Consider the following 55,031-nt stretch of genomic DNA (forward strand, 5'->3'; position numbering starts at 1 on the left):
CCCCGCGCCCGCGCGAACGCCGCCAGCGTGTGCAATCGGCCGTCACCGGCATGGCGGTGCTGAAGGGCCTGGCCCGGCTGGGTGGTCGCGCCAGCCTGACCGCGCTGGCCACCCACATCGACGAAAGCCCCGCCAAGGTCCATCGCTACCTGGTGAGCCTGGTGGAAGAAGGCTTTGTGGCGCAGGAGGCCGGCACGCAGCAGTACCACCTGGGCTTCGAGGCGCTGCAGATCGGCATGGCGGCGATGCGGCAGGCCGATCCGATCCGGCTGGCCGAGGCTTCGCTGGTGCGGCTGCGCGAAACGCTGGAAGTGACCTGTTTTGTCGCGGTGATGGGCAACAAGGGGCCGACCATCATGCGCTTCGAGGAACCGGGGCTGCCGGTCACGGTGAACGTGCGCGCGGGCTCGGTGATGCCGCTGCTGTGGTCAGCCACTGGCCGCGTATTCCTGGGGCTGCTCGACGAGAAGCGCGTGCTGGCCCAGGCAGAAGAGGAACTGGCCGAAGCCAGCCCGGCGCGGCTGGCGCAGCTCGAACGCAAGGATCCCATCGGCGCGCTGCGCCGCGCGGTGCAGGCCGATGACTGCGCGTGGGTGCGCGACACCAACCTGACCGGCATCAGCGCCGTGGCCGCGCCGGTGCGCGACTACACCGGCCGTGTCTGCGCGGTACTGACCGCGCTGGGCGCCACCGGCGGCTTCGACCCGGCCATCGACGGACCCATCGGCAGCGCCGTGCGGCGCGAGGCGCGCGCGGTCAGCACGGCGCTGGGGTTCGCGGCCGCTTAGGCCAGCTCTCGCACCGCGGTTTCGCGCGGCAACGATTCGTCATCAGCCACATGCCGCACCGAGGGGTAGCCCGTGGCAAAGACCAGCCGCCCGCCCGACCACGTATGCGTGACCATCGGCTGGCCCGCCACGCTGGCCACCGCGATCACGTCGGCGCGCAGTCCGGGCGCCAGGCGGCCGCGGTCGCTGAGCAGGCAGGCATCGGCGGGATTGGCCGTGACTAGCGACAGCGCCTCGTTCAGCGTCAACCCGGCCTGCCGCGCTGCGGTATAGGCGGCAGCGATCAGCGTGGACGGCTGGTAGTCCGAGCACAGGATCGTGCCAACGCCCATGTGAATTGCGTCGATGGCGCGCATGGAGCCGCTCTGGCTCTTGCCGCGCAGCACATTGGGCGCGCCCAGGATGGTCGGCAGCGCCTGTGCGCAGGCGGCCTGCGCCGTCTCCAGGTTGATGGGGAATTCGCTCATGCGCACGCCCAGCGCCTGCATGGCAGCGATCCGTTGCGGCGAATCGTCGTCATGGCTGGCCGTGGGGATGCCAAGCTGCTGCGCACTGGCCACCAGGCGGTTGACGCGCTCGTGCGCGCCTTCCAGCGCTGCCGCCTTCTTTCCGGCGGCTTCGGCGGCTTCCTCCCGGCTCATGCCGTGGTTGCCCATCATGTAGGCCAGGTAGGCATCCAGCGTCTTGAACTGTCCCTGGCCCGGCGAATGGTCCATCACGGACAGCAGGTCGACCACGCCCTCGGCCATCAGCATTTCCAGTACCGGCACGGCGCTGGCGTCGGTCACTTCATAGCGGCAGTGGATGCGGTTGTCGACCAGGCTGTGGCGACGATAGGCGGCCACGGTGCGCACCAGCGTGGCCGCCGTATCGACATTGCGCACACCAAAGTGGCTGCCCGCGAACGACAGCGCGTGGTACGGCGTGGTGATGCCGGCCGCGGCATTGCGGCGGTCCACCTGCGCCACAGCGAAATCCAGCGGAAACAGCACGTTGGCGCGCGGCTCGACCTCTTTCTCGATGGCGTCGCAATGCACGTCGACCAGCCCCGGCATCACGGTGTGGCCGTGCAGGTCGAGCTCGGTGGCGTGCGCCGGTACCGCTGCCGGTTCGATGGCAGCGATGTGGCCATCCTCGATCAGCAGCGCGCTGTCGTGCAGCACGCGGTCGGGCAGCACCAGGGTGGCGTGCGTCAGGTAGGTAGCAGGCATGTGCGGGTTCCTGTCAGGCAAGGGCGGTGGCCGCTTGCAGCGGCAGCAGGCGCGTGGCCACGGCATCGCGCACGGCGTCGTCGTGGAAGATGCCGATCAGTGCGCGGCCTTCGGCCAGCGCCTCGCGGATCAGCGCGATCACGACCGCACGGTTGTCGGCATCGAGCGATGCGGTCGGCTCGTCGAGCAGCAGGATCGGGTGACCGCCGATCAGGCCGCGCGCGATATTCACGCGCTGCTGCTCGCCGCCGGAGAAGGTGGCTGGCGGCAGCTCCCACAGGCGGCGCGGCAGATTCAGGCGCGCCAGCAACACCTCGGCGCGGGCGCGGGCTTCTTCATGGCTGGCGCCGCGCTGTTGCAGCGGATCGGCCACCACGTCCCGTGCCGACACGCGCGGAATCGCCCGCAGGAACTGGCTGACGTAGCCGATCACGTCGCGGCGCAGCTTCAGCACGCGTTGCTCGGGGGCGTTGGTCAGCTCGACCCACGGCTCGCCGTCGGCGCTGGTGTCGCGCAGCCGGATGCTGCCTTCGGTGGCCAGGTAGTTGCCATACAGGCAGCGCAGCAGTGTGCTCTTGCCGGTGCCCGACAGGCCCGACAGCACCAGGCATTCGCCCCGCGCCGCGTCGAAATCGATGGCGCGCAGCACCGGCAGGCGGATGCCGCCCTGGTTGTGCAGCGTAAACATCTTGCCGAGGCCGCGGACCTCGATCAGCTTCTGTGCATTCTCTGCTTGCATCGTCGTCAGCCTTGCAGGATGGAGGAGACCAGCAACTGCGTGTAGGGGTGCTGCGGGTCGTCGAGGATCTGGTCGGTCAGGCCTTGCTCGACCACGCGGCCGCCCTGCATGACCAGCGTGCGGTGCGCCAGCAGGCGCGCCACGGCCAGGTCGTGCGTGACCAGGATGGCAGCGAGGCCCAGGTCGGACACCAGGCGGCGCAGCAGGTCCAGCAGACGCGCCTGCACCGAGACATCGAGCGACGCCGTCGGTTCGTCCATGAACACCAGCCGCGGATGCGTGACCAGGTTGCGCGCGATCTGCAGGCGCTGCTGCATGCCGCCGGAGAAAGTGCCGGGCACGTCGTCGAGGCGGGCCAGGTCGATTTCCATCTTTTCGAGCCAGGCGCCGGCGACTTCGCGCAGGTTGCCGTAGTGGCGCTCGCCCACGGCCATCAGCCGCTCGGCGATATTGGCGCCGGCGCTGACCTGCATGCGCAGGCCGTCGCGCGCGTGCTGGCGCACGAAGCCCCAGTCGGTGCGGGCCAGCAGCCGCATGCGCGCGCTGGACAGCGTGGCCAGGTCGGTCAGGCCGGACTCGCGCATGTCGTAGCTGACGCTGCCGCGCTGCGGCGGCGCCTGCATCGACAGGGCCTGCAGCAACGTGCTCTTGCCGGAGCCCGATTCGCCCACCACGCACAGCACTTCGCCCGGGTAGAGATTGAAACTGACGTCATGGCAGCCATGCACGCCGTCCCAGGTGCGCGTCAGGTTGCGCACCGACAGCAGCGGGGTTGCGCTCATCGGGCACCTCCCGCGGCCGTCTTCACGGCTTGTTCCGCCTGGCGGTCGGCGCAGTACTCGGTGTCCGAGCATACGAACATGCGCGTGCCGGCATCGTCGGTGATGATTTCGTCGAGGTAGCTGTCGGTGGCGCCGCATTGCGCGCAGCAGCTAGACCACTTCTCTACGGTAAAGGGGTGGTCGACAAAGTCCAGGCTCTTGACCGAGGTGTACGGCGGCACCGCATAGACGCGCTTCTCGCGCCCGGCGCCGAACAGCATCAGCGCGGGGCTGCGGTCGAGCTTGGGGTTGTCGAACTTGGGGATCGGCGATGGCCGCATCATGTAGCGCTGGTTGACGATCACGGGATAGTCGTAGGTGGTGGCGATATGCCCGTGATGGGCAATGTCTTCATAGAGCTTGACGTGCATCGCGCCGTATTCGGACAGCGCGTGCATGGTGCGGGTCTCGCCCTCGCTCGGCTCCAGCCAGCGCAGCGGCTCGGGGATAGGCACCTGGAACACCATGGTCTGGCCCGCGCGCAGCGGCGTTTCCGGAATGCGGTGGCGGGTCTGGATGATGCTGGCTTCGGCGGTGCGCTCGGTGGTCTGCACGCCGGTCACGCGGCCGAAGAAGCGGCGGATATTGATGGCGTTGGTGGTGTCGTCCGAGCCCTGGTCGATCACCTTGAGCACGTCCGGCTTGCCGATGATGGCGGCGGTGACCTGGATGCCGCCCGTGCCCCAGCCGTAGGGCAGCGGCATTTCGCGGCTGCCGAACGGGACCTGGTAGCCGGGAATCGCCACGGCCTTGAGCAGCGCGCGGCGCAGCATGCGCTTGGTCGATTCGTCGAGGTAGCCGAAGTTGTAGTGGTCGTCGCGGGCGATGCCCGCGGTGGGGGATGCGTTCGCGGTTGTCATGCCACCGTCTCCTCTTGCGGCTGGGCCTGCGGTGCAGCCTGCGCCGGCGCTGTGGCCGGGCTGGCTTCCTGCTCCGCACGCAGGCGGCGCAGCAGTTCCAGGTTGGTCTGGAAGTCCACGTAGTGGGGCAGCTTCAGGTGCTGCACGAAGCCGGAGGCCTCGACGTTGTCGCTGTGGTACAGCATGAATTCGATATCGTTGGCGGGGGCGTCGGCGGCTTCGCCGAGCTCTTCGGCGCGCATGGCACGGTCCACCAGCGCCATCGACATCGCCTTGCGCTCGTTGTAGCCGAACGCCAGCCCATAGCCGCGCGTGAAGCGCGGCGCTTCGTCGGCGCTGCCGGCGAACTGGCTGACCATCTGGCATTCGGTCAGCTCGATCTCGCCGATCGTCACGGCGAAGCCGAGCTCCTCGACGAACAATTCGACTTCCGCCGTGCCGTAGCGGATCTCGGCCGCGAACGGGTGCGAGTTGCCGTAGCCGCGCTGCGTGGAATAGCCCATCGACAGCAGGAAGCCTTCATCGGCGCGCGCCAGGTTCTGCAGGCGTGCGGCGCGGCTGGCGGGGAAGGTCAGCGGTTCGCGCGTCAGGTCCGGCGGGGCCGGGTCGCCGGCGGGGATCGCATCGGCTTCGACCAGCGCTTCGGCTTCCAGCAGGCCGGTGACGCGCGGCATGCTGGTGGCGACGGGCTCGGCCGACGGCGGCAGCGGCTCGGGATCGCGGCCGGCTTCGAGCGAGAAGTCCAGCAGGCGCTGCGTGTAGTCGTAGGTCGGCCCCAATATCTGTCCGCCCGGCACGTCCTTGAAGGTGGACGAGATCCGCCGCTGCAGCCGCATCGCCCCGGTATCGACCGGCTGCGTATAGCCAAAACGCGCCAGCGTGGTGCGGTACGCGCGCAGCAGGAAGATCGCCTCGATCTGGTCGCCGGCGGCCTGCTTCAGCGCCAGTGCGGCCAGGTGCGGGTCGTACAGCGAGCCCTCGGCCATCACGCGCGATACTGCCAGCGGCATCTGTTCGCGGATCTGGGCCAGCGTGAGCTCCGGCACCGCCGTGTCGCCGCGGCGGTACATATCGAGCATCTGGTAGGAGTTGAGGATGGCGCGTTCGCCCCCCTTGACGGCTACGTACATGTCAGTCCTCCACGTGCGTGGTGCGCGTCAGCGCGCAGAATCGGTCGCCGCTGGCCAGCAGCAGGTCCACGCCGAGCGGGAAGCCGGCGTTGTTGGCGCGCCAGGCGGCGCGGAAGTCCGCCGGCAGGCCGGCCACCCGCAGCGTTTGCGTGGTCTCGATGCCGGGGCCGCGCAGCGTCAGCGTGTCGCCATCGCCAAGCGCGGCGACTTCCACCATCAGCGTGGCCGAGCGGTCCGGAAAGGCCGGATCGCCCTGCGCGCAGTCAGCCAGCGCGGGCATGGCGTAACCCGCCGGCACGCAGACGAAGGCGGCGGCACCGGGGGCATCGGTCATTGGGCAGCCACAGTGAAAGCGCAGGAACGCGCGCGCCGCGGCGGGCACATCGGCAGGCAACCAGACCGGGGTGTCCGGATCGGCCAGCGTCAGCAGTAGCGCGGCCAGCGCCGGCGACAGGCCATCGGGCAGGCCGCTGGTAACGGGCAGCGTCTGCAGCCGGCCCGGATGGGCGAACGCGTGCAGCGTGGCGCGGAATACCTGCTGGGCATCGTCGACGGGGTTGTTGAAACCCGCCACCAGCGAGGCGGCCGGGGTCGTCAGGAGCGATTGGGCGGATGTCATGTCAGTCCTCTCCCCGGACCATGGTGAAGAACTCGACACGCGTTTGGGCAGCGGTGGCGGCCTGCTGCGCCGCGCGTTCGGCATGAGCGCTGGCCAGCGGCGCCAGCACGATCTCCTGCACGCGCTGGTGCCAGGCGGGACGCTGCAGCAACGCGTCCAGCACGGCCGCCTGCTCCGCGTGGCGCGCGCTGCGGCCCTGGATATAGGCCACGCCCGCGGTGCCGGCGGCATCGCCGTCTTCCAGCACCACCGCGCAGCGCGTCACCGTGATTTCCCCCAGGTTGAACTGGGCGCCGGTGCCGCCGGCGCGGGCCCGGACCATCGCCATGCCGGATTCCGGCTTGCGCAGCAGGCGCCAGGCGGGCACGGCCGCGGCCTGGCCAAGCCGCGTATAGGCGGCATCAAGCGCGTCCGTTGGCGCTGTTGCCAGCACCCGCAGCCACGCGGCGCGGGCGTTGGCTTCATTGGCCTCCGTGCCGGTTGAGCCGGCTGGACCGGCAGTTTCGCTTTGCATCATCACCCCTATACGTCTATACGTTTAGATGTCGTTGCCTGAACACGCCGCTACTAGACCACAGGCAGATGAACGTTTGATGACGGCTTGCAAGTGTGGTCGGGCACCCCGACAGGGCGGCGCAACTGAGGCACAATCGCATGGCATGTATGAACGCTTGATGACACGAGGGCAGGGCAAGATGTCTGATCGGGAAGTAGAACGGGGTTCCGGCGTCGCGGTGTGGCGCCAGATCGGCGAGGCGCTGGCGGACGACATCCGCAAGAAGCTGTACCTGCCCGGCGAGCAGCTGCCGCCGGAGCCGGAACTGGCCACGCGCTTTGCCGTAAACCGCCACACCATCCGCCGCGCCATGGGTGAGCTGGAGCTGAGCGGGCTGGTACGGATCGAGCAGGGCCGCGGCACCTTCGTGCAGGAGCATGCGATCGACTATGCGATCGGGCGGCGCACGCGCTTCTCGCAGAACCTCGCCGCGCAGGGCATGCGCGGGCATACCGAGATCCTGGACAGCCAGCTGGTGCGCGCGCCCGACGTGGCCAGGCACCTGGAGCTGCCGCGCACCGCGGAGATCCTGCACGTGCAGATGCTTGGCAAGGCCGAGGACCGCACCATCGACGTCGCCGAGCATTACTTCGACCTCAAGCGCTTCCCAGGCATCGACGCGGTGCTGCGCGACAAGCAATCGGTTTCGCGCGCGCTCGCGCATTTCGGCATTGCCGACTACACCCGCAAGTGGTCGCGCATCACCGCCGCCATGCCCAGCGCGCCGGTGGCACGGCTGCTGAACCAGCCGAAAACGCGGCCGATCCTGCAGGTCGAGGCGCTCAATGTCGATATCGACGGCGCGCCGGTGCAATATAGCGTGACGCGCTTTGCCGGCGACTGGGTGCAACTCACGGTGTCCGACAGCGACTGAAGCCAGTCGCCCGCCGGACACATTGGTCTAGACATCTGTCTGTCATCTGCCATCGCTAACGTGTCGTCCATGCACACGATCCACCAACCTCAATCGCTCCCGCTGGCCGGCATCATGGGCCGCCGCGTGCTGGGCGCCGCCGGCCCTGGTCCGGCAACGCTGGGTTTTCGCGACGGCACCGTGGCGCCGCAGGCGCCGCAGTCCGGCCCTTGCCTCGATGCCGGCGACCTGCTGGTGCTGCCGGGCATCGTCGACATCCACGGCGATGCCTTCGAGCGCGCGGTGATGCCGCGCCCCGGGGTCAGCTTCCCGTACCCGGCGGCGCTGCTCGACGTCGATCGCCAGTTGCTGGCGAACGGCATCACCACCGCATTCCACGGTGTGACGCTGTCGTGGGAGGGCGGTCTGCGCGGCGAGGCGTATGCGCTGCGCATGTTCGACGCCATCGCGCAGCTTGGGCCGGTGCTCGGCGCCGCGCACAAGATCCACCTGCGCTTCGAGGCCTACCACCTTGCCGGCGTGGAGACCGCGCTGTCGTGGATCGCTGCCCGACGCGTGGACCTGCTCGCCATCAACGACCACCTGCCGGTGATGGCGCGCCGCATGGGCGACGAACGCAAGATGCAGCAGTATGCGGAGCGCGCCGAGTGCGACGTCGAGACCTTCCGCAACCGGCTGCGCAAGGCCAGTGCCAATGCGCAGGAGGTGCCGCAGGCGATGTCGCGGGTGATTGCCGCCGCGCGCGATGCGGGCCTGCCGGTGGCATCGCATGACGATCCCGACGTGACCACGCGCCAGCACTACCACCGCCGCGGCTGCCGCATCGCCGAGTTCCCGCTGACCATCGAAGCCGCTACGCTGGCCCGGCAACTGGGCGACGATATCGTGTTCGGCGCGCCCAACGTGGTGCGCGGCACCAGCCATACCGGCGCACCCAATGCGACCGAGATGGTGGCCGCCGGCCTGTGCACGGTGCTGGCCTCCGACTACAACTATCCGGCGCCGCTGCAGGCCGCGTTCCGGCTGGCGCAACTGGGCATGCTGGACCTGCCCGGCGCATGGCAGCTGGTCTCGCGCAACCCGGCGCGTGCCGCCGGCCTGCGCGATCGCGGCACGCTGGCCGCGGGCCAGCGCGCCGACGCCATTCTGGTCGACGACCGCCAGCCCGGCCTGCCGCGCGTCTGCGCCACCATCGTCAACGGCGAACTGAAGCATGCGGCAGGGTTCCTGCCGTTTGTCGATCTCGCCGATGCCGGCACGCTGGCCGCATGAGCATGCCAGCGCACCGCTACGCCATCTATCTCGCGCCGGCCGAACCGTTCCGGACCTTTGGCAGCCAGTGGCTGGGCCGCGATGCCGATACCGGCGCCGCGCGGCCCATGCCGCCAGACATGACGCCGCCACCCGCCGACTGGGTCAAGGCCCCGGCGCACTACGGCCTGCACGCCACGCTGAAGCCGCCGTTCCGGCTTGCCGATGGCACCGATGGGCCGATGCTCGACGCCGCCGCACGGGACTTCGCCCGTGGCCGCGAGACGTTCGACACGCCGCTGGCACTGCGCGCGCTGCGGACCTTTATCGCGTGGTGCCTGGACGATGGCGGCTCGCGCGCCATGCATGCGCTGGCCGATGCCTGCGTGCTGGCGTTCGAGCGCTTCCGCGCACCGCCCACCACGGATGAGCTCGCCAGGCGCAAGCCGGAGCGCCTGACGCCAGACGAGCGCCGCATGCTGAATGCGTGGGGCTACCCCTACGTGTTCGATACTTTCATCTTCCACATCACGCTGACCGGCATGCTCGATGCCGCCAATGAAGCCGCCGCACTGGCGTGCCTGTCCGCCACCGGCGGCAAGCTGCTGGAAACGCCGCTCCATGTGGACGGCATCAGTGTGTTCGTGCAGCCGCGGCGGGGCGACGACTTTATCGTCGCGCGCCACTATGGCTTTGACGGCAGCACCACCGATGGCGCCGGCGCGGCGTACCTGCAAGCATGAGCGTCCGTTCCTCGACCGACGGCCGCGGCCTGTTCTATGTGATGGGCCCGTCCGGCAGCGGCAAGGATTCGCTCCTGCGGGCGCTGCGCGAGCGCCTGGGCCCGGACGACCGCATCGTGGTGGCGCATCGCTATATCACGCGCGCGGCCGATGACAACGAGGCGTCGGTAGCGCTTTCCGCCGATGAATTCCAGCGGCGCAAGGCGCTGGGCTGCCTGGCGCTGAACTGGCACAGCCACGGATTGCACTACGGCATTGGCGTCGAGATCGAGCAGTGGCTGGCGCAGGGCCTGACCGTGATCGTCAATGGCTCGCGCGAGTACCTGCCGCAAGCCGTGGCGCGCTATCCGCAGCTGTGTGCGGTGCACGTGCGCGTGAAACCGGAAGTGCTGGCCGCACGCCTGCGCCAGCGTGGCCGGGAATCGGAAGAGGCGATTGCCCGGCGGCTCGCCCGCGCGGGACAGGCGTTCGAAGTGCCGGCAGGGTGCAGCGTGGTCGAGATCGACAACAGCGGGGCGCTGCAAACATCCGCGGATGCGTTTGCACAACTGGTGGGCGCCACCTCCACGGTAGCGCCTTCGGCCTGAGGTTCAGAGCTCGATACTGAAGCTGATGCCGTGCTCGGTGAACCCGAGCCCGCGATAGAACCGGTGCGCCTGCAAGCGCCGCGCGTTCGACGACAACGCCAGCTTGGCCGCGCCGGCTTCCCGCGCCAGGCGCATCGCCTCGCGCATCATCGCCTTGCCTACGCCCATGCCGCGCGCCGACGGCGCCACCACCACGGCCTCGACTATCGCCTCGGGGCGGCCAGCATGGACCATCACCGGGAAGACCAGCAGGCTGAAGGTGCCGAGCGGTATCTCGTTCTCATCCACCATCAGGTAGCACCGATAATCGGGGTAGCGGCGCATGGTGGCATAGCGCTCGCGGATCGTGGCCAGCGGCAGCGGCGGTTCGCCGTCCATCGCGGCCAGCAGCGCGGACAGGTGCCGCAGCTCGGCGTCGGAGCCGCGCACCTCGCGCAGGGCCAGGACCGGTTCAGCGATGCACGGGGTGTCGATGCGGGAGAGCGTGAGCATGGGGATCAGACCAGTACCTTGCGGATTTGTGCGGAAAGGATGTCGATGGCCGACACGAACAGGATGATGATGATCATCACGGCGCAGGTCTGTCCATACTGGAAGCTGCGGATAATCTCCCACAGCACCGTGCCGATGCCGCCCGCGCCGACAATGCCGACCACCGAGGCCGAACGCACGTTCGACTCGAAACGGTACAGCGCGAACGACAGCCACAGCGGCAGCACCTGCGGGATCACACCGTAGACGATCTCCTCGATCGGGCCCGCGCCAGTAGCGCGCACGCCTTCGACCGGGCGCGGATCGATGGCTTCCACGGCTTCGGCAAACAGCTTGGCCAGCACGCCGGTGGTGTGGATCCAGATCGCCAGCACGCCGGCGAACGGCCCCAGTCCGACGGCCACGATAAACAGCATCGCAAAGACCATTTCGTTGATGGCGCGGCAGGCGTCCATCACGCGGCGCGCCGGCTGGTAGACCCACGCGGGGACGATATTGGCCGAGCACAGCAGGCCCAGCGGCACCGCCATCGCCACGGCCAGGGCCGTGCCCCACAGCGCGATCTGGACGGTGACCAGCATCTCGTCCAGGTAGTGGCGCCAGTCGCGGAAGTCAGGCGGGAAGAAGTCGGCGGCAAACTTCGCCATGTTGTCGGAATCGCGCAGCAGGTCCAGCGGGCGCATGTCGGCGCCTTGCCAGGACATGGCGAGCAAGGCCAGCACCACCGCCCAGGTCAGCATCAGCGCAAGCGAGGTGCGCGGCGGCCGGACGTTGCTTTGGGGCGAAGGGGGCAGGCCGGGCGTGGCGGTGGCAGTCATGGGCAATCCGAATCAGGCAACAGAAAAAGACGACGCGGGGCCGGCAGCGCGCCGGCCCCTGCGGGGTGAGGCTTATTGCGCGCTGGTGGCAGCGGCCTTGTCCAGCTCGGCGAGGCGGCGGCTGACGTCGGCCAGGCGTTTTTCCTTGTCGGCGGCGGCCAAAGTCGTATCCGTTTCGATCTTGGCCTTCTCGCGGGCCAGCTCGATCTGGCGGATCGGTACCAGCTGCGCGTCGCTCGAGGCGCGGAAGCCCTGGTAGGTCAGCGTGGCCAGCACCTGCTTTTCACGCGCGGCGTCGGTGCCCTTGCCGTAGTTGACGAAGAAGGTCTGGATCTTCTTCTTCAGCTCGGGCGACAGGTCCTTGCGATAGACCATCGGATCGGCCGGGATCAGCGGGGACTTCCACAGCACGCGCACCTGGTCATAGGCATTCTTGCCCGTGTTGATGCGGTAGCGCTCCAGGTTCTCGGTGTTGTTCACGGCCACGTCGACCTGCTTGTTCAGCACCGACAGCAGGTTGGTTTCGTGGTTGCCGATGCGCACGGCCTTGAACAGCGTCTTGGGCTCGACCTTGTTGACGGTCCACAGGTAGTAGCCCGGCACGGCGGTGCCCGAGGTGGAATTGGGATCGCCGGCGCCGTAGCTCAGGTCCTTGCCACGCTTGATCACGTCCTCGACGCTCTTCAGGTCGCTGTCCTTGTTGACGATCAGCAGCGACCAGTACCCAGGATTGCCGTCCTTGTCGATCACCGAAGCAAAGACCTCGCCGCTGGCGCGGTCCACCGCTTCCATCGCGGACTTGTTGCCGAACCACGCGATCTGCACCTTGTTAAAGCGCATGCCTTCGATGATGCCGGCGTAGTCGGAAGCGAAGAACGGCTTGACCGGCACGCCCAGCGTCTTGCTGAGATCGTCGATCAGCGGCTGCCACGCACTCTTCAGGTTCGACGACGATTCAGTCGAGATAAAGCCGATGCTCAGGCTTTTGGCGTCTTGCGCAAAGGCGGGCAGGGCGACCAGGCCCGAGGCCACTGCGGCGATAAAGGTTCTGCGAAGCATGGACAACTCCGTTGGGAAAGGCGTGGGGGTTAAGGCTGCGAGTTAGCGCAGCGATAGCGGGGCGCTCAGGCCGCCGCCAGGTTCATCGTGACCATCGCCGGCGCAGGCATGGCCGCGGCAGCTTCGTCCTCGTCCGGCACGGAATCGAGCAACAATTCGTCGGCCTCGGTGCCGTAGAGGTCGCGCAGCATGCCCGGCGTCAGCGCCGCGGAGGGGCCGTCGTAGACCACCTTGCCGTGGCGCAGCGCCACCACGCGCGGGCAGTAGCGCATCGCCACATCCACCTGGTGCAGCGACACCAGCACCGCCACCTTGCGGGTGCGGTTGATCTGCCTGAGCAACGACATCACGCGGCGCGACGATTCCGGATCGAGCGAGGCGATCGGCTCGTCGGCCAGGATCACACGGGCGTTCTGCACCAGCGTGCGGGCGATGGCCGCGCGTTGCTGCTGGCCGCCGGACAGCGTCGAAGCGCGCTGAAAGGCATAGTCGTCTATACCAACTTGCGCAAGCGCATCGAGCCCGGACTGCACTTCATCGGCCTTGAAAATGCGCAGCAGGCTGCGCCACTTGGGCACGCGGGCCAGCATGCCGGCCAGCACGTTGGTGATGACCGGAAGGCGGCCGACCAGGTTGAATTGCTGGAAAATAAAGCCGATTTCACCGCGCACCTTGCGCACGTTGCCGGCCAGGCGGCCATTGCGCTGCACGTGACGGCCGTTGACGAGGATCTCGCCAGCGCCGGCGTCGCCGGTGACAAACCCGGCTACGTGACGCAACAGTGTGGACTTGCCCGAACCCGATGCACCCAGCAGGGCGACCATCTCGCCTGGCGCGATGTGCAGCGTGACATCGTCAAGCGCCTTGCGGTCGGCGCGGAACGATTTCGAAAGCCCGCGGACTTCAATTGCGTGCGTCATGTCGACTCCCTGACGTGAATGACCTGCGCATTCTGGCGGGGGCGGATGACAGAACGATGACGTTGGCGGCGGATAAAGTCGGGTTAGCCCAGGCTGCCGGCGAAGCGCTGCGCCAGCCGTTCGCGTCGGAACGCCTCCACCACGTAGTCGATAAAGACGCGCGTCTTGGCCGGCAACAGCGTTCGGGTCGGGTAGTAGAGCGAGATCGCGCCCGCATCGGCATACCAGCGCGGCAGCACGCGCACCAGCTGGCCGCGCTCCAGCCACGGCAGCACGTCAGGCACTGCCAGCAGTGTCACGCCCAGGCCCAGCAACGCGGCTTCGCGCATGGCCGAAGGATCGTTGACGACGATCCGCTCGGTAAGCGCAGTGGAGACTTCCGTGCCGGCCGCATTGCGCATCGCCCAGTGCCGCGCACGGCCAGTGCGCGTGGAGCGCATCACGATGCCATCGAGCCCGGCAAGCCCTGCCGGGTCGGTCGGCAGCGCCCGTCCGCGCAGGTAGGCAGGCGATGCCACCGCGACGATATGCGCCGGCGCCAGCGTGCGTGAGACCAGTCCGGGCGCAAGCTCGAAGCCGCCGCCGATGGCCGCGTCATAGCCCTCGGCGATCAGGTCGGCGGCACGGTTTTCGAAATGCCATTCGGGGCGGATGGCGGGGTAGCGGGCAAGGAATTCCGGCAGCAACGGCATTACGTGCGTCACGCCGAAGGTTGGCGCCAGGCTCACCTTCAGCACGCCGGCGGGTTCGCCCTGGTCGGCCGAGGCGCCGGTGATCGCGGCCTGCAGCGCGTCCAGGTTGCCGCCGATCGCCGCCAGGAAGCGCTCGCCTGCTTCGGTCAATGTCAGCTTGCGCGTGGAGCGCTGGAACAGCCGCACGCCGAGGTTGCGCTCGAGCGTCGCCACGTTGCGGCTGACCGCGGCGGGCGTCAGCGCCAGCCGCCGGCCCGCGGCCGAGAAGCTGCCGGTTTCCGCGCTGCGGATGAACGATTCCAGGTTGGCCAGGGTTTCCATGGAATTCAGCTTACACCATTGCTTGAAAATAATTCCATTCATTACCGGCTAATCAACGGGTAATCAGCGACCCATACTCCGTTCACACCTTCACACAACGGAGTTCCAAATGACTGCAAACCACACCCTCCCGCTGTCCGGCAAGACCGCCCTGGTCACCGGCGGCTCCCGCTCGATCGGCGCGGCCATCGCCCGCCGCCTGGCCGCCGACGGTGCCGCCGTGGCGCTGACCTACAGCGCCTCGCCCGACAAGGCCCGTGCGGTGGTCCGGGAGATCGAAGAAGCCGGCGGGCGCGCCTTAGCCATCGAAGCCGATGCCGGCAATCCCGCCGCGGTGCGTGCCGCCGTGGCTGCCACGGCAGAGGCCTTTGACGGGCTGGATATCTTGGTCAACAACGCCGGCCTGGGGCTGGGCGGGGCGATCGAGGACATCGACTTCGACACCTACGAGCGCATGATCGCCGTCAACGTAACCGGGGTCTTCGTCGCCACGCAGGAGGCGGTGCGCCATATGCGAAGCGGTGGCCGCGTGATCCATATCGGCTCGTCGATGACGCGCTATGCCGCCTTTCCGACGGCGTCGCTGTACACGCTGACCAAGGGGGCGATCAGCGGCTTCAACCGCAGCCTGGTGCGCGACCTCGGACCGCGCGGCATCACCGTCAATACCGTCCATCCCGGCCCGACCGATACGGAAATGAATCCCGACGGCGGCCCGGTCAGCAAGATCGTCGGCCCCGGCATTGCCATCGGCCGCTATGGCAAGCCCGATGAGATCGCCAACGTAGTGGCGTTCCTCGCCGGCCCGGAATCGTCGTTCGTGACCGGCGCGGATATCGTCGCCGACGGCGGCTTCACGGCGTGATCGGCCGAGAGAAAGGACCCGGAGAACCATCATGAACGACAAGACCATCGGCATCATCGGCGCCGGCGCCATCGGCACGGCTTTCGCGCGGACGCTGGCGCGCCACGGCATCAAGGCGGTGATCGCCAACAGTCGCGGCCCTGAATCGCTGCAGGCGCTGGTAAAGGAACTCGGGGAACTCGGGGAACTCGGGCCTTCCGTGCGCGCCGCCACGCGCGAGCAGGCCGCGGCGCAGGATATCGTGCTGGTCGCGGTGAACTGGTCGCGGCTGCCGCAGGCGCTGGCCGGGCTTCCGGACTTTGGCGGGCGCATCGTCATCGACGCCAACAACCCGATCGAGGCGCCGCTGTTCCGGCCCGCCGAGCTGAACGGGCGGTTGTCCAGCGAGGTCTTTGCCGGCATGGTGCCGGGCGCGCGCGTGGTGAAGGCCTTCAACCATCTGCAGCCTGAGCTGCTGTCTGGCGATCCTGGCAGGGAAGGTGGGCGGCGCGTGCTGTTCTATTCGGGCGATGACGCCGGCGCTAAAGCCGAGGTGGCGGCGCTGGTCGAGCGGCTGGGCTTCTTCGGCATCGACCTGGGCAAGCTGGAAGTGGGCGGGCGGCTCGCGCAGTTTCCTGGCGGGCCGCTGCCTGGGTTGAACCTGGTAAAGATGGGCTGAGGACGGCCGGTCCGGGCCGCAGCCGTTCAGGTGCGCGTGATAGACACCCCGCCATCGGCCAGCGAGGCCGTGCCGGTGACGAACGACGAGTCGTCCGACGCCAGGTACAGCACCGAACGGGCCAGCTCTTCCGGCGTGGCCACGCGCTTGAGCGCGTGCAGGTTGGTGATGAATGACTGGGACTCGGCGGTGTCGTTCATGGTGCGGTACATGTCCGTATCCACCGCGCCCGGCAGGATCGCATTGACCCGGATGCCCTGTGGCCCGAACTCGGACGCCAATGCCTGTGTCAGGCCGATCAGCCCGGACTTGCTGGCCGCATAGGCCGCCACCCCGGGGAAGGCAACGGTATAGCCGACAAACGTGGACGTAAAGATCACCGAGCCGCCGCCATGTTTGAGCATCTGCGCGATCTGGTGCTTGGCGCCCAGGAACGAGCCGGTCAGGTTGATGGCGATGGTGTCGTTCCAGCCCTCGGCCGATACCTCGGTGCTGGGGCCGCCTTCGCCCAGCGTGCCCGCATTGTTGAAGGCGATGTCCAGCCGGCCGTAGCGCTCCACCGCCAACGCCACCAGTGCGCTGGCGTAGTCTTCGCTCCGCACGTCGCCGGCCAGCGCCACGGCATCGCCGCCGGCTTCGCGGATTTGCGCTACCAGGCTGTCGAGTTCGGCCTGGCGCCGGGCACCGACCACTACCCTGGCGCCCTGCGCGGCGAACAGCAAGGCGGTGGCGCGGCCGATGCCGGAGCTGGCGCCGGTAATGAGGGCAACTTTGTCAGACAAACGTCCCATGATCGATCTCCATTCAGGCGCCGGGCCCAAGGGTAGGGGGCCGCGGCGCCATGTCAGTGTCACGACAGCCAGGACATCCGGCTGCCTTGTGAATCCAGTATGGGCAGCCGCCCGGGTTCGCACTAGACTGCAGATCGCGGAACAACTTTCCGGATATCCCGAACAATGATCAAGCTCGAAGGCGTCGCCAGCTTTGCCGCCGTGGTCGAGGCCGGCTCCATCAGCGAGGCCGCCCGGCGCCTGAATCTCTCAAAGTCCGTCGTCAGCGAGCGCCTGGCCGAGCTCGAGAAAGCCATGGGCGCAAACCTGCTGCGCCGGACCACGCGCCGCCTGACGCTGACCGAGGACGGCGCCGCTTTCCTGAAGCGCGCCACGCGCATCCTGGACGAGGTGGAGGCGGCAGCCACCGACGTGGCCGAGCGGCGGGGCAGCCTGGCCGGGACGCTGCGCATTTCCGCGCCGGTCACGTTCGGTCGCATGCACCTTGGGCCGGCACTCTATCCCTTCGTGGCGCGGCACCCGGAACTGGAACTGACGCTCGATCTCGATGATCGCCGCGTCGACGCCGCCACCGACAGCTACGACGCCGTCGTGCGCCACGGCCCGCTGGAGAGCTCACGGCTGGTGGCATGGCAGTTAGCGCCCAGCCGCCGCCTGCTGGTGGCATCGCCCGGCTATCTCGCGCAAATGGGCATCCCGGCCACCCTGGCAGACCTGGAGCGGCACCGTGGCATTTTTTACGCCAATCGCGGCGCCGCCGACTGGCGCCTGCAAGGCGCCAGCGGCACCGAGATCGCCCGTGCCGCCGTCGCGCTGCGCGTCAACAACGGCGACATGATGCGTGACGCCGCCGAAGCCGGCGTCGGCATCGCGCTGCTGCCCACCTTTATCGTCGGCGATGCCATCCGGCGCGGCACGCTGGCAGTGATCGAGATCGGCTTGCAGGCGGAGCAGGAAGCCATCTACATTGCCCATCCTGAAGGGCGGCGCGTGTCGGCGCGGTTGCGGGCATTTGCGGAATGCGTGCGGGCGGCGATCGGGAGTCCGCCGTATTGGGATGAGTGGGCAGCCAGCTCCGAACCTATGGTCTAAGTGTCTGATATGAAAAAGATTCTCACCGCAAGCATCAGAACCCTCGTCGCCGCGTGCCTGCTCTGCGGGGCCACTGCCCACGCCGCCGGAAGCAGCGAGCAGGGCCAGCTCCAGCGCACCGTCGACGCCGCCATCCGCCCCGTCATGAAGGCCAACCACGTGCCCGGCATGGCCGTAGCGGTCACGGTCGGCGGCAAGCGCGACTTCTTCAACTATGGCGTCACCGCGAAGCAAGGCGGCAAGAGCGTGACCGAACACACCATTTTCGAGATCGGCTCGATCAGCAAGACCTTCACCGCGACGCTGGCTTCCTACGCCCAGGTGCGCGGCAACCTGTCGTTGTCCGACAAGGCCAGCAAATACCTGCCCGCGCTGGCCGGCAGCAGTTTCGATGCGATCCGCCTGGTCGATCTTGGCACCTATACGGCGGGTGGCCTGCCGCTGCAATTCCCGGGTGCCGTGACCGACCAGGAAAAGATGGTCGCCTATTTCAGGAGCTGGCGCCCGGACTATGCGCCCGGCACCCATCGCCGCTACTCCAATCCGAGCATCGGCCTGTTCGGCTACCTGGCCGCCCGGAGCATGGGCCAGCCCTTCGACGACCTGATGGAAAAGACGCTGTTTCCGGCGCTGGGCCTGCAGCAAACCTATATCCGTATCCCGCAGGCGCGGATGGCTGACTACGCCTATGGCTACACCAAGGACGACAAGCAGGTCCGCGTGAAGCCCGGCGTGCTGGATTCAGAAGCCTACGGCGTCAAGACGACGGCGGCCGATATGATCCGCTATGTCGAGGCCAATATGAACGGGGCAGGGCTGGACCAGACCTGGCAACGTGCGATTGCCGGCACGCATACCGGATACGTCAAGGTTGGCGATATGGTGCAGGGACTGGGATGGGAGATGTATGACTATCCGACCCGGCTCGACAGCCTGCTTGCCGGAAGTTCGTCGCAGGTCGTGTTCGAAGCCAATCCGGTGACCAGGCTCGATCCGCCGGCGCTGCCGAAGACGAATGTGCTGGTCAACAAGACCGGATCGACCAGCGGGTTCGGCGCCTATGTGGTGTTTGTTCCCGCCAGGAACATCGGCATCGTGATGCTGGCAAACAAGAACTTCCCGGTGCCGGATCGGCTGAAGGCGGCGTATCGGATATTGGAGGCGCTGGACGGGTCGCTCGCGGCTGGCAGCGCGCGCTAGGGCTTGTCACCGCTTCCCCCTACACCGGAAACTGCGTCGTCGACAACACCTGCTTGAGCACCATGAACGAGCGGATCTGCCTCACCCCCGGCAGGTACAGCAACTGTTCCGCATGCAGGCGGTTGAAGCTCTCGCTGTCGCGGGTGCGCACCATCAGGAAGTAGTCGAACTCGCCGGTCACCACATGGCACTCCATGCAGCCGGACACCTTCTGCGCGGCTTTCTCGAAGGCCGCAAACGATTCCGGCGTGGAGCGGTCCAGCACCACGCCGATGATCACCAGCATGCCCGCGTCCAGCGCGACCGGGTTCAGTAACGCGACGACGCCCCGGATCAGCCCCGATTCCTTCAGCCGCTCCACCCGCCGCAGGCAGGCGGGCGGGCTCAGGTTCACCTTGGCCGCGAGCGCCACGTTCGACAGCGAGGCGTCTTTCTGCAACAGGCGGAGTATGGCCTTGTCCGTGCGATCCAGCACTGGCGCGGGTTCCGGGGGAGCGGCGAGATCAGCGCGAATTTTTGTTTTGCGGGTGGCCATATTTACGCAACTACTGTAGGCAGAGGATCAGGATAGCTGCCTAATGGTGTGATGAAGCGCAGATCTTTGCAAGCACGTTTCGCCGGCAATTGCCTACCATTTCACTGAACGCAGCGCCTCCCCCCTCAGGGACGGCGGTGCCACCACCTCTCAACGCACCCATCCGGAGAAGAAGCCGTGAACCTCGACCGCTTTCCCCGCTACCCGCTGACTTTCGGTCCCACGCCAATCCATCCGCTGAAACGCCTGAGCGAACACCTGGGCGGCAAGGTGCAGCTCTATGCCAAGCGCGAAGACTGCAACAGCGGTCTGGCCTTCGGCGGCAACAAGACGCGCAAGCTGGAATACCTGGTGCCTGACGCGCTGGAGCAGGGCGCCGATACGCTGGTGTCGATCGGTGGCATCCAGTCGAACCAGACGCGCCAGGTGGCTGCCGTGGCGGCCCATCTCGGCATGAAATGCGTGCTGGTGCAGGAAAACTGGGTGAACTACTGGGACGCCGTGTACGACCGCGTCGGCAATATCCAGATGTCGCGAATGATGGGCGCCGACGTGCGGCTGGTGGCGGACGGCTTTGACATCGGCATCCGCCCGAGCTGGGAGGATGCCATGCAGAGCGTGCGCGACGCGGGCGGCAAGCCGTACCCGATCCCGGCTGGCTGTTCGGAGCACCCGCTGGGCGGCCTCGGCTTTGTCGGCTTTGCGGAGGAAGTGCGCGCGCAGGAAGCCCAGCTCGGATTCAAGTTCGATTACATCGTGGTCTGCTCGGTCACGGGCAGTACGCAGGCTGGCATGGTGGTCGGCTTCGCCGCGGATGGCCGCGCCGACTGCGTGATCGGCATCGACGCCTCCGCCAAACCGGCGCAGACCCGCGCACAGATCCTGCGTATTGCACGGCATACCGCGGAACTGGTCGATCTCGGCCGCGATATTGCCGAAAAGGATGTCGTGCTGGATACGCGTTACGGCGGTCCGGAATATGGCTTGCCGTCCGAAGGTACGCTCGAGGCCATCCGCCTCTGCGCGCGGCTGGAAGGCGTGATGACCGACCCGGTCTACGAAGGCAAATCCATGCACGGCATGATCGACATGGTGCGGCGCGGCGAGTTTCCGGAGGGCTCCCGCGTGCTGTACGCCCACCTTGGCGGCGCCCCCGCGCTGAACGCCTACAGCTTCCTGTTCAAGGACGGCTGACGCCAGCCAGGGTAGCGTAGGGAAGGGCGGCGCCAGTCGATCCGGGGCGTCGATCTGGCTGCCGCGCCGCGCCGCAAGGTGCCGATGGGCGAATCGACCCCTGCACCTCCCGCAATGTGGCGAAAGCCACACTTCTTGCGGCGAATGCGGCGGGCTTTGCTTCGAAGCAGCAAGGCAACCATTTCGCTAACAGTCAGGATTCGCACGCTACCCACGTCTTGATTTTCCATCGCGAAAAAATGTACGCATATCGTCACGCGATGCGCAAATGTCTTCTATGCTAAATGTGCAAAGGATGTCGTAGCTGGCCAGGCCGCGCGATGTCATCCGAATGGCCCGGGTCGCGTAGTCATCGGCGCAGGCAGTTGCCGCAGCGGCCAACCCAAATCGCACTACGGCACGACGGATCCTGACGCCAACATGAAAACGGAGCAGCCCAAACGCTATATCGCCTGGCTGGTCGCCGTGTATATTGCCTGCGGCCTGATCTACATGGCATGGCGGGTCACCACGATCAACCTGGCCGCGCCGTGGCTGTCCATCCCGCTCTATGCCGCCGAGGTGTATGGCTACCTGAGCGGTCTGTTGTTCGTGCTGATGACCTACCGGCTCAGCGTGCGCGAATCGGTGCCGCCGGTAGCGGGGCTGAAGGTCGACGTGTTCGTGCCGACCTACAACGAATCGGTGGAGCTGTTGCGCCGCACGCTGCTGGCAGCGAAGCGGATGGACTACCCGCACGAGACCTGGCTGCTGGACGATGGCCGCCGCGACAGCATGCGCAAGCTGGCCGAGTCGCTCGGCTGCCGCTACCTCGTCCGCGACAACAACGCGCACGCAAAGGCCGGCAACCTGAACAATGCGCTGCAGTTCAGCAGCGGCGACTTCATCGCCATCTTCGACGCCGACCACGCGCCGCGCAAGGACTTCCTGGTCAAGACGCTCGGGTTCTTCCGCGACGCCGGCGTCGCGTTCGTACAGACGCCGCAGGACTTCTTCAACATCGACTCTTTCAACCACCGGCTCGGCAAGAAGCGGGTCTGGGACGAGCAGGCGCTGTTTTTCAAGGTCATCCAGCGTGGCAAGGACGCGTTGAATGCCGCGTTTTTCTGCGGCAGCTGCGCGGTGATCCGGCGCTCGGCGGTGCAGGAGATCGGCGGCTTCGCCACCGAGACGGTCACCGAAGACGTGCACACCGCGATCAAGCTGCACAGGCGCGGCTACCGTTCCGTCTACTATGCCGAATCGCTGGCGTTCGGCCTGGCTCCTCACAGCATCGATACCTACCTGAAGCAGCGCATGCGCTGGGGCATGGGCGCGATGCAGGTGTTCCGCCGCGAGAACGTGCTGTTCGCACGTGGCCTGACGCTGGGCCAGCGGCTGAACTACCTGGCCTCGGCGCTGTTCTTCTTCGAGGGCTGGCAGAAGCTGGTGTTTTTCCTCACGCCGCCAGCGGTGTTCCTGTCCGGCCAGTTGCCGATCACCGCACCGCTCGACACCTTCCTGATGCTGTTCTGCCTGTACTACCTGCTGTCGATGCTGGTGCATCTCGAGCTGGGCCGGGGCTACAACTCGCTATTCCTCAGCGAGCAATACGCCATGGCCAGGTTCTTTGCCTTCATGTCGACCAGTGTCGGTCTGTTCCGGCGCAACATCCCGTTCGCGGTGACGGACAAGCAGTTTTCCGATACCGGCAAGATGTGGCTGTGGCTGTCGCCGCTGCTGTTCCTTGCCGCCGTGACCGCGGCCAGCGTGCCCGTGGGCGTTTACCGGATTTATACCGGCAGCATCCCGCTTGGTGCCGGCGCCGTGACCTTTCTCTGGACCTTTGTCACGCTGCTGACCGCGGTGATCGTGGCGGTGTACGCGCATCGCCATGCCAGCAACCGGCGCACGGAATACCGGTTCCCGTTGCGGCTGCCGGTGACGCTGACCCTGGACGGCAACTCTTACCTTGGCCTGACCTCGGACCTGTCCCCGAACGGCGCGCTCTACAGCGGCGAAGGCGTGCCCGGGCTCTCGCGGGGCGGCATGGTAGACATCGCCATCCACCTGCCCAACCTGATCGTGCGCGACGTGGCGCAGGCCACCTTCGTCAGCAAGCGCGCACCCGAGGCCGGTGGCGCCGGTGGCCAGGCGCAAATTGGCCTGCAGTTCCAGTGGAGCGAGCGCGGCAACACCGGCGCGCTCGAGACCTTTCTTTTTGGCAGCAGGTTGCAGCTCGACATGGGCAACCTGACGGAAACCGAGACACCGCCGCTGACGCGGCTGGCCGAACTGCTGCGCCGGGAAGGCGGCGGACCATCGCAGATACAAAGCTGGGCCGCGGGCCTGCTGATGCAGCCGTTGCGCTCGGGCATGCTGCCGGTGGCCATCGCCACCATCGAGGGGACCGCTCCGCTGCTGTTCAGCAGCATCGAGCTGGATCTCAATCCCGGTACCTTGCTGCGGCAGCCGCTGGCCGGCCAGCCTACCGAGCAGACCGTCAGGCTGACGCCGACCGGGAAGCTGGCCACGCCCACCGGCGACTTCCATCTCTATCACTTCGTGCCGCATGCCACCGCGGCCTGACAAGGACCCCCCTATGACGCGGTACACGCGCAAGCAGCATCCGGGCCGCGCCGGCCTGGCACGCAACGCAGTGATCGCCATGCTTGGCAGCCTGGCCGCCACCGTCGTGGTGCCTGCGCATGCAGGCACGCTGTTTGGCGGCGCCAGCCTGGCTGGCGGGGGAGAGCGCAGCGAGTATGCCGGCGTAACCGGCAGCGCGCTGCCCGTGCCTTATCTCACGCAGAAGTTCGTGGTCAGCGACTATCACTACAGCTATGGCTCCAACGACACCAAGGTCACGGTCAACGGCCAGTCCGCCGAGGCCGCGCTGGGACTGCAGAAGGGCTGGGAAACCGGCTGGGCAGAAATCACCGCCGGCGCGCGCTACCGCTACAACCGTGTCTCGCCCGAAGGCGCCGACAACCGCTCCGATGGCGGCGAGTGGGGCCTGGCGCTGACCGTGCTCGGGCAGCAGGAGTTCGCGCAGCGCTGGCTGGTCAACGGGCTTGCCACCTACAACTTCGGGCCGAAGGCATATTGGGCTCGCGGGCGCGTGCTCTACAAGGTCTTCGGCAAGGCGTGGGCCGGCGTGGAGCTGATCAAGCACGGCGATCCGTACTACCACTCCACGCAGGGCGGGGTGGTAGTGACCGGCATCCCGGTCACGCAAACGGTCAGCGTGGGGTTCTTTGGCGGCGTCAAGAAGACTGCCGGCGAGTCCCGCGCCTTCTACGGCGGCCTGGAGCTCAGCAAGGCCTTCTGAGCCTTTCGCCGGCCACCGATTGACGAAGGCGAGCGCGGGACCCGGCTCCAGGTCCTACGTTGCACTTGACTCTTGAGACCGCCACCGGACCATAATTTCGAATCGGTTCTGACCGGATATTCACAATAGATCGGGCGGGGTCGTATTCGTGCTCCCGCCGAGCACTACCGTCTTATCCACTGACCCTCAGGGGTCTTGATGAAGGTTCCGGGCGCGGCCTTCTCAATGGCTTTCTGTCCTGCCAGGATCGCCACTTGCTCCAGGGTGGCACCGTTCTTCTTGGCAATCGCGTCGTATGCCGCACGGCGCTTCGCATTGATATCTGCGGCAAGTTCCACTGCATCCGGGGTCGCCTTGACAACACCCAGATAACCATCTGGTTGCTCCCCTACGAGCCCCTGTGACTTGGCACTATCCAGGCCCAATGCCATGGCCAGCGCACTGCCAGACAACAGTAGCACCGCCATCAATCCTGTCGCCATTTTCATGGTCGGCTCCTAGAACAATGTGCGGTCTTCACTAATGAGTTTATCCACATCTTTTTCTACCTTGAGGCGGATCTCATGATCAATCTTCACATTCAGATTGATGGTGATCGGGTCTTTGGGGGCATCGAGGGCGATCCGAGGCGTGCAGGCGGCCAGAGGCAGTAAAGCGACAAGCAAAACGGGCTTCATGGCGTGTCCTCCTCGTCATCGCTACGCGTGCCTTCCGCTGGCATCCGGTTCAGGACTCGCCGAGAGATATCCTCCCCAATGCGCAAGCTGCGCAATAGCTCGAACACATTCTCCCGGTGCGTGTAGTTTAGTATGATTGGCAAGCTGTGCTTCTGCGGGTTCTGGCCTTTGATGGTGGCCGCAGCGTCCAGCCAGCCGTCCGGTTTCATATTCAGACGCGCCTCAAATTCATCAATCGCCAGATTGCTCAGGGCATCGAACGCCAGTTCCACCGCGCGGTTGGATTGGCCCATCGCGGTGACCCCGGCAGATGGCAAGACCTTGAGTAATAAGGGGCCCTCGTTGCTCACGCGACCCGAGTGCAAGGCCAGCGAGTCCTTGGTCAATTGTAGCGGCAGATTGCCGCCCACGCGGCCAGCGAGCTGAACGGTCGGGTTCGGATCGTTTTGCAGCGCGGCTACCTCCGCCAGGTTGATGCTCCGGACGGTCACCGCCTGAAACTGAGAGGACGGCCATTGCAAGGTAGCGGCATGCATATTGCCTCCCAGCACGTCGGCAGAAATATCGGCGAGGTGCCACGTGACCAAGTCAGATTGGACCCTCATGCGGATATTGCGCACCGGGATACCCACATCCAACTGGGCAAGCATGATCGGCCCGATGCTTGTGAGCGTTACGCCATTTTGCTGCAACTCGATATGCGCGGCCCCCTTGCCGCCCGTCGCCAGAATGCCTCCCCAGTCCAGCGCCACAGCTGACGCAGATATGTCGCCTTGCAGCCGCCACTGATCCTGCCATTGCCAGCGGCCCTGGCCACTGAGCATGCCTTGCTTCAAGGTGAAGCCGAGGCTGCGGCTCATTGACGCAGACAGCGGTGTTCTGATCTCCACCGTGCCTTTCGCTCGGGCCTTTCTTCCGCGGCCAGCCAGATCTGCGGTCAGGGTCAGCTCGGATTGCCAGGCCGGCGCGCGCAGCGTAGCCCTGCCTTGTTGTCCGCCGACGGCGATTTTCCCGGTGACGGCAGGCAGTCCCCAGCGCGTGGCAACGACGCCCTCCGCCTTGACCTCCAGATGGCCGAATACCCCCTGGGGGCCGACGCGAAGAGGCGTTGTGGCGACCACGGCCATCGGCTTGATCCATGTCGTTCCGACCAGCCCGTCGGCTATCGTGGCGCGACTGCCAGTGCCCAGGTACCACTGCCCGTCCTTGCCAAACCAGGGTGCAACGAGCTTCAGGCCCCCGCCTCGTGCATAGACGGGGAGCCGCGAGAGGCCCTCAACCGTACCTTCCCAGCGCCCTCGCGCAAAGCTGGCGCTGAGCGCCCCCGTGAGAGGGGCATTGCCATAGTGGCCATTGAACTCCGCGCGCGTGGTCCAGCCCGGCGCCTGGAAGCCGGTCACCGGCACGCGCACCGCTAGCAATAGATCTGGTCCCTTGACCGTGAGGCTGGCCGGTTCCCCCGCCAGCCCGGCGGCTTCGATTCGGCCTTGCCAAAACCCGCTCAGATCATATCCGGCGGCTTTACCTGCCAGATCAAGCCGTCCGTGCCAGCCCCACTTCGCTTGCTGCCAGGCCAACCGGCTGTCGACGGTCTTGACTTCTATATCCCGATACTGAAGCTCGGCCGAGATTATGCTTTCACCGGCCAATGCCAGCGGCAGTGTCAGAGGCCGGGGCCAGCGCAGCAGAAGCCCCTCGGGGAGTTGTATCGACGCCGGCAACAGTTCCAGCTCTTGCCGATTCCAGCGAATCGGCACGCTGCCGGCTAGCGAGGGTCCGGCCAGCGTCAGCATGCCCTGGCCGCGTGCTACGCCGGTGCCCTCGGAATCCAAGGCCAGCACGATGGTGCCTTGCGGGCCTGCCGCTCGCAGGTCCAGGCGCAGGGACTCCACCCCCTCCAGATTGCCGCTGACCCGTAGCACTTGCCGGGCTTCCAGGCTCCAGTCGCCGCCGAGCGTCAACGGTGACCCCAGTTCGGCATTCAGATGCCATTTTTTGGCGGCGAGGCTGGCCGCGAGCCTCATGTCGGACCGTTGAGACTGGTCGCTATGGCCCAGTTGCCCCTGCGCCTGCAAATCGCCGTCCAGTCGACCGGCCTGCCACAGTCCATTGCCCGTGAAGGTCAGCGCACCCAGGAACCTGGGCGCGATGTCAGCCGCCTGAATCCCGCCTTGCGCGCTCCAGTGCCCGGAAATGCGGTCATAGGTCGCGTTCGCACTGCTGTGCTGATACTTTGCCCATACCTGCCAGCGCTGCTCGCGCTGGCGGACGAAGAGTGCGATCGGCGGCAAACCGGGAACTGAAAGTGCATCGATGGTGAGATCGAACGGCGGCGTCCAGGGGGGAGGCAGCGGCTCGCCCCCGGCTCGGCAATTGGCCAGGCTCATGCTGGCTGCGGTGATCGTCACGGGCCGCCAGCCGGTGATCCGGATTCGTTCGCCGCGGGCTTGCACGCAGCCGTTCTGCAGCCTTTGCCAATGCGCCAGTTCCAGTCCGTCTAGCCAACTGAGCCCCTGGACACGTACGCCCAGCACAAACGCCGTGATCACCACCACCAGAAACACCGACACTGGCAGCAGCGCCAGGATGATCCAGGCATAGTTGCGACGAAAAAATGCAAGAGTGGGCGAATATTGCGGGGAGAGGAGCATGCCGCAGCGCGTCTACATGATTGAACTGACACTGTGTGATTCTTGCGGTCAACATGCGCACGCATGCGCATAGCCAAGGCTACACCGATCTTAACTTCGTCATTCCCGAGCCGGGCATCACAGGCGCCCCAATCATCCCGCGGCGCCGGAATCCTGCAGCTTCTCGTCCCCCCAGCCATTTTCGAACAGCATCTCGTTCAGCGATTGCCGGCTGGCCCAGCCTTCCTGTTCCAGCATTGGCTTCTCATGGAAACTGTCAACCTGACCGAGGCACAGCACGGCCACCGGCCTGGCGCCGGGCGGCAGCCGTAGCAGTTGACCGAGCGCCTGTGGGTCAAACAAGGAAACCCAGCCCATGCCAATCCCCTCCGCGCGGGCCGCAAGCCAGAGGTTCTGGATGGCACAGGCGACCGAAGCCAGGTCCATGTCCGGCATCGTTCGCCGACCGAAAACATGCCGCTCGCGGCCGTCCATCAGGGCTGCCACCAGGACTTCGCCACAGTCCAGAATGCCCTCCACCTTGAGTCGCATGAACTCGTCCTGCCGCTCGCCCAAGGCGAGTGCGGTGCGCCGGCGTTCGGCATCCACCAGCGCGTGCACGCGCGCTCTCAGGCTCCGGTCGGTGATGCGGATGAAGCGCCAGGGCTGCATAAAGCCGACACTCGGGGCGAGATGCGCCGCCTGCAGCAGGCGTTCCAGCAGCGCGGAATCGATCGGATCCGGACGGAAGTGGCGCATGTCACGGCGCTCGCGGATGACACGATAGACGGTATCGATTTCGCTATCGCTGTAACGAGAGGGGTTCATGGCTGGAATAGCCTGGCAGTAGCGCGCGGGTTGGAGGGAAAGTAGCAATGCAGGTAGCTTGCCGCAATGCTGCCGTGCCGATAGAGCGCTTCGCCCGTTGCGGGGCCGCTGGCGCGACGGGCGTGAGTGTGCGGAACGAGCGGAGTCTGCAGGCTCGAATAGTGGAACGTGTGGCCACGCAGGGTTTCACCATCGAGTTCGACCGATTGCAGGCCGAGCCCGGCGAGCCTGCCCTGCAGCGTGGCATGGCCTGGCAGGAGCCCGAGCATGGCGCCCGAGACGCCCGCGTTGTCGGTCAACGAATCCAGCAGGTAAAGCATGCCGCCGCACTCGGCAACCAGCGGCTTGCCGGCGGCGACGTGCGCGTGCAGCGTGGCCCTGGTCACGCCGCTGCGGCTGAGCGCATCGAGGTGCAGTTCCGGGTAGCCGCCGGGCAGGTAAACCGCGTCCGCGACCGGAAGCGGTTCGTCGGCCAATGGCGAAAAGAATGCGATCTCGGCCCCCAGCGCGGTGAGCAGCTCCAGATTGGCCGGGTAGACGAAGGAAAACGCCTTGTCGCGTGCAATGGCGATTTTCACGCCGGCCAGGAGCGGCGGTACGGGTTCTATGGTCGCGGCCGCGAACGCGACCTGTGGCGGCAGTTCGGCCAGCGGCGTCACGGCGATCCGCGCGGCGGCCGTCTCGATGCGCTGCTCGAGGTCGTCGATCTCCTGCGCCTGGACCAGGCCGAGATGACGTTCGGGCAGCGTCATCGCGTCGTCTCGTATCACGGATCCGACACAGCGTAGCTGTGGCGGCAACATCTCGAGCAGCATCTCGGCATGGCGTGTGCCGGCGACGCGGTTGGCGAGGACACCATGGAACGGCAGGCCGGGCCGGAAGCTCGACAGGCCGTGCGCGACCGCCGCGAAGGTCTGCGCCATGCCGCTCGCGTCGATGACTGGCAACACCGGCACGCCGAAGGTCGCCGCGAGGTCGGCGCTCGACGGCGTCCCGTCGAACAGCCCCATGCTGCCCTCGATCAGGATCAGATCCGCCCGTCCTGCCGCATCGTACAAGCGGCGGCGGCAGTCGGCTTCGCCGGTCATCCACAGGTCGAGCGAGTACACCGCGTTGCCCGACGCGCGCTCGAGGATGTAAGGATCGAGGAAATCCGGGCCCGTCTTGAACACGTGGACGGTGCGTCCCAGGTTGCGGTGATGGCGCGCGAGGCCGGCCGTCAGTGTCGTCTTGCCCTGGTGCGAGGCCGGCGCGGTAAGAAACAGCGCGGGACACGAGCGGGCCTTGGCTTGCTCCGGCATAGATGATGCCTCCTTCCATTCAGCGCCACGTCGTGCCGGTCAGCTGGTTCAGCTGTTCGACGACGCGTGTGCGGCTCGGGTGGTAGCCGATGAAGACGAGTTGCGCATGCCGTGCCGGCGTGGCCTCGGCGTCGTGCCGCAGCTCGATCCGGCTGCGTACGCCCTGGACGATCAGCCGGCCATTTCCGGCTGGCGGCGGCGCGAATCCCTTGATGCGCAGGAGCGGCTCGGCGCGCGCGATGGCGGCGATCGCTTCGCGCAGCGCTTCGGGATCCTGCGCGTCCTGGCTGCGCAGCATGAACGACAGCCAGCCCGGATCCTGCTCGTGGAAGTGCTTGTGCGTGGCGAGCCCATGGCTGTGCGCGCCGAGGCTGCCATGGCTGTGACCGTCGAACAGGCGCTGGTTCGCGAGCGGCCGCATTTTCAGCCCCGGCATGCTCGCCACGGGCCCGTAGTGACGATGCCCGGTATTGGCCGGCTCGTGCAGATGCAGGCCCAGGGTCAGGCGCGTGTCGAGCTTCGCCTTGTAGGCAAGCTCGATGAAGCGGACCGACGGCGCCAGCTCACGCACGCGCACTTCGGCCTCGAGCATGGCCTCGTCGCCGAGGGCATCGATCTTGTTCAGCACCACGATATCGGCGTTGGCAAGCTGCTGTTCGAACAGGCTGGCAACCGACCTGCCGATGGCCGGGTCCTCGCCGTCCGGCGCCTGGCCGAAGCTGCCCGCCAGTAGCAGCGGGGTGTCGACGACCGCCAGCGTGGCATCGAGGACAAAATACGGCGAGAGCGCCTCGCCCTGCAGCTGCTCCATCACGGCGGTCGGCAGCGCCAGGCCTGAGGTCTCGATCAGCACGTGGTCGATCAGGCCGCGGCGCTGCCACAGCGCCTGCATGGTCGGCAGGAAATCCTCGTCGTCATCGTAGGCGACCAGGCCGTTGGACAGGTCATGGATCTCGACTTCGCCACCTGCGCCGCGCAGCAGCGCGCCGTCGATCGAGACCTCGCCGAACTCGTTGACCAGGATCGCGAGGCGGCGCTGCTTGCTGTCACGCATCAGGTTCGACAGCAGCGTGGTCTTGCCGGCCCCGAGAAAGCCGGTGATGACGGTGACCGGAATGCGTGGCTGGCTCATGCTGCAACGCCTTTCAATACGTCCAGCACGCCGGCGAAGTCGGCGGCCAGGACCGGATAGTCGACGTGGGGACGATCGACGACGATCAGCGGGATGCCAAGCGCGGCGGCGGCCGCGGCCTTGGCGTCATAGCCGCCGGCGTCGCCCGAGTCCTTGGTGACGACGCAGTCGATCTCCCACTCGCGCCACAGTGTTTCGTTGGCCGCCTGGGAGAACGGTCCCTGCATGGCGACGAGGCGCGAGCGGGGGATGCCTGCATTGATCGCGCGCTGCAGGTGCTGCGGATCCGGCGCGAGCCGCACGAACCACTGATGCGCCGCGGCGCCCTCCGCCTGGACGAAGCTCGCCAGGTCCTTGGAGCCGGTGGCGAGGAAGATGCGCTGGCCATACCGCATGGCGATCTGCGCGGCCGCTTCCATCGACCCCGCGTGCCGCGCGGGGTACTGGCCGACGGCGCGCGGACGTTCGTAGCGCACGTAGGGCAGGGCCAGCTCCCCGGCGAGCGCGATCAGTTGTTGCGACATCCCGGTCGCGTACGGGTGGGTCGCGTCGACGATGGCGCGCGCGCGGCTCTCGCGCAGCAGCTCGCGCCGGCGCTCGATGCCGAGCCGGCCGGCGATCACCGCGGCACCCGGGCAATGCTTGCCGACCAGTTCGGCCCCGTATTCGCTCGCGCTCGAGACCACGATGGCGTGTCCCGCGGCGGCGATCTCGCTTGCCAGCGCGTTGCCGTCGCTGGTGCCGGAGAACACCCAGACCGGCCCCGCGGGCAGGCTGGCGGCGGTGACGGTGTCCGGCGCGTCGTCCCAGTTGCCGTAGCCGCGCGGGGTATAGATCCAGCCGCGCTTGCGCCGGGTGAAGCGGTTGCCGATCACCAGTGTGGTCAGCATGTCGAAGCGGCGCGTGCGCAGCTCGGCCAGCGTCATGATCTCCACGCGCTGGCCATCGCGGTAGGCGTTGTGGACCACGCCACAGAGCGTCCCGGGGCGCTTGTGCGCGAGCATGATGTCTAGAATGCGGTAGACGCCGTCCTGGCGCTGCCGGCTCTGCACGTTGTAGAACACGGCGGCCAGGTCAGCCTGGGCGATGTGGCGGGCACGGGTTTCGATCCATTCCCAGGGGCAGAGCAGGTCGGACAGGCTCAGCGTGGCGAAGTCGTGCGACAGCGGCGAGCCGAGCAACGACGCGCAGGCGTTGGCCGAGGTAATGCCGGGGATCACCTGCACATCGTAGCGGTCGTCTTCCGCCATCTCCTCGAAGGCCAGCGCGGCCATGGCGTAGATGCCGATATCGCCGCTGGAGATCAGTGCGACGGTCTTGCCCGCACGGGCCTGCGCGATGGCGAGCAGCGCGCGGTCGCGCTCCTGCGTCAGCGGCAGCGTGCGGATGTCCTTGCCCGCGATCCAGGGCTGGATCCAGGTCAGGTAGAGATCGTAGGCGACGATCACCTCGCTCGCTTCCAGCGCGGCTTTCGCCATCGGCGGGATCAGCTCGCGCGTGCCCGGGCCGACTGACACCAGGTAGAGTTTGCCGTTCATGTTTGGGTTAATCCTGTTCAATCCTTGTGATGCTGTCTTCGACGATGGCCACGGTGACGCCGTCGAGCGCGGTCTTGGCAACGATCAGCCGCCCGCGCGGGCTGGCGATCAGCGCGCAGGGCTCGCACACGCCGTCGACGCCGATATTGCGCTGCACCCAGGCGGATGGCTGGCCCACCCAGGCGCGCGCGGCGATGTCGGCGCGTGCGATCACGCGCAAAGACAGCTGGTGGCGTGCGCAGAAGGCCAGCAGGCCGGCCTCGTCGGCCTTGAGGTCGATCGTCGCGACCTCTCTCACTTCGGCCAGCGTGCGCTCGCCCAGCGCGCGCAGCACCGCCTGCTCGATCGCGTCGGCCGACATGCCGCGCCGGCAGCCAATGCCGAGCGTCAGTGGCTTCAACGCCTCGGTCGCGGTCGTGACCGCCGGGATGGCGCCGGTGAGCCTGGCGACGGCGTAGGCGAGCGCATTGGCGCCGCCCTCGTGGCCGCTCAACAGCGGGATGGCGAAGCGCGCCGCTTCGTCGAGCACCACGACCGCCGGGTCGTGGTGCTTGCTCTGCGGCAGCCCGTCGAGATAGCGCACGGCAATACCGCTCGCCATCGCCACGACCCACTGGCGGTGCTGCCGGAACTGGCGGCGGAACAGCTCGCGCGGGGTGTCGCCCGGATTGCTCCATGGCTGGTACAAGTCCGCATCGAGGCCGGTGGCCAGCCTCTGCCCAAGCGGCAGCGCCTCGCGGCGGGTCAGCCAGACGGCAATCGGTTTCATGCCGGTTCCTTCACGCTCTTGCCCTTGCGCGGGCGCCGCGTCTTGCGGTCGGTGCCGTCGCGGAAGATATGGGTGAAGCCCGCCGCGTAGAGGCTGGATTCGGCCCCGCCTTCGCGCGACAGCGCATGACCGACCAGCAGCAGCGTGGTGAGCAGCCAGTCCTTGTTGGTCACCTCGCTCATCAGCGCGCCCAGGGTGCTGCGATGGATCGCCTGGTCCGGCCAGCTCGCGCGGCGCACCAGCGCCACCGGGGTATCGGGCGGGTAGTGCAGCAGCAGGTCGGCCACGGTCTGCTTCAGGCGCTGGCCCGACAGGAAAATACACATGGTGGCCCGGTGTTCGGCGAAGCGCTCGATGGACTCGAGCTCCGGCACCGCCGAGGCCCGGCCCGATACGCGGGTCAGGATGACGGACTGCGACACCAGCGGCCGGGTCAGCTCGCTGCCGAGCGCCGCGGCGGCGGCGGTGAACGACGACACGCCGGGGACGATCTCGTAGTCGATGCCAAGTGCCTCCAGCCGGCGCATCTGTTCGGCGGTGGCGCCGTAGATGGACGGGTCGCCGGAATGCAGGCGCGCCACGTCCTTGTCTTCACGCCGGGCGCGGCGGTAAAGCGCTTCCTGTTCATCGAGCGACAAGCCGGCGGTATCGAACTTTTCGGCCTCGGGCCGGCAGTGCTGAAGCATCTCGGCCGGCACCAGCGAGCCCGCGTACAGCACCATCGGCACGTTGCCGAGGATGCGGCTGCCGCGCAGCGTGATCAGGTCGGCGGCGCCGGGGCCGGCGCCGATGAAATAGACTTTCATGGGTGACGTTTCTCCCTCGCCGCGCGGCGGATCAGCATGGTCGCGAGGTAGCCGCTCGCGTCGGCGCCCAGTTGCGACACGTCGTCGCACAGCACCTCGCCCGGCAGGCCGATGCGGCGCGCGAACGCGCAATGCCGGGCGATGCCCAGTTCGCTCAGCAACGCCAGCACCGCCGGCAGGCGCGCGCCGATCTTCATCAGCACGACGATGTCGTGGTGCTCGATGTCGGCGCGCAGCGCGGCCATGTCGTCGGGGCAGGGCAGGATCAGGATCCGCTCCTTGCCTTCGCCGAGCGGCCACGACAGCGCCGACGCGGTAGCGGCGAAGCTCGTCACACCGGGGAAGGTGGTGTGACGCAGGCCGGGCAGCTTGTCGCGCAATGCGGCAAGCAGGTAGCCGTAGGTTGAATACGTCATCGAGTCGCCGATGGTCAGGTAGGCGACGTCAAGCCCCTGGCGCAGTTCGGCGGCGACCGCTTCCGCCAGCTCGCCATAGTGTTCCGACAGCACGCTGCGGTCCGGGTCCATCTGGAATTCGATCTCGCGGAACTTGCTTTGCGCAATCGCCAGTCCGGCCAGGCACTGGCGCGCGACCGAGGTTTCGCTGCTGCGCGCGCGCGGCAGGTAGATCAGGTCGACGTCCTGCAGTGCCGCCAGGGCGGCAACCGGTATCAGCCCGGCCGGCCCGGGGCCGACACCGACGCCGAAGAAATGGCCCGCCGCGCTCATGCGGCTTCTCCCAGCGGCGTGCCGTCCATGCTGAACAGCCGTACCGCTACACGGCCGGCACGGGGCACCTTCGGCTGCATCAACGCGGCAAGCCGTCGTTCCATCTCGGTCCAGAATGTCCGCGCACGCGGTTCGTTTTGCAAGATCTCTATGATGTTTTCCACAGTATTGGCTTTCTCTATGCGTTCGACGAGCCCGCCGGCCAAGCCGAGCTCGGCCGCCACGGCGGCGACGGCGTGCATCGCCATGCCGCTCTTGCTCGAGTGCGTGTCCCACACGCCGTCGAGCAGCTTGGCGAGCTTGCCGGGGTGCCCGAGCACCCATAGCGTTCGCAGGCGCGCCTGCGTTTCCTCCAGGGCCTGCTGCGTGTATTCAAGCGACACGCCGATGAAGTTGGCGATCTGCACCACCTGCTTCTTCGGCAGTGCCAGCGTGTCGGCGGCAAAACCCCGGCCGATCTTGCCGGGGGTGAACGCGATCGCTTCCGGCTGCTCGCCCAGCGCGACGCGGATATAGACCTCGATCGACGCCATCCAGGCAGCGAGCGACATCGGTTCGACGATGCCGCTGGTGCCGAGGATCGAGATGCCGCCGACGATCCCGAGCACCGGGTTGAAGGTGCGCCGCGCAATCTTCTCGCCGTCGACGCAGCCGATGGCGAGATCGAAGCCGGGGTTGGCCGCGCCGCCCAGCACCTCGTCGACCGCCATCTGCATCATCTGCCGCGGCACCGGATTGATCGCGGCTCCTCCCGGCGGTACGCGCAGGCCGGGCTGGGTCACGGTGCCGACGCCCTCGGCCGCCAGGAAGCGGATTTCGCCGCGGTGATTGACCGCCACCTCGGCGAAGATGGTCGCCCCGTCGGTGCTGTCGGGGTCGTCGCCGCCGTACTTCTTCACCTCCGCGCGCACCGCACCGCTGGCCAGCCGTTCCACCTTCTCGACCGGCACAACGAGGTAATAATCCGGATCCGGCAGACTGACCTCGACTTCGCCTGCCACTTCGCCGCGCAGCAGCATCAGCAGCGCGGCCTTGACCGCGGCGGTGGCGCAACTGCCTGTGGTGCGGCCGCGGCGCAGGCCGTTGGGTGCCGGCGTGGCGAGATCGAAGGGGCGGCGGAGCGGTTCGCTGGTCACTGCATCTGGTTTTGGCGCCAGACCTGGTCGATCGCCGCGATCATCAGCGCGTTGATGGCGGACGCCGCCCATGGCGAGCCGCCGCGCGTGCCGCGGTTGGTGATGCGCGGCACCTGCAGCAGGCGGCGCAGCTCGTCCTTGCATTCGCGCGTGCCGACGAAACCGACCGGCAACCCGACCACCAGCTGCGGGCGCCAGCCGTGCTCGCGCACCAGCCGCACCAGCTCCATGATCGCGGTCGGCGCGTCGCCGATCGCCACGACGACATCATTGCCGAACTTCTGCCAGGCGCGGCGGATACCGGCAGCGGAACGCGTGATGCCATGCGCCTCGGCCAGCAGCCGCGTTTCCTCGTCATGTACGCCACACCACGTCTGCACTTCGAGCTGATCGAGCACCGCGCGCTTGAGCCCGGTCTGCACCATGGTCACGTCGGCGACGACGCGGCGGCAGCGCAACAGCGCACGGATGCCGGTCTGCACCGCGCCGGGCGAGAAGTACAGGTCGTCGACGATATCGAAGTCGCCGCTGGTATGCACCAGTCGCTTGAGCACGACCTGATGGTCGGCTGGCACGCCGGACCAGTCGCGCCCTGCGTCGATGATGCGCATGCTCTCGGCTTCGATGGGATGCGGCACGTAGGGGGACCATGCGGCGACCGGTGGCGGTGCGTCCTCATTGCGGCCCAGCAGCCCGCGCACCAGGCCGTGATGCGCCTGCTGCGGCGTGCCGACCTGTTCCTCGAAGCCGACGATCTGCACCCGGTACTTGCACAGCGCGCAGTTCATCGCGGAACGGCCCCCGATGCCTTCGGCAGCGCGCTCCAGGAACACATCGGCCACGTGCGGGTGCGCACCGAGACAGCCGGCCTTGAGCACCTCGATCTCCGGGTGGCGGGCGGCCAGGTCGTCTGCCGCCGCGTAGATGCGCTTGACCAGCACGCCGTCGAACAGGAAGTAGGGCAGCACCACGATGCGCTGGTGGCCGAGCAGGGCGGCCGCCTTCAGGCCGTCGGCCACCAGCGGCCTGGCGGTACCCGAATAGCAGACGAAGGACGTGCCGAAACCCAGCCCCTCTTCGAGCATGCGCGTCAGCTTCGAAATCTCGGAGTTGGCATCCGGATCGGAGGTGCCGCGCCCGACCACGACCAGGCAGGTGTCGGCGCGCGCCACGGTCCTGCCGGAACGCGCCTCGGCCTCGATGAGGCGCTCGCGGCACAGTTGCAGCAGCCTGGGGTGCAGGTCCATGGCCGCGCCGAAATGAAAATCGATGCCGGGATGCGCGCGCTGGAGCGCCAGCAGCTCGCTCGGCATGTCGTTCTTCGCATGGGTGGCGGCGAGCAGCACGCCCGGCACCATCACCACGCGCCGCGCGCCCTCGGCGATGACGGCCTCGACCGCCTCGTCGATGGTCGGCATGGCGAACTCAAGGAAGCCATGCGCGACGGTGCGGCCGCCGGCGCGCGCGCGCAGCAGCCCGACCAGCTCCGTGAACTCCCTGACCCCGTCCGGGTCGCGGCTGCCGTGGCCGGCCAGCACGATGGCGTAATCGGTCGGCGTGCTCATGTCGCGTCCGGCGGCGGCTCGATCTGGCTTGCGAGCGGATGCAAGGTGCGGATCAGCATGATGCTCATGTCAGAAAAGCGCTGGTCGGCGCATTCGGCCAGCGTGCCGCGCCATTGCGCGTCGCCGCGGGTGAGGTTCTCCCATACCTCTACCGGCTGCTCGGCCGGAATGCCGTTCTCCAGCAGGTAGGCGGCGATATGCCACGGCATGAAGGAACGTGCCTCGTCCCACGGGCAGGGAATCACGATCGCGTTGCGCTGGTCCTGCAGCACGTGCACCAGGTGGCGCTTGAACGGCGCCAGGTCGCCGCGCCGGTGAAACGTGATGAACGTGGTTTCGTCAAAGCACACCTTGGCGCGCGACGCCAGGATCTGCGCCGACGAAATGCCGGGGATGGTGTCCACGGGGTGGCCGCAGGCCCGCTCGACCCGCTCCAGGTACTGGAAGCCGCTGAAGTGGATGTCGCCCATGAACACGACGACACACTTCTTCCCGGCGTGGTGCAGCTTCGCCACCTCGTCAAGCTGCGCGACCTGGTCGCGGTAGCCCATCTGCACCACCTGCGCGGTGGCGGGAATCAGCGCGCGCACTACATCGACCACGGCATTGAAGCCGGCGACGACGTCAGCGTTGCGAATCAGCTCGGCCGAGCGTTGCGGCAGGTAGCCAATGTCGCCGGGGCCGGCACCGATGCAAACGATCATGGTGTTTTTCCTGATGTCTGGGATTGGGTGGACTGGTGGCTCATTGCGGCAGTCGTTCCCGAATGGTCAGCCTCAGCTGCTCGCCGGTCAGCTGGTCCAGCGGCAGGTAGTCGGCATGCAGCGCCTGCGCAAGCTCGCGGGCGCGCTCGAGCCGCACGAAGTCCTGCTCGGTGTCGAGCACCAGTGCCGGCGTGCCGCGGGCGGCCAAGTCTTGCGCGACGGTCATCGATTCGCGCCAGGGATCCGAGCCATCGGCCAGCGCGACATTGGCGCGGCCGTCGCTGAGCACCACCAGAAGCGGCGTGGCGCCATCGTGCTGCGCCAGGGTCGATGCCGCGAGCTGCAAGGCGTGCGCGAGCGGCGTGCGTCCGCCCGTTGGCAGCTCCCGCAAGGCAAGCTCCGCCTGCTCGACCCGGCGGGTCGGCGGCAGCACCAGCTCGGCGCGCTCGCCACGAAAACAAATGACCGCAACCTGATCGCGGCGCTGATAGGCGTCCTGCAACAGGCCAAGCACGCAGGACTTCACCATCTCCATGCGACGGCGCGCCGCCATGGAGCCGGAGGCGTCCACCACCAGCAGGATCAGGTTGGCCTGGTGGCCGGCACGCACCTTCTGGTGCAGGTCGGCGCGGGTGACGCTGAAATCAGCCGGGTTGCGCAGCAGTGCGTGGCGCAGCGTGGCGTCCACGGCAAGCTGGGTCGGCGCCTCGCTCGGCACGGCGCCCACGTAGTGGCCGCGCCGCGTGCCGGCGACACGGCTGCGCCGGCCGCCGGCGTCGTGGGCCCGCAATGCGGCAACCTCGATACGGCCGACTTCGCAGGCGGCGGCGGCCGCGAACAACTGCGCGGATGGGTCGTCGGATCCCGTGGCGTCGTCGTCATCGCTGTCTTGGCTGTCTTCACCGTCTGGTGGCGCGGACTCCGCCGGCTCGCCGCCTTGACTGGCCTCGGCATCGGACCGGGGCGGCACCGGGGCCTGCCGCATCAGTGCATCCAGGCGCTCGCGGTCAAGGCCACTCTGCTCGAACGGCTTGCGGCGGCGGCGGTGCGGCAGCACCAGCTCGGCCGCGTCGCGCACGTCCTCGGCGCTGACCACGTCCCGGCCGCCGAGCGCGGCAAGCGCGCGCGCCGCCTTGTGCATCACGATATCGGCGCGCAGGCTCGCCACCTCGAACTCGCAGCAGAGCTGGCTGATGAGGGCCAGCAGCGAATCAGGCAGCACGATGCCGGCGACATGGTCCTGGGCGGCGCGGATCGCTGCGCGCAATGCATCGGTCTCGGACTGCCAGGCGGCGATGAAGCCGGCCGGGTCGGCCTCGAACGCGAGGCGGCGCCGCACCACCTCGGCGCGGATGGCGGGGTCGCGCGGGGCCGTCACCTCCACCATCATGCCGAAGCGGTCCAGCAACTGCGGGCGCAGGTCGCCTTCCTCCAGGTTCATGGTGCCCAGCAGAGTAATGCGCGCCGGATGGCTGATCGCGAGGCCCTCGCGCTCCACCGTGTTGAGGCCCATCGCCGACACGTCGAGCAGCACGTCGACCAGGTGGTCGGCCAGCAGGTTGACCTCGTCGATGTACAGCAGGCCGCGATGCGCGGCGGCCAGCAGGCCCGGCTGGAAGGCCTTGCTGCCGTCCTTTAGCGCGCGTTCGAAGTCGAGGCTGCCCAGCACGCGGTCCTCGGTGGCGCCGAGCGGCAGGTTGACGAACGGCACCGGTGCGCTGGCGGCCACGCGCGTCTCGGCCTGGCAGGCGTCGCATTCGGCCAGCGGCGCCTCGGGCGCGCAGTTGAAGGCGCACCCGGCCACGCGCGCGATCGGCGGCAGCACGTCGGTCAGGCCGCGCGCGGCGGTGCTCTTGGCGGTGCCCTTGTCGCCGCGGATCAGTACGCCTCCCAGCGTCGGATCGATCGCGCACAGCAACAGCGCGCGCTTGAGTTGCTCCTGGCCGACGATCGCGGCGAACGGGTAGTGGTGTCTCATCGTTTCGGGTTCTCCCCGCGCGCTTCCAGCATGGCTTCGCTGCGCAGATGCAGCGCTTGCAGTGCCGCCAGGGTCTGCGGCCTGGGCTCGGCCCACAGCTGGCGCTGCGCGGCCTCCAGCAGCCGCTCGGTGATCGCGTTCAGTGCCCATGGGTTGCTTGCGGCGAAAAACTCCTGCATCGACGGGGCCAGGGCATAGGTCTCGGCCAGCTGCTCGTACACCCAGTCGTCCACCACTTGCGCGGTGGCGTCGTAGCCGAACAGGTAGTCGACTGTGGCGGTCAGCTCCAGCCCGCCCTTGTAGCCGTGTTTCTGGATCCCGGAGATCCACTTCGGGTTGGCGACGCGCGAGCGGAAGACACGCAGCACTTCCTCCCTCAGCCCGCGCACGGCCGGGTTGTCCGGATTGTGGCTGTCGCCGAAGTAGTGGCGCGGCTGGCGGCCGGTGAGGCTGCGGATGGTGGCGATCATGCCGCCGTGGTACTGCAGGTAGTCGTCGCTGTCGAAGATGTCGTGCTCGCGGTTGTCCTGGTTGTGCAGCGCGACCTCGACGCCGGACAGGCGGTGCCGGAAATCGGCGCGCGCGTCGGTGCCGTTGTCCTGCCGGCCGTAGGCATAGCCGCCCCAGTTGATGTAGGCGGTGGCGAAGTCGGCATCCTCCTGCCAGTTCTGCTCCTGGATCAGCGGCAGGATGCCGGCGCCATATGTGCCGGGCTTGGAGCCGAACACGCGGTACAGCACGCGCTGTTCCGCGCTCTCGGGCGGTAGCTGGCTGAACAGATGGTCCCTGAGATCGGCCAGGTAGTGCTTGCGCAGGAAATTCTGTTCGGGCGGCTCGTCCAGCCTGGCCACGGTATGGACGGCCTCGTCGACCAGGTAGATCAGATGCGGGAAGGCATCGCGGAAGAAGCCGCTGATGCGTACCGTGACGTCGATCCGTGGCCGGCCAAGCTCGGCAAGCGGGATCACTTCGATGCCGGCGACGCGCCGGCTCTCCGGCTGCCAGCGCGGCCGCACGCCCAGCAGCGCGAGGATCTGCGCGATGTCGTCGCCGTGGGTGCGCATGGCGCTGGTGCCCCACACGCTGATGCTGACCGATTCGGGCAGCCTGCCGGTTTCCTTGCGATGCCGGGCCAGTACTTCGTTGGCCAGCCCGGTGCCAATCCGCCATGCGGCCTGCGAGGGCAGGCTGCGTGGGTCAACGGAGTAGAAATTGCGCCCCGTCGGCAGGACGTGCGCCATGCCGCGTGTCGGTGCGCCGCTCGGTCCTGCCGGCACATAGCCTCCGGCGAGCCCCTTGAGCAGGTTGTCGATCTCTTCCGAGGTGCGCGCGAGGTTGGGCACGAGTTCGCGGCAGACGAAGGCGAGGGTGTCCGTGACGGCCTCGGTGCCGGTCACGCCGGGCAGCACATGCGCCAGCACGTCGTCGAGCCAGGCCGCGTCGAAGCCGCATGCGGCCAGTCTGGCGATCAGCTGCCGGCCGACCGCGGCGATGGCATCGGTCGCGTCGGCGCGGGTGACAAGAGGGCGATCCGCGATCCGCCGCAGCGCGGCCGGCACCAGGTCCAGCCGACGGCCTTTGTCGTCTTGCAACGCTGCCCAGTCCGCGCCAAGCGCCGCGGCGACGCCGGCCGGCAGGCCCGGGACCGCCAGGTTGGGCAGGCGCACCAGCGCGCAGACCATGTCGATCAGTGCGGCGTCAGCCGGGACTTTGCCGAGCGTATGCAGGCCGTCACGGATCTGCGCCGCGCCCAGCTCGCACAAGTAGCCGTCAATGTCTTCGATCAGGTGGGCAACGTCGACGCCCTCCATCCTGGCCAGCGTCAGCGGCACACCGTCGTCGTTCAGCGTGGCATCCCACTCATGGTGGTGATGATCGTGATCATGGTCATCATGATGGTGGTGGCTGTGATGATGATGGTCGTGGTGATGACCGCCGCCATGGTGGTGATGATCGTGGCTGCCGTGATGATGACCAGCCGTCCTGGCCGTGACCGGCCGGTATGTTGAAGCCGCGGCTCGTTGCCCGGTACGCGCCGTGGCGGCCTTGGCGGGGACGGGGCGGTACTTGTCGGTGACGGCCGCTACCGGCTGAGGATGGGCGTGCTCGTGCTTGTGCTCGTGCTCGTGCTCGTGCTCGTGCTCGTGCTCGTGATCGTGCCCCAGCATCGCGGCCAGATCGGTATCTAGCCGGGCTTCCTTGATCAGGTCCCAGATTTGCTGCTGCAGCAGCGGCAACTTCGCCGGGTCCAGCATTTCGACCTGGTAGTACTCGTCGACCAACTGTGTCAGCTGCGCGAGCGGCCCGTAGGTGTCAGCGGTGGTCATCGGCGGGGTGAGGTGGTCGATGATCACCGAGTGGGCACGGCGCTTGGCCTGCGAACCTTCGCCGGGATCGTTCAGGATGAACGGGTAGAACAGCGGGAGGTCCCCCAGCAGCGCATCCGGGAAGCAGTGTTCCGACACGCCCACGCCCTTGCCAGGCAGCCACTCCAGCGTGCCATGCTTGCCGACATGGACAATGGCGTCGGCTTGCCAATCGTCGCGCAGCCAGCAATACAACGCATAGTAGTGATGGGTGGGCGGCAGGTCCGGGGTGTGGTAGATCGTGTCTGGGTCCATGCCATAGCCGCGTGGCGGTTGCAGCGCGACGAAGGCATTGCCGTACTCCAGCCCGGCGAACACCAGCTTGCCCTCATGGACGTAGGCGTTGCCCGGGGCCTTGCCCCAGCGCTCGACCATCTTCTCTTGCAGCATGGCAGGAAGTTGGCCAAACCACTCGGCGTAACGCGCTGCCGGGACAGTGGCGATGGCGCGCTGAAGTTGATCCGTGCTCAGGTAGTCCTCGTCGTAGGCCCCGCGGTCGATCAGTTCGTGAATGAGCGCGTCGCTCGATTCAGGCAGGCCTTCGATGCAGTAGCCCTGCGCCTGCATGGCGTGCAGCAGCGCGAACAGCGAAGCTGGCGCATCGAGTCCGACGGCATTGCCGATCTGCGAGGCCTTGCCGCTGGAATTGGTGAAGATGAATGCGACGCGCTTCTGTCCCGGCGGCGTGCGGCGAAGCGCCACCTGGCGCGCGGCGATGCCGGCCACGCGCCGCACGCGGTCTGCCAATGGCTCGTAGTGGGTCTCGCCCTGTTCGTCCTTGAACGACATCGGCACGCTGATGATGCGGCCGTCGAACTCCGGTAGCGCCACGTTCATCGCCGTGTCGAGCGGATTGAGACCGCGTTCGGACGCCTGCCACTGCGCCTGCGTCATGCTGCTGGTGATGGCCTGGATCACCGGGATGTCAAGCCGCTCGAACGCCGCCACCGACCAGCCGGGGGCGGTCGGGCCGTCGGCGCTCACATCGCCCATGGCAAATGAGGTGGTGTTGATCAGCGCGTCGATGCGGCAGCCATCGTCGGCAACAAGCAGTGTCAGCGCGGCTGGCAGGCCGGATTCGTCCAGCGTGCGCAGCGATGCCGTGTAGACCGGCAGCGCGTTGAGGCACCGTTGCGCGAGCATGTCGACCAGCACGTCGATGAAGCGGGTATTGCCGCTGAGCCAGTGCGCGCGGTAGAAGGTGATGCCGACGGTCGGCCACTCCGGATTGCGGGTCGTTGCCCAGTCATCGAGCGTCGCCTGCGCCGACAGTGCCGGATGGTAGATGCCGTGGTCGGGCAGGGCGGCCGGCGGCTGGTAGCCGACGCCGGTCATCAACAGGCGATCGGACAAACAGCGCAACAGTTGCGCCATATTGCCAACGCCGCCGGCCTGGAGGTAGGCGGTGACCTCGTGCTGCAGGGTCGGGGGCACGTTGCAGAGCGCAGCCAGTTCCGGGTCCGGCTCGCCGGTGCCGCTGACGACGATCAGCGCGCGGCCCTGCATCCGCGCGGCCCGCATGAGCGCATCGAAGCCGGGCACATCGTGGACGCGGCCGAGCAGCCGCACCAGCACGACGCGGGCTTCGAGCAAGGTTGTTGCGAGCAATGCGTCCATGCGCGCGGCGCTGTCGACCGACTGCAGGTTCAGCGCATCGACGGCAGCGAAACCCTCGGGCAGGGTGAGGCGGGCGCGGGTGAGGGCGGTCAGGTCGGTGCCGGCATGGCTCAGCAGCACGATGTGCGGGAAGGCGGCGCTGGTCATGACGCGGCTCCGGGATCGACGTCGCCGACACCAAGACGATGGAAGATCAGCGGCTCGACCGCACGGCCGCCGGCGAGGTGCTCGCGAACGATGCGGCCGATGGCGGCGGCATCCACGTTGCGGTACCAGATGCCGTCCGGGTACACGGCGACAATCGGGCCTTGCTTGCAGACGGCGAAGCAATGGGTGCGGGTGCGCTTCGCGCGCAGTCCTTCGCAGGCGTCGATCGTCTCGCCAAGTACCTTGAACATGGCGTCGGCCTGCGCGCCGTTTTCCGTGCAGCGCGGCCCGGTGCACATCAGCACATGCTTGTCGTGAATTCTCATTGCCGTTTGCCCGGGTAAGCCGCCTGTGGCAGGTTGTCGTAACCCTTCAGCTTGTAGATGCCGGCCGAGACGGCCCAGCTCAGGACGAACACGCCGATCGCCACGTAGCCGAACTCCGCCAGCCGCTCATTGAGCATGGACACCCAGCTCCAAAGGCCGCCGCTGAGCTGCAACCGGTCGGCCAGCAGCCCGAGCGCCTCGATCCCGCCGATCACGAACGCCATCAGCACCGATACCAGCGTGATGGTGAAGTTGTACCAAAGCTTGCGCACCGGATTGGTAAGCGCCCAGCCATAGGCGCCGACCATCAGGATGCTGTCGAGCGTGTCGACCAGCGCCATCCCCGCGGTGAACAGGGCGGGGAACACCATCACCGACCAGAACGGCACCCCGTTGGGTACGTGGGTGGCCGAGACGGAATAGAGGGCGATCTCTGTCGCGGTGTCGAAGCCCAGGCCGAACAGGAAGCCGAGCGGAAACATGTGCCAGCTCTTCGTGACCAGCCGGAACATCGGGCGGAACAGCCGCGCCAGCAGGCCATTGCCCGAACTCAGCACGTCCATGTCCTGATCAGTGATCGGTTCGCCGTCCCTGGCACGGACGAAGTTCTTCCAGATGCCGCGGAGGATGAGGAGGTTGGTGATGGCGATGGTGAGCAGGAAGAAGGCGGAAATCGCCGTCGAAATGCCGCTACCGGTCTCTTTGAACGAACCCATGTGGCTTCCGAGGGCCGAGGTAGCGGTGGCGATGACGGCCACGGCGAGCACGACCAGGGTCGAATGGCCCATGGAGAAGAACAAGCCAACCGAGAACGGACGCTGGCCCTGCTGCATCAGCTTGCGCACCACGTTGTCGATCGCGGCGATGTGGTCGGCGTCGACCGCGTGGCGCAGGCCGAAGAGGTAGGCCAGCAGGGCGGTGCCAAGGAGGGCCGGATGGCCGGCAAAGGCGGCCAATGCCCAGGCCCAGGCAAGGAGATTTATGGCAATTAGCGCCAGAAGCAGAATGATCGGCGCGCGATGCGGTGAATTGAAAATGGGGCGGCGCGGGAGCGACGATGCCATGAAGGGCCCTTTGCAATGTGCATCGCCGCGAGAGAGGATGAAACGGCCGGGCCGTTCTTCGTATCCCCCGGTACACCCCGCCCGGTTTCAACCCACGTCGACAAGAAAGGATGGCCGGTCTCCTGGCTCATGCGTCATCGCCCGGCATCGCCTTCCCGGAATTCGCCGGTGGCATCTCGATGCGGACTCGTCACTTACAGTTGCGGGGGCAGCCGCGGTTTCACACCGCGTTCCCGTTTCACCCTTGAAGGGCACCATCATCTGCTGCCCGGATGATACGCGATGAGGCTTGGGCTGTGAATATTGCAGGGGTGCAAGCCGTTGGTGCGGCGGCGGCTGGCAAAGCGCCGCGGGCAGCTGTGCGCGAGCTGGTGTGAGAACGGCAAGGTCGGCGCGGCATGCCCCGCGTAGCGCTGTAGCGCAGCGGCATTGAAGATCCGCCCGTTGAACCATGGATTCAGTTTGACCGACAACCAGCCACTGATCGGCCAAAACAGCAGAAACAGCGCTCCTGCCAGACCTGCCACGGTCGGTCTCGTCGCTGCGCGCGGTCAGCATGCCGCCCGTCTGGCACCACGGTAACGCGCAAGCCGTTCTTGGTGAGGTAGGTTGAGACCAGTTCACGAATTTCGCGGTCGTCATCGACGATCAGGATGTGGTCGGTGTGTGCGTCCATCGGCGTCACCTTGGCAGATTGATCCGCCAGGCGCGGCGCCGGGCACCGAAAGATTTACGCAATACGGTGCGACGGGTATTCCCCCATCGCGCCGTCGGGAACCACCCGCGGTGCGCCGGCGCGCGCCGCGGGGGTGTCCGCTCAATGCCCTGCGCTCTGGCCGCCGTCTACATGCAGGATCTCGCCCGTGACGAACGGCGCGTTGTCGAGATACAGGACAGCATCGACGATATCGCGCATCTCGCCCATATGACCCACCGGGTGCAGGACGCCCAGCGCCTCATGGGTTTCGGGCGGATGCATCGGCGACTTGATGATGCCGGGCGAGACAGCGTTGGCGCGGATGCCGGTCCTGGCGTACTCGATGGCCAGCGACTTGGTCGCGGCGTTCAGGCCACCCTTGGTCAGCGAGGCCAGCACCGACGGCACCCCGCTGATCGCATGGTCGACCAGGCTGGTCGTGATGCTGACCACGTGGCCGCTGCGGTGCTTCTCCATTTCGGCGATGGCCAGCTGCGTGATATGGAAGAAGCCCGTCAGGTTGATGCCGGTGGCGGCCGCGTAGTCCTCGTCGGTATAGCTGGTGAACGGCTTGGCGATGAAGATGCCGGCGTTGTTGACCAGGGTGTCGATGCGGCCGAACCTTGCCACGGCCTCGGCGATGACGCGGCGCGCCGTGGACGGATCGGCGATATCGCCGGCGACTGCCAGGATGTCCTGGTCGTCCGACGGCTTGATGGTGCGCGCCGTGGCGACAACGCGATGGCCGCGTTCCCGGAACGCCTTTACCAGTTCAGCGCCAATGCCTTGCGATGCGCCCGTGATGACAACGACTTTCTGTGCTGCGCTCATTTTCTTGAACCTCGATGTAGATGGAATCGGCTTTGCTTGCCGATCGGGCCGGCGGCTCCGATGGATTCCAATCTAGGCAATTCGCTTGCGCATTCGAAGACCCTGGCGGCACAAACAGTCTTGCGCCACAAGCACAAATAGAGCGGGACGAATCCTCCGGCGCTCACGGCACGCGCAGCCTCGTGGTCACTTCGGCGCCGGCTACAGCCCGGACATCGACTTCTGCCAGTGGCGCACATATGATGGATACATCGCTTGATCCGGTGCGAGAAATGAAACGGCAATTCGACGACCTTCAGCTTGGCAGTATCGAGCTGTTCTGCCTGGCCGCGGAGCTGGGCAGCTTCACCGCGGCGGCAGTGGCCGCGGGCGTGACACCGCCCGCAGTCAGCCGCACTGTGCAAAGGCTGGAGGAGCGCCTGGGGGTGCGGCTGTTCGTGCGGACCACGCGGCAGATCCGCCTGACCGACGAAGGACGGGTGTATTTCGAGCAGAGCCGCGGCGCACTGGCGCAGCTGGTGGACGCGGAGCGGCAGATCAGCGGCCAGCAGTCTGCCCCTGCGGGGCGGCTGCGGATCAGCCTGCCGACGCCTTACGCGCACTATCGCGTGCTGCCGGTGCTGCCAGCATTCCGCGAGCGCTACCCGGAAGTCGAGATCGACGTGCACATCAGCAACCGCAACGTGGATTTCGCCGATGACACCTATGACCTGTCGGTGCGCGGGCGTGCGCCGGATGATTCGAACCTGATCGCGCGCAAGCTGGAAGACGCGGAGCTGGTGGTGGTGGCAGCGCCTGGCTATCTGCGGCGTGCCGGCACGCCGCAGTCATTGGAGGACTTGCTCAGGCATGAGTGCATCCAGTTCGAGCGCCCGAGCAGCGGCCGGCGGATCCCATGGACGTTCCAGGTCAACGGCGAGGACACGGATATCGTGACCACCGGTTCGTATGCCGCGTCAGAAGACATCCTGGGCGGGGCCACGCTGGTGCGCGCCGGCGCGGGCCTGTTCCAGACCTACCGCTTCGTGGTGGAACAGGACCTGCGCGACGGCACGCTGGTAGAGGTGCTGAAGGACTACGGCGGAAGTACGCGCCCCTTTGTGCTGCTATACCCGTCCGCGCGCCACGTCTCGCGCCGGGTACGGGCCTTCGTCGACTTCCTGGTCGAGAAATTCTCGGCGTAACGGCTCACGCTGCGCTTAGAACCCATTTCATAATGAAATGGGTTCTTATGCAGGCCGGATCTGGGCAATGACCACGAGGATCACGGCCGCATTCGCCGGCTGCTGGAAGTGCGAGGAGATGGTTCGCGCGTGGCCGGCCTTCTCTGCCAGCACCTCGCTGAAGAGGTCGGAGGCGCCATCAAGGACCGCCGGCTGCCCGAACCAGCCAGGCGCGCTGGCGATATGCCCGTCGACGCGGACGATATGGTCCAGGCGCTCGAAGCCACCCAGATAGGCATGGATCTGCGCCAGCACGTTGAGCGCCGCCAGCTCGGCGGCACGCTTGCCCTGCGCGACATCCAGGTCCTTGCCGACCTGGCCCTGCCAGACCACCTTGCCATCCTGCAACGGCAGCTGCCCGGAGATGAACAGCAGGTCGCCGGCCTGGCTGACCGCGGTATAGCTGCCCAGGGGCTGCGGGGGCTGCGGCAGCACCAGGCCGCGCGCTGCGAGTCGTTCTTGCACAGACATGCTGGCTCCAATCAGGTGGGGGTCATGCCACCAACTCTATGCGCGCGCCGGCCTGGGATAAAGGCATGGCGCGGAACAGGAATTGGTACCTGGGGTAACAAGTCGGATGCCCGATTTCCTGGCATGCCCCTGTGCCGGCACGGCCGCCCCTACGCAGTCTGCAATTCGTCGCCGCGCGCCATGCGCCGGATCGCCTGCGGCGGTTGGCCGAACGCCCGCAGGAAGGCACGCCGCATGCGCTTGCGGTCGCCGAAGCCGGTATCCCGCGCCACCACATCGATGGCATGGCGGCCGCTTTCCATCATCAGCCTGGCCGCCTGCACGCGCAGGTGCTCCACGGCCTTGGCGCGGGTCTGCCCGGTCTCGTCACGGAATGCGCGCGCGAACTGCCGCGGGCTCAGGTGCGCCGCATCCGCCAGTTGCTCCACCGAGAGTTCCTGTTGCAGGTTCTGCCGCGCGAAATCCAGCGCGGCACGAATGCGGTCCGAGCGCGGCTCCAGGTCCAGCAATGCCGAGAACTGCGACTGCCCGCCGGCGCGCCGGTGATACACGACCAGCAACCCACGGGTACGCATAGGTCCCACACGCGTCTTTACAGTTCGGTGAAAAGAGCGAACACGATCCCAAGTAGCGCGCTCCAATCGAGAAGTCGTGACGCGATGCTGGGGCGCAGTTGGGGCGTAGGCGAGTTAGGGAAGCGCGTCCCAACCGGGCGGAATCGCGCCGCGATACTTCGCGCTAGGCGCGCACACCCTCCTGCCGGGCGTGGAACTCTGGCTGGTGTGGTGAGCCGACGGGGGCTGGCCGGCGCACATTCAACGCAGTGTGGCCAGTTGCGAACATCAGATCTAAGTTCGACGAGGCGCCGCGAATGTGAGCCGCCTTTCGCATCCAGCCCCGCACCGGCGCCACAGTAGATGAGAGGCTCCAGATCGAGCCGGTTGATCAGCCGCTGGCGCTTGGTGTTCGGCGCCGGCTGGTGCGGGCGCGGCGGCTCGCCGGCCAGCGTGCCCGACGGCCCTACGGATTACAGGCTGTCGCGCAGCGCGTGCACTTTGGCGGCGAGGTCAAGCACGTGCCCGAGCCGCTTGTTCTCGACAATCGCGCCCTGGTCGATTTCGCCGAGGCGGTCATAGGTGGTGTAGGGCAGGGAAGCGCCATCGGCCCACAACTCGATCCGGCCGTCCGGATACTCGGCGACCTCGAGGTAGCGGTGGATCAGGCGCCAGTGCTCGGGCCGGTCCTCGAGCAGATACATCACCTTGTCGTACTGCAGCGTGAGGCTCTGCGACACCTTGCGCCACTCGCGCCAGCTGAAGATGCGCGCCAGATCCTCGTCGCCACGCAGCGGCCGGTGCGCCTTGAAGTCGCGCCTGGGCACCTTGGCAAAGCGCGTGTTGAAGTCGGCGATGAGTTGGCCGCTGCCATGGTGCTGATCCCGCGCAGCCGCAGCTCCTTGACCAGGCGGTCCTGCAGCGTGCCGTTCATCCGCTCGACACGGCCCTTGGCCGGGCTCGAATTGGCGCACAGGATGTCGATATTGAGCTCGAACAGCGCACGGCCGAACTGGGTGTAGCCGCGGCCCTCGGCCGGTTCCCGCCGGTTGACGCGGAAGATGCCGGCCTTGTCGGAATAGAACGCCCTTGGCTTGCCGTGGCGCTCGACATAGGCGCGCGTGGCGGTCAAGTACGCCGGCGTCGATTCGCTCGGCACAAACAGCAGCTGCATCAGCCGCCCGGTCGCGTCGATCGACGGCAGCGATCACGCCTGGTTCGAGGAGCGGGCGCCGGCGTGCACGCTGCTGGTGTGCTTCTCGGCGGCCAGCGTCGGTCCGAAGTCGGTATAGCTGTCGCGGATCAGCCCGCGCACACGGGATTCGAGCCCGGGCGGGAGCTGGCGGTTGCTGTCACGGCCACGCTTGCGGGAGCCTAGACCGATCGGACCGTCCTCGCGGTAGCGCAGCACCAGACGTTCCACCTGACGCCGCGACAAGCCGAGTTTCTCGGCCGCGCGCCAGATCGCCAAGCCATGGTCGACCACGGCTTGAATCACCTTGAGCTGATCGAGTTCGCGCATCGTCATGGTAATGGCTCCTGCTGGCATGACGGGCTCCCGCGCGCTGGAAGCTGTCAAGCTTACGCCTGCCAAACTCGGACATTTGAACTTAGCCAGAACCGGACATTACCGCTTAGCCGCTACAAGATTTGTTGCGCATAATCTATCTTATGTAAAATTCACTGCGCGCCTGCGCATGCTACCACTGCGCACGGGTCCGCGTCTGGCCTCCCCAGGCACCGCGGTCGACATTACTGCACGCTTTGTTGCCGAGGCACTGGCAAAGAACCTGAAAACCCCGGTCACGGTGGACAACCGTGCTGGCGCCGGCGGGCTTATCGGCACGGACGCGGTCGCCAAGGCTGCCGGGGACGGCTACACGCTGCTGTTGGCCGGGGTTCCCCACCTGACCACGCGGTGGTTTGCCGAGGGTCCGGTCACGTTCGATCCGGTCAAGGACTTTGTGCCGATTGCCAGGGTGAGCAGTTCCGCGCCGGGCATCGTGGTCAGGGCGGACTCGAGGCCGTGGTGGCGGCGCTGCATGACCGCCGCGACCTGGGGCTGCACAGTGGCGCGGTCGGCGACGGCATTGCGGCGCTGGCTGAAGCCGGCGTGCTGACCAACGCGCGCAAGAGCATCGATGCCGGCGTTGGCATCGCCGGCATCCTGATGGGCAGCGAACGGCTGCGGCGCTGGGCGCACCGCAATCCGCGCCTGCAGCTGCGCGAGACCAGCTATACCCATCACCCCGAGGTGCTCGCCAGCATCGACAAGCTGACCGCCATCAACTCCGCCATCGAGGTCGACCTCACTGGCCAGGTGAACGCCGAAGTCGCCGCTGGCGTCTATGTCGGCGCGGTCGGCGGCGCCGTGGACTTCCTGCGTGGCGCGGCGCGCAGCCGCGGCGGTTTGCCTATCGTCGCCCTGCCCCGGTCCCAGGCGCTTGCCCGCCAGCTTGATGGTGTCGTCGGAGCGGCCCATCATGAACCAGGTGCCGTCGTCGCGGCGCAGCGCCAGGTCGCCGTGCACCCAGATGCCTGGCACGGTGTTCCAGTAGGTATCGAGATAGCGCTCGTCGTCCTGCCAGAACGACTGGGTCATGCCGACGAACGGCGTGCGGATCGCCAGCTCGCCCACGGCGTTGGTCAGCGACTTGCCGTCGGCATCCACCACATCGACAGCGACCGACGGCGAGGTGGTGTTGAATCCGGCCGGGCTGATCGGCTTGACGATCACGCTGGACAGCAGCGCACCGGACACCTCGGTGCCGCCGGTGTAGTTGATGACCGGGCGGTGGCAGCAGCGCGCACGACATCGCCAGCGAGCACGACCTCTCACAGACTCCGCACACATACAAGACCACAACGGAGGAGCCCTATGAAGAGCCGGTATTACGCCGCAGCGCTTTTGTCCATGACTGCACCATTCGCCGCCGCGCAATCGTCCGTCACGCTGTATGGCGTCGCGGATATCGGCATGGAATACCTGAGCCACGCCAATGCAGCCGGCGACAAGCTGATTGGGGTCCTTTTGATTTCCGCGCAAATTACCGGGGTAGCCAGCCCTAAGCCCCATGCGGGTTTCCGGGCGATGCCCCGCTGAAATCCCCATCAAATCAGTCACTTGCTGACTGGTCTTTTCCAGCACGTCTTTCTACGCTTCCGCGCCTGCTCCCATCGCCCTGGCGTGGCCCGACGGCGCTTCGTGCCGGTTTTGGTCAGATAATAGGATTTATCGTGTTTCTCCCATCGCGATGCTGTCCTAAGTAGGCATTCTAACGTTAGCACCGTATGTTAGAGTGAGTTCTCTGCCCACCCGGAAGCCCGCCATGTCCCGCCTCGCCGCCACCCCCGAACAGATCCGCGCCACCGTGCTGGCGATGCTGGCCGAGGCAGGCGATGCCGCGCCGCCCACGGCTGCGCGCTTCCGCCGGGCGGTGTCGGTGCGCAAGCTGCGCGACCGGCTGGGCGGCGGCGACCCGGCCACGCTGTCGCGCACGCTCAACGTGATCGAGGCCGAGGTCGTGCGCGCAGGCCTCTCGGAGCTTGCCATCCCCGACATCCCGGCGGAGATCGCCGAATCGATGCGCGCGCTGTGGCAGGCGGCGGTCACGGTGCAGCTCGACGACGTGGTGCGCCTCAAGCGCGCGGCGCAGGCCAGCGTCGAGGCCGCCGAGGCCGCGCGCGCCGAGGCCGAACTGCGGGTCGAGCTGCTGCGCGCCGAACTGACCGACCTCCGCGCGCAGCTCGCCGCCCGTGACACCGAGCTGGCCGAGGCGCGTGCGGGCCTCGCCGCCGAGCGGGCCCGTGCCGAGCCACTGGCCGTGCGCACCAGCGAGCTGGAAGCGGCGCTGGCCGCGGCGCAGGATCGCCAAGCCGCCGGCGAACGCGCCCAGGCCGAGGCCATCGCCACCGCGCAGGCGCGCTACGAGGCCCTGTCCAAACAGCTGCTGCAGGAAACGGCGCGCCAGCGCGACGCGCTCCAGGCCGAACGCGCCCAGCTCGGCTCGCAGCTGAAGTTTGCCGAGCGCCGTGTCGCGGCGCTCGAAGCCGCGCGCAGCGGGCTCGAGGCGGAGCTGGCCGGCGAGCGCGCCGCGCGCCAGACCGCCGCCGGCGAGGCCAGTGCGCTCAAGGCGGTCAATGCGAGCCAGCGCGCCCAGCTCGATGAGCTGCTGCGCGCGACGCTGGCGGCCGCGGCACCGCCTGCGCCCCCGACGAAAGCGCGCCCGGCCAAGCCCACGACCAAGTCCCCGACCAAGACAGCCAAGCGCGGGGGGCGCGCATCAACCCGGCCGATTGGGTCGACACGGCAACGGTGCCGCCGCGCCACCTGCCCCCGACCATCGACGGCGCGCTCGCCTACCTGGCCGAGACCCTGGGCCATCCGGTCTACGCGCACTGGACGCTCGCGCGGGTGAAACGCCGCTATGGTTCGCTGGCCGAGGCCAAGGCGGCGCAGCCCGCGGTGCTGAAGCTGCTGCTGGCACACGACGCCGCGGTCGAATACTGGGAGCGCGGCCGGCTGCGCACCGTGGCCGCCGCGCAGGCACCGGGCCCGAAGCCGTGCTGGCGCGGCTGCTGCACACCCACCGGCGCCGCTTCCAGAAGATCGAGATGATCCCGGCCCAGACGACCGGAGGGACGGGGTCGACGGCGGCTCCATCGGCCCCGGATCCGTGGCTCGCAACCCAGGAGGCACGGACGCTGGCGTGGCTCGCGCGCGCCGGGCGCTTCGCGCAGCCGCGTGCGGCCACCAATACGCTGGGCGCCGCCGATGACGCCCACGCACTGGCCCTGTTCCTGCGCGACCGTGCCGGCCGCTCCGCCCATACGCGGCGCGCCTACGGCGCGGAATTGCGCCGCCTGATCGGCTGGTGCGAGGCTCAGGGACTCGGGCCGCTGTCCGACCTCACGCGCCAGCACCTGCTCGCCTACCGCCAGGCCTTGCAGCAAGGCGCGGGCAGCCCCGACGGTCGTAGCGACAGCGCGTCGCGAGCGCCGCTGGCCGAGGCCACCCGCACGCGCGCGCTGGCGGTGGTGGCCAGCTGCTACCGCTACTGGTACGACACCGGTTATCTGCACGCCAATCCGGCGGCGGGGTTGTCCGCGGGCAGCCGCGCCCGCGCCGGCTTCACCCCGACGCGGTGGCTGCCCCCGGCGCTGCTGGCGGCCTGCGATGCCTGGTGCGCGACCCCGGTGCCGGACGGCGACGACGAACTTGGTGGGCTGCGCCAGCGCGCCATATGGGCGCTGTTCCGCTATGCCGGCGTGCGCCTCGCGGAACTGGCCTGGTCGGCCGACACTGGGCTGCCGCGCCTGGAAGCCGAGGCGCCGGGCCGGTGGACTTTGTATGTGCATGGCAAGGGCGGCAAGACCCGCGCCATTCCGCTGCCGACGGCGTGCGTGGCCAGCGTGCGCGCTTACCGGCGCGCGCGGGGCCTAGCGGCCGAGCCGCCGGCGCACGAGGCGCTGCCGCTGATTCACGGCAACAAGGGCGAGGCGCTGCGCACGGCGGGCCTGTACCGCGAGGTCAAGGCGCTGTTGGCGGCGGTGGCGGCCAGTCTGCCGGACCACGAGGCGGCGCAGGCGCTGCTGCTGCGTGCGGCCTCCCCGCACTGGCTGCGCCACGCTTACGCGCGCACGCTGGTGGTCGATCACCAGGTGCCGCTGCCCGCCGCGCAGGCGCTGCTCGGGCATGCCTCGGTACAGACCACGGCGGCCTACGCCAGGACCGACCTGAGCCAGTTACGAGACTTTGTCGAGCAGACCTTCGGCGAGTCAAGTGAGCAGGATCCGGCCAGCCGATGAACGCCGGCT

At 67.4% G+C, this 55,031-nt stretch carries 49 protein-coding genes, 7 pseudogenes and 1 riboswitch; of the genes and pseudogenes, 18 read left to right on the forward strand and 38 right to left on the reverse strand.

Annotation, left to right across the window (positions count from 1 at the left end; translation table 11 throughout):
* Positions 1-788, forward strand: a 788-nt coding sequence (locus AB1I47_RS21625) for an IclR family transcriptional regulator (protein ID WP_354685771.1), incomplete at its 5' end; no start/stop codon positions are given.
* On the opposite strand, the gene AB1I47_RS21630 is transcribed toward AB1I47_RS21625, so the two are convergent.
* The 7 genes from AB1I47_RS21630 to phnG are packed head-to-tail and all read right to left on the reverse strand — an operon-like array spanning position 785 to position 6,685.
* Positions 785-1,999, reverse strand: a complete 1,215-nt coding sequence (locus tag AB1I47_RS21630) for an alpha-D-ribose 1-methylphosphonate 5-triphosphate diphosphatase (protein WP_354685772.1) — start codon at positions 1,997-1,999, stop codon at positions 785-787. The two genes, AB1I47_RS21625 and AB1I47_RS21630, sit on opposite strands and share 4 nt — an antisense overlap.
* A 13-nt stretch (positions 2,000-2,012) precedes the next feature.
* Positions 2,013-2,738: a phosphonate C-P lyase system protein PhnL gene (gene phnL, locus AB1I47_RS21635; protein ID WP_354685773.1), complete on the reverse strand. Its 726-nt coding sequence runs from the start codon at positions 2,736-2,738 to the stop codon at positions 2,013-2,015.
* A 5-nt stretch (positions 2,739-2,743) separates the two neighbouring features.
* The gene (gene phnK, locus AB1I47_RS21640) at positions 2,744-3,520 is read right to left on the reverse strand and encodes a phosphonate C-P lyase system protein PhnK (RefSeq protein ID WP_354685774.1); all 777 of its coding nucleotides are present in this window, start codon (positions 3,518-3,520) and stop codon (positions 2,744-2,746) included.
* The gene (locus AB1I47_RS21645; RefSeq protein WP_354685775.1) at positions 3,517-4,419 is read right to left on the reverse strand and encodes an alpha-D-ribose 1-methylphosphonate 5-phosphate C-P-lyase PhnJ; all 903 of its coding nucleotides are present in this window, start codon (positions 4,417-4,419) and stop codon (positions 3,517-3,519) included. The genes phnK and AB1I47_RS21645 overlap by 4 nt, the downstream gene beginning before the upstream one ends.
* Positions 4,416-5,549 (reverse strand): carbon-phosphorus lyase complex subunit, encoded by a 1,134-nt coding sequence (locus tag AB1I47_RS21650; protein ID WP_354685776.1) that lies wholly within the window; start codon positions 5,547-5,549, stop codon positions 4,416-4,418. Before AB1I47_RS21650 ends, AB1I47_RS21645 begins: the two co-directional genes overlap by 4 nt.
* A 1-nt stretch (position 5,550) precedes the next feature.
* Positions 5,551-6,168, reverse strand: coding sequence for a phosphonate C-P lyase system protein PhnH (phnH, locus tag AB1I47_RS21655; RefSeq protein ID WP_354685777.1), 618 nt, complete (start codon positions 6,166-6,168; stop codon positions 5,551-5,553).
* A 1-nt stretch (position 6,169) separates the two neighbouring features.
* Positions 6,170-6,685 (reverse strand): phosphonate C-P lyase system protein PhnG, encoded by a 516-nt coding sequence (phnG, locus tag AB1I47_RS21660; protein ID WP_407935879.1) that lies wholly within the window; start codon positions 6,683-6,685, stop codon positions 6,170-6,172.
* 178 nt (positions 6,686-6,863) lie between these two features.
* Here phnG and phnF point away from each other — a divergent pair, with 178 nt between their 5' ends.
* From phnF to phnN, 4 genes are all read left to right on the forward strand, one after another.
* Complete coding sequence (phnF, locus tag AB1I47_RS21665; protein WP_354685779.1) at positions 6,864-7,598, forward strand: phosphonate metabolism transcriptional regulator PhnF; 735 nt, start codon at positions 6,864-6,866, stop codon at positions 7,596-7,598.
* Between the two features lie 69 nt (positions 7,599-7,667).
* Positions 7,668-8,870 carry an alpha-D-ribose 1-methylphosphonate 5-triphosphate diphosphatase gene (locus AB1I47_RS21670; protein WP_354685780.1) on the forward strand — a complete coding sequence of 401 codons (1,203 nt, stop codon included), beginning with the start codon at positions 7,668-7,670 and terminating at the stop codon, positions 8,868-8,870.
* Positions 8,867-9,592 carry a DUF1045 domain-containing protein gene (locus AB1I47_RS21675; RefSeq protein WP_354685781.1) on the forward strand — a complete coding sequence of 242 codons (726 nt, stop codon included), beginning with the start codon at positions 8,867-8,869 and terminating at the stop codon, positions 9,590-9,592. Before AB1I47_RS21670 ends, AB1I47_RS21675 begins: the two co-directional genes overlap by 4 nt.
* Positions 9,589-10,179: a phosphonate metabolism protein/1,5-bisphosphokinase (PRPP-forming) PhnN gene (gene phnN, locus AB1I47_RS21680; protein WP_354685782.1), complete on the forward strand. Its 591-nt coding sequence runs from the start codon at positions 9,589-9,591 to the stop codon at positions 10,177-10,179. The genes AB1I47_RS21675 and phnN overlap by 4 nt, the downstream gene beginning before the upstream one ends.
* Positions 10,180-10,182: 3 nt before the next feature.
* Here the strand turns inward: phnN and AB1I47_RS21685 are convergent, their stop codons facing one another.
* The 5 genes from AB1I47_RS21685 to AB1I47_RS21705 form a co-directional block, all read right to left on the reverse strand.
* On the reverse strand, positions 10,183-10,671 hold the full coding sequence (locus AB1I47_RS21685; protein WP_354685783.1) for a GNAT family N-acetyltransferase: 489 nt from the start codon (positions 10,669-10,671) through the stop codon (positions 10,183-10,185).
* A 5-nt stretch (positions 10,672-10,676) separates the two neighbouring features.
* Entirely contained in the window at positions 10,677-11,489 is an 813-nt protein-coding gene (gene phnE, locus AB1I47_RS21690; RefSeq protein ID WP_354685784.1) for a phosphonate ABC transporter, permease protein PhnE, read from the reverse strand.
* Positions 11,490-11,561: 72 nt separating this feature from the next.
* Positions 11,562-12,548, reverse strand: a complete 987-nt coding sequence (gene phnD, locus AB1I47_RS21695; protein ID WP_354685785.1) for a phosphonate ABC transporter substrate-binding protein — start codon at positions 12,546-12,548, stop codon at positions 11,562-11,564.
* Positions 12,549-12,613: 65 nt separating this feature from the next.
* On the reverse strand, positions 12,614-13,468 hold the full coding sequence (gene phnC, locus AB1I47_RS21700) for a phosphonate ABC transporter ATP-binding protein (RefSeq protein WP_354685786.1): 855 nt from the start codon (positions 13,466-13,468) through the stop codon (positions 12,614-12,616).
* Positions 13,469-13,551: 83 nt separating this feature from the next.
* Positions 13,552-14,481: a LysR family transcriptional regulator gene (locus AB1I47_RS21705; protein WP_354685787.1), complete on the reverse strand. Its 930-nt coding sequence runs from the start codon at positions 14,479-14,481 to the stop codon at positions 13,552-13,554.
* 109 nt (positions 14,482-14,590) lie between these two features.
* Here AB1I47_RS21705 and AB1I47_RS21710 point away from each other — a divergent pair, with 109 nt between their 5' ends.
* Positions 14,591-15,346, forward strand: a complete 756-nt coding sequence (locus AB1I47_RS21710; RefSeq protein WP_354685788.1) for an SDR family NAD(P)-dependent oxidoreductase — start codon at positions 14,591-14,593, stop codon at positions 15,344-15,346.
* On the forward strand, positions 15,315-16,004 hold the full coding sequence (locus AB1I47_RS21715; protein WP_354685819.1) for an NADPH-dependent F420 reductase: 690 nt from the start codon (positions 15,315-15,317) through the stop codon (positions 16,002-16,004). Before AB1I47_RS21710 ends, AB1I47_RS21715 begins: the two co-directional genes overlap by 32 nt.
* A 26-nt stretch (positions 16,005-16,030) precedes the next feature.
* On the opposite strand, the gene AB1I47_RS21720 is transcribed toward AB1I47_RS21715, so the two are convergent.
* Positions 16,031-16,795: an SDR family oxidoreductase gene (locus AB1I47_RS21720; protein ID WP_354685789.1), complete on the reverse strand. Its 765-nt coding sequence runs from the start codon at positions 16,793-16,795 to the stop codon at positions 16,031-16,033.
* 165 nt (positions 16,796-16,960) lie between these two features.
* Here AB1I47_RS21720 and AB1I47_RS21725 point away from each other — a divergent pair, with 165 nt between their 5' ends.
* Both AB1I47_RS21725 and ampC read left to right on the forward strand, forming a co-directional pair.
* Positions 16,961-17,887, forward strand: coding sequence for a LysR family transcriptional regulator (locus AB1I47_RS21725; RefSeq protein ID WP_354685790.1), 927 nt, complete (start codon positions 16,961-16,963; stop codon positions 17,885-17,887).
* Between the two features lie 9 nt (positions 17,888-17,896).
* Positions 17,897-19,087, forward strand: a complete 1,191-nt coding sequence (gene ampC / locus AB1I47_RS21730; protein ID WP_354685791.1) for a class C beta-lactamase — start codon at positions 17,897-17,899, stop codon at positions 19,085-19,087.
* Positions 19,088-19,106: 19 nt separating this feature from the next.
* On the opposite strand, the gene AB1I47_RS21735 is transcribed toward ampC, so the two are convergent.
* Positions 19,107-19,622 (reverse strand): Lrp/AsnC family transcriptional regulator, encoded by a 516-nt coding sequence (locus AB1I47_RS21735; protein ID WP_354685792.1) that lies wholly within the window; start codon positions 19,620-19,622, stop codon positions 19,107-19,109.
* A 177-nt stretch (positions 19,623-19,799) separates the two neighbouring features.
* On the opposite strand from AB1I47_RS21735, the gene AB1I47_RS21740 reads away from it, so the two are divergent.
* The 3 genes from AB1I47_RS21740 to bcsS all read left to right on the forward strand — a co-directional run bounded on the left by AB1I47_RS21740 (position 19,800) and on the right by bcsS (position 24,126).
* Positions 19,800-20,816 carry a 1-aminocyclopropane-1-carboxylate deaminase gene (locus AB1I47_RS21740; RefSeq protein ID WP_354685793.1) on the forward strand — a complete coding sequence of 339 codons (1,017 nt, stop codon included), beginning with the start codon at positions 19,800-19,802 and terminating at the stop codon, positions 20,814-20,816.
* Between the two features lie 420 nt (positions 20,817-21,236).
* Entirely contained in the window at positions 21,237-23,384 is a 2,148-nt protein-coding gene (locus tag AB1I47_RS21745; RefSeq protein WP_354685794.1) for a glycosyltransferase, read from the forward strand.
* Positions 23,385-23,397: 13 nt separating this feature from the next.
* Positions 23,398-24,126 (forward strand): cellulose biosynthesis protein BcsS, encoded by a 729-nt coding sequence (bcsS, locus tag AB1I47_RS21750; protein ID WP_354685795.1) that lies wholly within the window; start codon positions 23,398-23,400, stop codon positions 24,124-24,126.
* Positions 24,127-24,290: 164 nt separating this feature from the next.
* Here the strand turns inward: bcsS and AB1I47_RS21755 are convergent, their stop codons facing one another.
* The 20 genes and pseudogenes from AB1I47_RS21755 to AB1I47_RS21850 form a co-directional block, all read right to left on the reverse strand.
* Complete coding sequence (locus AB1I47_RS21755; RefSeq protein WP_354685796.1) at positions 24,291-24,614, reverse strand: YdbL family probable chaperone protein; 324 nt, start codon at positions 24,612-24,614, stop codon at positions 24,291-24,293.
* A gap of 9 nt (positions 24,615-24,623) precedes the next feature.
* Positions 24,624-24,803 (reverse strand): YnbE family lipoprotein, encoded by a 180-nt coding sequence (locus AB1I47_RS21760; protein ID WP_354685797.1) that lies wholly within the window; start codon positions 24,801-24,803, stop codon positions 24,624-24,626.
* Complete coding sequence (locus tag AB1I47_RS21765; protein WP_354685798.1) at positions 24,800-27,454, reverse strand: intermembrane phospholipid transport YdbH family protein; 2,655 nt, start codon at positions 27,452-27,454, stop codon at positions 24,800-24,802. The genes AB1I47_RS21760 and AB1I47_RS21765 overlap by 4 nt, the downstream gene beginning before the upstream one ends.
* Before the next feature lie 132 nt (positions 27,455-27,586).
* The gene (gene bluB / locus AB1I47_RS21770) at positions 27,587-28,261 is read right to left on the reverse strand and encodes a 5,6-dimethylbenzimidazole synthase (protein ID WP_354685799.1); all 675 of its coding nucleotides are present in this window, start codon (positions 28,259-28,261) and stop codon (positions 27,587-27,589) included.
* Complete coding sequence (locus tag AB1I47_RS21775; RefSeq protein WP_354685800.1) at positions 28,258-29,562, reverse strand: cobyrinic acid a,c-diamide synthase CobB; 1,305 nt, start codon at positions 29,560-29,562, stop codon at positions 28,258-28,260. Before AB1I47_RS21775 ends, bluB begins: the two co-directional genes overlap by 4 nt.
* Before the next feature lie 19 nt (positions 29,563-29,581).
* Complete coding sequence (locus tag AB1I47_RS21780) at positions 29,582-30,694, reverse strand: CobW family GTP-binding protein (protein ID WP_354685801.1); 1,113 nt, start codon at positions 30,692-30,694, stop codon at positions 29,582-29,584.
* Positions 30,691-32,232: a precorrin-3B C(17)-methyltransferase gene (cobJ, locus tag AB1I47_RS21785; RefSeq protein WP_354685802.1), complete on the reverse strand. Its 1,542-nt coding sequence runs from the start codon at positions 32,230-32,232 to the stop codon at positions 30,691-30,693. The genes AB1I47_RS21780 and cobJ overlap by 4 nt, the downstream gene beginning before the upstream one ends.
* A 7-nt stretch (positions 32,233-32,239) precedes the next feature.
* The gene (locus AB1I47_RS21790; RefSeq protein ID WP_354685803.1) at positions 32,240-33,001 is read right to left on the reverse strand and encodes a cobalamin biosynthesis protein; all 762 of its coding nucleotides are present in this window, start codon (positions 32,999-33,001) and stop codon (positions 32,240-32,242) included.
* Positions 32,998-33,807, reverse strand: a complete 810-nt coding sequence (cobM, locus tag AB1I47_RS21795; RefSeq protein WP_354685804.1) for a precorrin-4 C(11)-methyltransferase — start codon at positions 33,805-33,807, stop codon at positions 32,998-33,000. Before cobM ends, AB1I47_RS21790 begins: the two co-directional genes overlap by 4 nt.
* Entirely contained in the window at positions 33,804-34,535 is a 732-nt protein-coding gene (gene cobI, locus AB1I47_RS21800) for a precorrin-2 C(20)-methyltransferase (protein ID WP_354685805.1), read from the reverse strand. The genes cobM and cobI overlap by 4 nt, the downstream gene beginning before the upstream one ends.
* Entirely contained in the window at positions 34,532-35,743 is a 1,212-nt protein-coding gene (gene cbiD, locus AB1I47_RS21805) for a cobalt-precorrin-5B (C(1))-methyltransferase CbiD (protein ID WP_354685806.1), read from the reverse strand. Before cbiD ends, cobI begins: the two co-directional genes overlap by 4 nt.
* Positions 35,668-37,236: a precorrin-8X methylmutase gene (locus AB1I47_RS21810; RefSeq protein WP_354685807.1), complete on the reverse strand. Its 1,569-nt coding sequence runs from the start codon at positions 37,234-37,236 to the stop codon at positions 35,668-35,670. Before AB1I47_RS21810 ends, cbiD begins: the two co-directional genes overlap by 76 nt.
* Positions 37,233-37,940, reverse strand: a complete 708-nt coding sequence (locus tag AB1I47_RS21815; RefSeq protein ID WP_354685808.1) for a cobalt-precorrin-7 (C(5))-methyltransferase — start codon at positions 37,938-37,940, stop codon at positions 37,233-37,235. Before AB1I47_RS21815 ends, AB1I47_RS21810 begins: the two co-directional genes overlap by 4 nt.
* A gap of 40 nt (positions 37,941-37,980) precedes the next feature.
* The gene (locus tag AB1I47_RS21820) at positions 37,981-39,918 is read right to left on the reverse strand and encodes a putative cobaltochelatase (protein ID WP_354685809.1); all 1,938 of its coding nucleotides are present in this window, start codon (positions 39,916-39,918) and stop codon (positions 37,981-37,983) included.
* Positions 39,915-44,048: a cobaltochelatase subunit CobN gene (locus AB1I47_RS21825; protein WP_354685810.1), complete on the reverse strand. Its 4,134-nt coding sequence runs from the start codon at positions 44,046-44,048 to the stop codon at positions 39,915-39,917. Before AB1I47_RS21825 ends, AB1I47_RS21820 begins: the two co-directional genes overlap by 4 nt.
* Entirely contained in the window at positions 44,045-44,374 is a 330-nt protein-coding gene (locus AB1I47_RS21830) for a (2Fe-2S) ferredoxin domain-containing protein (protein ID WP_354685811.1), read from the reverse strand. The genes AB1I47_RS21825 and AB1I47_RS21830 overlap by 4 nt, the downstream gene beginning before the upstream one ends.
* Positions 44,371-45,438, reverse strand: a complete 1,068-nt coding sequence (locus tag AB1I47_RS21835) for a HoxN/HupN/NixA family nickel/cobalt transporter (RefSeq protein WP_354685812.1) — start codon at positions 45,436-45,438, stop codon at positions 44,371-44,373. The genes AB1I47_RS21830 and AB1I47_RS21835 overlap by 4 nt, the downstream gene beginning before the upstream one ends.
* A 95-nt stretch (positions 45,439-45,533) precedes the next feature.
* Positions 45,534-45,712, reverse strand: a riboswitch (cobalamin riboswitch).
* Positions 45,696-45,965, reverse strand: coding sequence for a hypothetical protein (locus tag AB1I47_RS21840; RefSeq protein ID WP_354685820.1), 270 nt, complete (start codon positions 45,963-45,965; stop codon positions 45,696-45,698). It overlaps the preceding riboswitch by 17 nt.
* Positions 45,966-45,994: 29 nt before the next feature.
* Positions 45,995-46,114 (reverse strand): annotated as a pseudogene (locus tag AB1I47_RS21845) (DNA-binding response regulator); the annotation flags it as partial.
* Between the two features lie 141 nt (positions 46,115-46,255).
* Positions 46,256-46,966, reverse strand: coding sequence for an SDR family NAD(P)-dependent oxidoreductase (locus tag AB1I47_RS21850; RefSeq protein WP_354685813.1), 711 nt, complete (start codon positions 46,964-46,966; stop codon positions 46,256-46,258).
* A gap of 272 nt (positions 46,967-47,238) precedes the next feature.
* Here AB1I47_RS21850 and AB1I47_RS21855 point away from each other — a divergent pair, with 272 nt between their 5' ends.
* Positions 47,239-48,150: a LysR family transcriptional regulator gene (locus tag AB1I47_RS21855; protein ID WP_354685814.1), complete on the forward strand. Its 912-nt coding sequence runs from the start codon at positions 47,239-47,241 to the stop codon at positions 48,148-48,150.
* A gap of 45 nt (positions 48,151-48,195) precedes the next feature.
* On the opposite strand, the gene AB1I47_RS21860 is transcribed toward AB1I47_RS21855, so the two are convergent.
* The 3 genes and pseudogenes from AB1I47_RS21860 to AB1I47_RS21870 all read right to left on the reverse strand — a co-directional run.
* Positions 48,196-48,660: a RidA family protein gene (locus AB1I47_RS21860; RefSeq protein ID WP_354685815.1), complete on the reverse strand. Its 465-nt coding sequence runs from the start codon at positions 48,658-48,660 to the stop codon at positions 48,196-48,198.
* 149 nt (positions 48,661-48,809) lie between these two features.
* Positions 48,810-49,217 (reverse strand): annotated as a pseudogene (locus AB1I47_RS21865) (helix-turn-helix domain-containing protein); the annotation flags it as partial.
* A 359-nt stretch (positions 49,218-49,576) separates the two neighbouring features.
* Positions 49,577-50,763: pseudogene (locus tag AB1I47_RS21870) on the reverse strand (ISNCY family transposase); the annotation flags it as partial.
* A 148-nt stretch (positions 50,764-50,911) separates the two neighbouring features.
* Here AB1I47_RS21870 and AB1I47_RS21875 point away from each other — a divergent pair.
* Both AB1I47_RS21875 and AB1I47_RS21880 read left to right on the forward strand, forming a co-directional pair.
* Positions 50,912-51,334, forward strand: coding sequence for a tripartite tricarboxylate transporter substrate-binding protein (locus AB1I47_RS21875; RefSeq protein ID WP_354685816.1), 423 nt, complete (start codon positions 50,912-50,914; stop codon positions 51,332-51,334).
* Positions 51,220-51,645: pseudogene (locus AB1I47_RS21880) on the forward strand (acetyl-CoA hydrolase/transferase C-terminal domain-containing protein); the annotation flags it as partial. The gene AB1I47_RS21875 and the pseudogene AB1I47_RS21880, both read left to right, overlap by 115 nt.
* Here AB1I47_RS21880 and AB1I47_RS21885 read toward each other — a convergent pair.
* Positions 51,562-52,002 (reverse strand): annotated as a pseudogene (locus tag AB1I47_RS21885) (AMP-binding protein); the annotation flags it as partial. The pseudogenes AB1I47_RS21880 and AB1I47_RS21885 overlap by 84 nt on opposite strands.
* 90 nt (positions 52,003-52,092) lie before the next feature.
* On the opposite strand from AB1I47_RS21885, the pseudogene AB1I47_RS33955 reads away from it, so the two are divergent.
* The 3 genes and pseudogenes from AB1I47_RS33955 to AB1I47_RS21900 all read left to right on the forward strand — a co-directional run.
* Positions 52,093-52,233: pseudogene (locus AB1I47_RS33955) on the forward strand (porin); the annotation flags it as partial.
* A 310-nt stretch (positions 52,234-52,543) separates the two neighbouring features.
* Entirely contained in the window at positions 52,544-53,632 is a 1,089-nt protein-coding gene (locus AB1I47_RS21895; protein WP_354685817.1) for a DNA-binding protein, read from the forward strand.
* Positions 53,530-55,022: pseudogene (locus AB1I47_RS21900) on the forward strand (tyrosine-type recombinase/integrase). The gene AB1I47_RS21895 and the pseudogene AB1I47_RS21900 overlap by 103 nt, the downstream one beginning before the upstream one ends.
* Positions 55,023-55,031: the final 9 nt, after the last annotated feature.

The organism is Cupriavidus necator (assembly GCF_040578825.1).
GTDB lineage: Bacteria > Pseudomonadota > Gammaproteobacteria > Burkholderiales > Burkholderiaceae > Cupriavidus > Cupriavidus necator_E.

Excerpts from the sequence above, each read along its gene's own strand:
- AB1I47_RS21630 (WP_354685772.1), bottom strand. The coding sequence starts at position 1,999 with ATGCCTGCTACCTACCTGACGCACGCCACCCTGGTGCTGCCCGACCGC.
- phnL (WP_354685773.1), bottom strand. The coding sequence starts at position 2,738 with ATGCAAGCAGAGAATGCACAGAAGCTGATCGAGGTCCGCGGCCTCGGC.
- phnK (WP_354685774.1), bottom strand. The coding sequence starts at position 3,520 with ATGAGCGCAACCCCGCTGCTGTCGGTGCGCAACCTGACGCGCACCTGG.
- AB1I47_RS21645 (WP_354685775.1), bottom strand. The coding sequence starts at position 4,419 with ATGACAACCGCGAACGCATCCCCCACCGCGGGCATCGCCCGCGACGAC.
- AB1I47_RS21650 (WP_354685776.1), bottom strand. The coding sequence starts at position 5,549 with ATGTACGTAGCCGTCAAGGGGGGCGAACGCGCCATCCTCAACTCCTAC.
- phnH (WP_354685777.1), bottom strand. The coding sequence starts at position 6,168 with ATGACATCCGCCCAATCGCTCCTGACGACCCCGGCCGCCTCGCTGGTG.
- phnG (WP_407935879.1), bottom strand. The coding sequence starts at position 6,685 with ATGATGCAAAGCGAAACTGCCGGTCCAGCCGGCTCAACCGGCACGGAG.
- phnF (WP_354685779.1), top strand. The coding sequence starts at position 6,864 with ATGTCTGATCGGGAAGTAGAACGGGGTTCCGGCGTCGCGGTGTGGCGC.
- AB1I47_RS21670 (WP_354685780.1), top strand. The coding sequence starts at position 7,668 with ATGCACACGATCCACCAACCTCAATCGCTCCCGCTGGCCGGCATCATG.
- AB1I47_RS21675 (WP_354685781.1), top strand. The coding sequence starts at position 8,867 with ATGAGCATGCCAGCGCACCGCTACGCCATCTATCTCGCGCCGGCCGAA.
- phnN (WP_354685782.1), top strand. The coding sequence starts at position 9,589 with ATGAGCGTCCGTTCCTCGACCGACGGCCGCGGCCTGTTCTATGTGATG.
- AB1I47_RS21685 (WP_354685783.1), bottom strand. The coding sequence starts at position 10,671 with ATGCTCACGCTCTCCCGCATCGACACCCCGTGCATCGCTGAACCGGTC.
- phnE (WP_354685784.1), bottom strand. The coding sequence starts at position 11,489 with ATGACTGCCACCGCCACGCCCGGCCTGCCCCCTTCGCCCCAAAGCAAC.
- phnD (WP_354685785.1), bottom strand. The coding sequence starts at position 12,548 with ATGCTTCGCAGAACCTTTATCGCCGCAGTGGCCTCGGGCCTGGTCGCC.
- phnC (WP_354685786.1), bottom strand. The coding sequence starts at position 13,468 with ATGACGCACGCAATTGAAGTCCGCGGGCTTTCGAAATCGTTCCGCGCC.
- AB1I47_RS21705 (WP_354685787.1), bottom strand. The coding sequence starts at position 14,481 with ATGGAAACCCTGGCCAACCTGGAATCGTTCATCCGCAGCGCGGAAACC.
- AB1I47_RS21710 (WP_354685788.1), top strand. The coding sequence starts at position 14,591 with ATGACTGCAAACCACACCCTCCCGCTGTCCGGCAAGACCGCCCTGGTC.
- AB1I47_RS21720 (WP_354685789.1), bottom strand. The coding sequence starts at position 16,795 with ATGGGACGTTTGTCTGACAAAGTTGCCCTCATTACCGGCGCCAGCTCC.
- AB1I47_RS21725 (WP_354685790.1), top strand. The coding sequence starts at position 16,961 with ATGATCAAGCTCGAAGGCGTCGCCAGCTTTGCCGCCGTGGTCGAGGCC.
- ampC (WP_354685791.1), top strand. The coding sequence starts at position 17,897 with ATGAAAAAGATTCTCACCGCAAGCATCAGAACCCTCGTCGCCGCGTGC.
- AB1I47_RS21735 (WP_354685792.1), bottom strand. The coding sequence starts at position 19,622 with ATGGCCACCCGCAAAACAAAAATTCGCGCTGATCTCGCCGCTCCCCCG.
- AB1I47_RS21745 (WP_354685794.1), top strand. The coding sequence starts at position 21,237 with ATGAAAACGGAGCAGCCCAAACGCTATATCGCCTGGCTGGTCGCCGTG.
- bcsS (WP_354685795.1), top strand. The coding sequence starts at position 23,398 with ATGACGCGGTACACGCGCAAGCAGCATCCGGGCCGCGCCGGCCTGGCA.
- AB1I47_RS21755 (WP_354685796.1), bottom strand. The coding sequence starts at position 24,614 with ATGAAAATGGCGACAGGATTGATGGCGGTGCTACTGTTGTCTGGCAGT.
- AB1I47_RS21760 (WP_354685797.1), bottom strand. The coding sequence starts at position 24,803 with ATGAAGCCCGTTTTGCTTGTCGCTTTACTGCCTCTGGCCGCCTGCACG.
- AB1I47_RS21765 (WP_354685798.1), bottom strand. The coding sequence starts at position 27,454 with ATGCTCCTCTCCCCGCAATATTCGCCCACTCTTGCATTTTTTCGTCGC.
- bluB (WP_354685799.1), bottom strand. The coding sequence starts at position 28,261 with ATGAACCCCTCTCGTTACAGCGATAGCGAAATCGATACCGTCTATCGT.
- AB1I47_RS21775 (WP_354685800.1), bottom strand. The coding sequence starts at position 29,562 with ATGCCGGAGCAAGCCAAGGCCCGCTCGTGTCCCGCGCTGTTTCTTACC.
- AB1I47_RS21780 (WP_354685801.1), bottom strand. The coding sequence starts at position 30,694 with ATGAGCCAGCCACGCATTCCGGTCACCGTCATCACCGGCTTTCTCGGG.
- cobJ (WP_354685802.1), bottom strand. The coding sequence starts at position 32,232 with ATGAACGGCAAACTCTACCTGGTGTCAGTCGGCCCGGGCACGCGCGAG.
- AB1I47_RS21790 (WP_354685803.1), bottom strand. The coding sequence starts at position 33,001 with ATGAAACCGATTGCCGTCTGGCTGACCCGCCGCGAGGCGCTGCCGCTT.
- cobM (WP_354685804.1), bottom strand. The coding sequence starts at position 33,807 with ATGAAAGTCTATTTCATCGGCGCCGGCCCCGGCGCCGCCGACCTGATC.
- cobI (WP_354685805.1), bottom strand. The coding sequence starts at position 34,535 with ATGAGCGCGGCGGGCCATTTCTTCGGCGTCGGTGTCGGCCCCGGGCCG.
- cbiD (WP_354685806.1), bottom strand. The coding sequence starts at position 35,743 with ATGGGCGGCGTCCGCCATCAACGCGCTGATGATCGCGGCGATCGACCA.
- AB1I47_RS21810 (WP_354685807.1), bottom strand. The coding sequence starts at position 37,236 with ATGAGCACGCCGACCGATTACGCCATCGTGCTGGCCGGCCACGGCAGC.
- AB1I47_RS21815 (WP_354685808.1), bottom strand. The coding sequence starts at position 37,940 with ATGATCGTTTGCATCGGTGCCGGCCCCGGCGACATTGGCTACCTGCCG.
- AB1I47_RS21820 (WP_354685809.1), bottom strand. The coding sequence starts at position 39,918 with ATGAGACACCACTACCCGTTCGCCGCGATCGTCGGCCAGGAGCAACTC.
- AB1I47_RS21825 (WP_354685810.1), bottom strand. The coding sequence starts at position 44,048 with ATGACCAGCGCCGCCTTCCCGCACATCGTGCTGCTGAGCCATGCCGGC.
- AB1I47_RS21830 (WP_354685811.1), bottom strand. The coding sequence starts at position 44,374 with ATGAGAATTCACGACAAGCATGTGCTGATGTGCACCGGGCCGCGCTGC.
- AB1I47_RS21835 (WP_354685812.1), bottom strand. The coding sequence starts at position 45,438 with ATGGCATCGTCGCTCCCGCGCCGCCCCATTTTCAATTCACCGCATCGC.
- AB1I47_RS21850 (WP_354685813.1), bottom strand. The coding sequence starts at position 46,966 with ATGAGCGCAGCACAGAAAGTCGTTGTCATCACGGGCGCATCGCAAGGC.
- AB1I47_RS21855 (WP_354685814.1), top strand. The coding sequence starts at position 47,239 with ATGAAACGGCAATTCGACGACCTTCAGCTTGGCAGTATCGAGCTGTTC.
- AB1I47_RS21860 (WP_354685815.1), bottom strand. The coding sequence starts at position 48,660 with ATGTCTGTGCAAGAACGACTCGCAGCGCGCGGCCTGGTGCTGCCGCAG.
- AB1I47_RS21875 (WP_354685816.1), top strand. The coding sequence starts at position 50,912 with ATGCTACCACTGCGCACGGGTCCGCGTCTGGCCTCCCCAGGCACCGCG.
- AB1I47_RS21895 (WP_354685817.1), top strand. The coding sequence starts at position 52,544 with ATGTCCCGCCTCGCCGCCACCCCCGAACAGATCCGCGCCACCGTGCTG.